Here is a 52003-nt window from a genome sequence, read left to right on the forward strand (position 1 = left end):
TCGTAACGCATAAAAATACCCCATAAGTTGTGTCCAACTTATGGGGGTCAGTTCACAATAGGGACTTTTTCGTTATCCAATCATGTTACTCAAAGAATAACATGACTTAAGTGGATAATTATGCGTTTTCAACCGTAACATAACGACGGTTAAATTTACCTTTGGTCGCAAACTTTACCACACCGTCATTTAGTGCAAATAAAGTATGGTCACGACCCATGCCAACGCCTTCGCCTGCGTGGAATTCTGTACCACGTTGACGAACGATGATGTTACCAGCTGTGATAGCTTGGCCACCAAAGATTTTTACGCCGAGCATTTTTGGGTTTGAATCACGACCGTTACGAGTCGAACCGGCAGCTTTTTTATGTGCCATGAGAAAATCTCCTTGTTAATGTGACTTATCGCTGATGCGACAACTCTTAAGCATTTAGTGCCCTGTTTAGCGACAATCGCTAAATGGGTCATTAGGCATTAATGGCTTTGATTTTTAACAAGGTGTACCATTGGCGGTGACCTTGCTCTTTGTGATAATGCTTACGACGGTTGTGCTTGATGATACGGATTTTTTCGCCGCGACCATGCTCAACAACTTCAACTTCTACGCTAGCGCCATCAACGACAGGCTGGCCGATTTTGACGTTATCGCCGTCAACAACCATCAACACGTCTTCAAATTTGATTGTTTCGCCTTTTTCTGCTTTTAGCAATTCAACTTTTAAAAGCTCATCGACGACTACACGGTGCTGTTTACCACCAGTTTTAATTACTGCGTACATGATATGACTCCGTTTAACCCGTGTGCCGTGGCTGATATTATACCAACGCTTTTACGACGAACACGACAGGGAAAAATTAAAGGCAAGATTTTACGGCTTTTTGCTTATAAAAGCAAGCCGCGCCTCTTGTTTTTGTAAGGTGGTTACACTAAAAACCATTGACCGTCTCTTTGTATAAGCTGTTATTGATGCGTGCAGCAAAAACGATGCATCACATAAACACAGATACTACAACAATAACGGATGATGAGCCATGCCCAACGGCGCCCATTATAACTTATATAATCAGTTACTTACAGCCTTTTATTGGGCACTCGTAACACTGTAAACGCAGCAACTACGTGAGTATTCATCTGATTGTCGGGTCAGGGAATTTTACCGTGTTTTTTCCACCTTTTGTCTGCAGTACGTTTCGTATAAGTAAAAGATGACTGCTCTGCTCTTGGTCTATTTTAACCCACAATTTAAAGAGGCAGCTATGCTATTATAGGCAAAACAACGCCTTACTTATGTATAAAGCTAAGGCTATAAAAAGCGCTCTTTATTCTAATTAATATGACTATTTCTTATGACCAGCACTCCTTTAAACAATAAGCATTCCACCCTTCAAACCACGCCACTTAGCTATACTGACATTCAGAGTATCGTGGCTGATGATTTTGAGATTATGGACAAGCAAGTATTCGGTAGTCTTAATTCAAAAGTACAACTGGTGATGAGTGTCTCGCAGCATGTCATCAACGCTGGTGGCAAACGTATGCGCCCGCTAATTACGTTGTTATGTGCCCGTATGTTTGATGACAAACCATCAGAAAAAGCCATGCACTTAGCCGCGATTACTGAGATGCTCCATACCGCTACGCTCGTTCATGACGATGTTATTGATGAGTCAGGACAGCGCCGTGGTAAGCCAACTGCAAACGCCACATGGGACAATGCCACTGCCGTGTTGGTTGGTGACTATCTGATTGCCCGTGCCTTTAATCTACTGGTGGGTTTTCAAAGCTTACCATTGCTGCAAGTATTCTCAGACGGGACTTGTGATATTGCTGAAGGCGAAGTATTACAGCTGCAGCATCAGCACAATCCTGCCGCGACAGAAGACGACTACTTACGCATTATCGATGGTAAAACCTCACGTCTATTTATGATGGCCACTCAAGGCTCCGCTATCTTACAAGACAAAACAGAATACCTGCAGGCATTAGGCGACTTCGGTCAGCACTTTGGTAATGCTTTTCAGATCATTGATGATGTCCTTGATTACAGCGGTGATAGTGAGGTCATGGGTAAAAACCTTGGCGATGATTTGGCTGAAGGTAAGCCGACCCTGCCCACTATTAAAGCACTTGAGCTACTAAAAAATAGCGATATCGAAGGCTATGAGCAGTTGCGTATCGCGGTGCAGACAGGAAAAACACCGAATGCTAAGCAGCTGATCGAATTGGTGCGCCGTTCAGGCTCGTTAGACTACTGTAAACAGCGCGCTTTGGAAGAAACCAAACTGGCGCAGCAAGCCCTTAGCACATTGCCTGATAACCGTTATCGTACAGGCTTATATCAATTGACTGAGCTTGCTAGCGCGCGCTTGGTGTAGCGGTATTGCCATAAAACATGCGCTGTTAGTAATAGGCTGTCCTTAGAACCCCTTGCTGGCTGATTATTTAATGGTCACACTTAAAGGTTGCTAAAACCAGTTTTTTGCTGACAGCCCTGATTTATCATGGTTTAAAGACCCTATTACGCCTAGGGTTTTGCTTTTTTCACAAAAATTTACAATTAATTTCAATAGAGTATTGTATGCCTGTATATTAGCTGTTAGTAGAGACAGCCCTTACTCCAACAATATTTACTGTCTCCCTCCACACCAATGTAACTGTTTTTTTTACGTTCTGCCCTACTCTCAAACACTTGACTGTGGGGTTACCCCTATAGTTTATAATAACTCATTAAATTTACTGGTCAACTTTGTGGCTTGGCCACATCTTTGCTGCTAGAGCGTCTTACGCCGTTACTTAACGTCTATGTCACTATCAGATGTCCTAACCGTTCGGTTTTTCTAAACAATTTCGATGAAAAACCCAACTGGCAAAGAGGGTATGGATGCTTAGAGTACATACTAATTTTTATATTTAATACGCTAAGATTTATTGTTAAATTTTTTATACTGTCACTATTTATTTTATACATATTGCCGAGGACATTGATGAAGCACTCTACTCTTGCGCTTGTAATAGCATCTGTACTATCTGGAGCTGTACTGATTGGCTGTGACAAAAACGAGGACGCCGCTGGTGAGCAAGCTGCACAGCAACAAATGCCGCCTGCGGTTGTCAACGTCCAGACTGTCACGCTTGATACCGTACCTCAGGTACAAACTTTTTCTGGACGTACAGCGGCTTATCAAACCGCCGACGTTCGCCCACAGGTAAATGGCGTTATTGACGAAGTACTGTTCCGTGAGGGCAGTAACGTCAAAAAAGGCCAGCCACTTTATCGTATCAATACTGATAACTACGCCTCTTCTGTCACCAGTGGTCAGGCAGCCGTGCAACAAGCACAGGCCAATTATCAGACCGCGCTAGCAAATAACGCCAATGCGAAAGCTGAGCTAGCCAGCCGTCAAGCATCATTGGCACAAGCACAAAATGATCTGCAACGTCTACAAGGCTTAGTCAGCATTGATGCCATCTCAAAGCAGCAGTATGAACAGGCACAAACGCAAGTACGTACTGCTCAAGCTGCTGTACAAAGTGCGGCCGCCGCTGTTGGACAAACCCAAGCAGGTATCGAAAGTGCCAAAGCGGGTATCCAGACCGCTCAGGCAGGTTTAGAGGCCAGTACGTTAGACCTCAATCGCACTATCGTCCGTGCTCCCTTAACTGGCCGTACTGATCGCTCTAGCGTTACCGCCGGAACACTCGTCAGCGCGGGTCAACCTGAGCCGTTAGTTACCATCTCACGCTTAGATCCTATCTATGTCGACATCAGTCAGTCGTCGTCTGAGCTACTAAAGCTGCGTCAGCAAATCGCGGCAGGCAAAGCACAGCCAGGTATGAATTCGGTTGAGCTGATACTAGAAGACGGGTCGGTCTACCCTGTCCGTGGCAAACTTGCCTTATCTGAAGCAAAAGTTGATGAGTCCACAGGCGCTGTGACCTTGCGTGCCATCTTCCCAAATAGCAATAATATTTTGCTACCAGGGATGTACGTGACGGCACGTTTGACCCAAAGCGTGATTACCAACGCTGCATTAGTACCCCAAAGTGCCGTAACCCGTACGCCTAAAGGTGAGACGCAAGTGTACATCGTTGATGAAAACAACAAAATCCAACTGCGTCCAGTGACCATTAATGGTACTTACGATGGACAGTGGGTCGTCACTGATGGCTTACAAACAGGTGATAAAGTCGTGGTGATAGGTGGTAGTAAGGTTAAACCTGAACAAGAGGTAGTCGTTAAGCCATTAGAAAATGCCAATCCAGCGCCATCTGCTACGAATGCTAAAACGCCGCAACAAGCGGCAAAAACAGTGGATAAAAAACCCGCTGGCAACGATGATTCTAACGAAGAAACAAAAGAAGCCGCCGCTCAATAATTCCATTCAAAGATAGGAAGACTTAGGGATATACTATGTCACGTTTTTTTATTAATCGCCCTATTTTTGCATGGGTGCTGGCTATTTTGGTCATGCTCATCGGGGTGATATCGGTCATTAGCTTACCGATTGAACAGTATCCACGTATTGCGCCACCAACTATTTCGGTTAGTGCAAGCTATCCTGGCGCTAACGCACAAACCGTCGAAAACTCAGTCGTACAGATTATTGAACAACGTATGAAAGGGCTTGATGGTCTCATGTACATGTCGTCATCGAGCTCCTCGAATGGCAGTGCTTCTGTGACCCTGACTTTTGAAAACGGTACAGATTCTGACACCGCTCAGGTACAGGTACAGAACAAACTGCAAGCCGCTATGAGCTCACTGCCCGAGTCGGTACAGCGTCAAGGCGTCAACGTTAACAAGTCCTCTAGCAGCTTTTTAATGGTGCAAGCTTTCGTTTCTGAAAACGATAGTATGGATCGCAGTGATATCGCCGATTATGTTAACTCAAACGTTGTCGATCAGATCAGCCGTGTCGAAGGGGTCGGTGAAGTTCAGGTGTTTGGTTCTACTTATGCAATGCGCATTTGGCTAGACCCTGCCCGCCTACGTAGCTATAACATGGTCCCCTCTGACGTGGTTAATGCCGTACGGGCGCAAAACGCGCAAGTCTCTGCTGGCCAATTGGGGCAAGCGCCTGCCGATACCGATCAACAGGTGATTAACGCTACCGTCACGGTACAAAGCTATCTACAAACCCCTGAAGAGTTTAAAAACATCTTATTAAAGACTGACACATCTGGTGCCCAAGTGCGCTTAGGTGACGTCGCCGACGTTGAAATTGGTAGTGAAAATTACAGCGTTGTCTCACTGTACAATGGCCAAGAAGCAGCTGGTCTCGGTATTTCATTGGCGAGTGGCGCCAACGCGCTTGAGACTCGTGAAGCAGTCGGCGCACGTATGGCAGAGCTGGAAGCGAACTTCCCAGCTGGCTTGACCTCGGTTGTGCCTTACGACACTACCCCATTCGTGCGTTTGTCCATCGAACAGGTCGTCATGACGCTACTAGAGGCAATTGTCCTCGTATTTATCGTTATGTTCGTTTTCCTACAAAACTGGCGCGCAACGATTATTCCTACGCTCGCTGTGCCTGTCGTTTTACTTGGTACCTTTGCAGTACTCTACGTCGCCGGCTTTAGTATTAACGTGCTTACCATGTTTGCGATGGTGCTATCCATCGGTCTACTGGTCGATGATGCGATCGTTGTCGTCGAAAACGTCGAGCGTATCATGGAGGAAGACCCTCATATCTCTGTCAAAGATGCCACCGTACAGTCCATGGGTGAGATTAGTAAGATCGTTATCGGTATTGCTTTGATTCTATCCGCTGTCTTTGTACCGATGGCATTCTTCGGTGGTTCAACGGGTGTGATCTATCGTCAGTTCTCAATCACCCTAATTACCAGTATGGTGCTGTCAGCCTTAGTGGCCCTTATCTTTACCCCCGCCCTATGCGTGACTTTGCTCAAACGTAGCAAAAGCCATCAAAAAGGTAATAGCGAAGAGAAAAAAGGATTCTTTGGTTGGTTCAACCGTGGCTTCTTTAAGCTGAGCCGCTCGTATGAGAACTTCGTTGGTAAAAGCATCCGTTTTAAATGGTTATATTTGATTGGCTATGCCGCCATTATCGGTATCATGGCCGTGGTCTTCTTACGGGTGCCGGGCTCATTTTTACCAGAAGAAGACCAAGGTATTATGTTTACCTTAGTTCAGCTTCCTGCCGGTTCAACGCTTGATGAAACGCAAGACGTCCTTGATAAAGTCAGTGATTATTACGAAACGCAAGAAGCCGATAATATCGCTTCAGTCTTTACGGTCGCAGGCTTCAGTTTTGCCGGACAAGGGCAAAACATGGGACTGGCGTTTGTGCGTTTATCCGACTGGGAAAATCGTTCTGGCGAAGAAAACACCGCACAAGCGGTTGCTGGTCGTGCCATGGGCTATTTTATGACCCAATTAAATGAAGCACAGGTGTTTGCGATTGTACCGCCAGCCATTACTGAACTTGGCAACGCTAGTGGTTTTGATTTAATGATTCAAGACACAGGCAACCTTGGGCACGACGGGCTACTAGAAGCGCGTAATATGCTGCTGGGTATGGCGGCGCAAAACGATCAAGTCGCCGGTGTCCGTCCAAATGGTCAAGAAGATGCGCCACAGTTAAAAGTGAACATCAACCAAGAACAAGCCGCCGCTTATGGCTTGTCATTGGCCAACATCAATAGCGTGATTTCTACCGCTTGGGGCTCAAGTTACATCAATGACTTCGTTGATCGCGGCCGCATTAAGCGTGTCTACGTTCAAGGTGAACCAAGCAGCCGTACTAACCCTGATGATATCGGTAAATGGTATGTACGTAATGAGACCGGTGAGATGATCTCATTTGACGCGTTCTCTAGCAGTGAATGGGAGTCTGGCTCACCGCGTTTGACGCGTTATAACAGCCTACCCTCTATGAACATTCAAGGTAGCGCAGCGCCAGGTTTGAGTACGGGTGAGGCGATGAGCGCAATGGAAGCGATGATACAGCAGTTACCTGACGGTGTGGGTTACGAGTGGACTGGTATGTCACTTGAAGAGCAAAAATCAGGGGCACAGGCACCTATGCTATATGCGCTCTCAATCTTAGTGGTATTCTTGTGCCTAGCAGCCTTGTATGAAAGTTGGTCTATTCCTTTCTCAGTGCTACTGGTCATCCCACTTGGTGTGTTGGGTGCCGTGATCTTCACTTGGTTACGTGGCTTTAGTAACGATATCTACTTGCAAGTCGGTCTGCTCACGGTGGTGGGTTTGTCCGCCAAAAACGCCATCTTGATTATTGAGTTTGCCAAAGAACACCAAGAGGAAGGTTATAGTCTGCGAGAAGCCGTCATGACAGCAGCACGTCAACGTCTGCGTCCTATTATCATGACCTCGCTTGCCTTTGGGCTGGGTGTTGTGCCATTATTTATCGCCACTGGTCCTGGCTCAGGCAGTCAAAACGCCATCGGTACCAGTGTACTTGGCGGAGTGGTTACCGCCACCTTCTTAGGTATCTTCTTTATTCCCATGTTCTATATTTGGGTGCGTAGTATGTTCCCGCATAAATATGAGAACAACAAGCCAAACGATAAAGATGATGGTAATGGTACGCCCAATCCACGAAACCCAACGCCTTCTGAGAGTTATCAGCCTGCAAGCTTTGGAGACAATACATAATGAGTGCTCAAAACATATTTACTTTAAGCTCATCAGCGGTAGCAAAAACTGCTACCCTTGCACAGCCAGCGCTATCACGGATGCGCAAAAATGGCGTTCGCCTATTAGGTTTAACCACCTTAGCGATGAGCATGGCTGCTTGTAATACCATTCCAAAAGCTGACACGCGCCCTGTCCTAGCAGAGCCAAATGTTCCTATCGAGCAAGCTTATGGGGCGTTCGATAAAGAAACCATTAGCACCGCTGAGCAACCCAGTGTGGCCAGTCAGCGCTGGCAGAACTTTTATAGCGACGAGCGTTTAAAAGGGTTGATTGCGTTAGGTCTTGAAAACAACAAAGACTTAGAAAGTGCCCTTCTAGCGATTGAACAAGCACGTGCGCAGTATCAGATTACCGACATCAATGATCTGCCGACTATTGATGGGCAAGCCGGCTATTCTCGTCGACGCCAAGCAGGTCAAACAGGCGACAGTTATAACGTCAACCTCGGCTTGGCTAATTATGAGCTCGATTTTTGGGGTAAAATCTCTAGTTTAAAAGAGCAAGCGCTACAGAACTTCTTAGCCACAGCGGCCGCTAAAGACTCTACCCAAATCAGTCTGATTAGTAATATTGCGCAGAGTTATGCCAATTTAAGCTACAGCTTAGCCCAGCTAAAACTGGCAGAAGCGACAGTTGAGAGTCGTGAGCAGTCCCTATTTATTGCCAATAAACGTTTTGAAGCTGGCATTGATCCTAGGCTGCCTTCTTTGCAAGCAAGTGCTTCATTAGAAAACGCTAGACTTGCCGTGCTGCGGGCACAAAGCAGCATTTTAAGATCGCGTAACGCCTTGCAGTTTTTGGTCGGCGGACCGATTCCAACCAGCCTGATTCCAGCGCCAGCGGTCAGTAACATCACGAGTCAGCAAATATTTAACGCTGGATTACCTAGTGCGCTGCTACGCTATCGTCCAGATGTGCTACAAGCGGAATACAACCTAAAAGCCGCTGGTGCCAATATCGAAGTGGCACGTGCTTCTTATTTCCCGTCTATCAGCCTAGCGAGCAGTATTGGTGTCAGTAGCGGTAGCTTAAACGACTTGTTCAAAAGTGGCGCTGTTGGCTGGTCATTTGGTCCTAGCGTGAGTGTACCTATCTTTGATGCGGGTCGCTTGGATGCCAACTACGAGGTGGCCAAAATTGAGCGTGAGCAGTCACTTGCTAATTACGAGAGATCTATCCAGACCGCCTTCCGCGAAGTGTCAGATGTGTTAGCAACCCGTGCGACACTTGGCGAGCAGCTCGAAGCACAGTATCGTTTGCAAGACAACTTTGAGCAAACGTATCAAATTGCTGATGCACGCTTTAAAGCAGGTATTTCAAACTATCTAGATGTTCTGGATGCCCAGCGCTCGTTATTCTCAACGCAGCAAGGTATTTTAGACTTAGAGCTACAAAAAATCGTCAGCCAAGTTGAGCTATACCAAGCGCTGGGTGGCGGTGCTAATTTAGATGCCCCCACTGTTATTCCGGTGCCGCAGTACACCAATTTAGCCCAAATCGCGACCCTACCTGCAAACAGTGCAAAAGCTAAAGCTGCTTATGCGATAGAGGCTGCTAGCTCAGCGCGGGTGGCCTCTCCGCAAGAAGCCGTGGCAATTAAACAGGCACAGGAAAAAGAGGTGGCTGTCTTTGAACCTACTGCTGTCGTTGATGTTGATAATGACGGCAAAACAGAGGCCGCCGTAGGCGTGGTCACTGAAAAGACGACGCTACCAGAGAATAGTGTTGAGCAAATACCAGTCACCCAGATTGTTGAGCCTTAAAGTGTGGCAAGCCATAATCTCGTGACGTTGTTTTGTCCTCACGTTGACAGTCGATAATGACAATCAGCCCTGCCGACTTGGTAGGGTTTTTTGCTTTCGTAACCCGCTATTGGTTATAGTAATGGCATTGTGTTGTCTACCCTTTTACGAAAGCTTATTCCACAGAGAACCATTTGGCTTAACAAACTGATGCAACAAAGCGGTTTTCATAAGACCACAGTTTTGCCATTAAAATAATAGTGTTTAAACATAACATAAGGACTTATCATGACGTATACTTTTAACCGCCAGTTCCCTGAAACTCGCCTGCGCCGTCTGCGCTATAACGACAACGTACGCGCGATGATTCGTGAAGTTGAGCTACACCCTAAACATTTCATCGCCCCTGTTTTTGTACTAGAAGGAAACAATCAGCGCGAATCCATTGTTAGTATGCCAGGTGTTGAGCGCCTATCGATTGATCTGCTGATTCACTACGCTAAAGAGTTATTAGCTGAGGGCGTCACCACAATCGATATCTTCCCTGTGATTGATAATGCACTCAAAACCCCTGATGGCAAATCTGCCTATGATGAAAATGGCCTGACAGCGCGCGCCGTCAAAGCCATAAAAGATGCCGTTCCAGAAATGGTGGTGATGACCGATGTGGCACTAGATCCTTATACCTCACACGGACAAGACGGCTTACTCGATGACAGTGGCTATGTCATTAACGATGCAACCATCGAAGTACTGGTCAAGCAAGCCCTCGTCCATGCCCGTGCTGGCGCTGATATCATCTCTCCTAGCGACATGATGGATGGTCGTATTAAAGCCATGCGCGATGCGTTTGAAGCAGAAGGCTTTGTCAATACTGCCATCATGGCCTACTCAGCCAAATACGCTTCTGCTTACTACGGCCCGTTTCGTGATGCAGTAGGTAGCGCGGGCAACTTAAAAAGTGGCCACAAAAAACAGTACCAAATGGATTTTGGCAATCGCGCCGAAGCGCTGCATGAAGTGGCGATGGATATTAACGAAGGCGCTGACATGGTGATGATTAAACCAGGTCAGCCTTATCTAGATCTTATCCGTGAAGTCAAAGATACCTTTGGCGTGCCGACGTTTGCTTACCAAGTCTCTGGCGAATATGCCATGCATATGGCAGCCATTCAAAATGGCTGGTTAAGTGACGCGGTCATTTTGGAATCTTTGATTGGGTTCCGCCGTGCTGGTGCTGATGGTATTTTGACATACTTTGCTCTAGAAGCCGCCCGTCAGTTAAACAATGCTTAATAGCCACTAAACTGACTTTTATGTCGTAACAAAACCCCACAGCTACTAGCAGCCGAGGGGTTTTTTACTGACACCTTATGAGGGCGTGTCCTCAATTCAATCGATAGTCATCTAAATGGACTAAAAACGGCTAAATTTTGCCAAACAGCGGCAAATAGTTGGTTAATATCTCAATACTATCTGCACTATTTTTCTTGTTTGACTGCAATTTATCTCATTTTTATCACCATTTTTAAAATGAGAACACGCCCTAAAACAAAAGATCTGTATTGCCATTACGAACGCTACAACTACTTATAACTGCTCACGATTATGTACTGTCGTAAAGTCAAGTTCAGGCCCGACTGGTATGATACGCGTGGGATTAATATTGGCATGGCTGGTGTAGTAATGCTGCTTAATGTGAGCCATATTGACGGTCTCAGCGATGCCTGCTACTTGATACAAATCGCGCAGATAGCCCCAAAGATTTGGATAATCAATGATGCGGCGTATGTTACACTTAAAATGTCCGACATAAACGGCATCAAAACGTACCAACGTGGTAAATAAACGCCAGTCGGCCTCTGTTATCGTGTCCCCCATCAAATAACGACGCTTTGCCAAACGCGCTTCTAGTGTGTCTAACGCCTCAAACAGCGTCGTCAGTGGCTGCTCATAAGCTTCTTGTGTGGTCGCAAAACCAGCCTTGTACACACCATTATTCACGGCAGAATAGACAAAGGTATTCATGTCATCAATTTCTGCTAATAACTCTGATGGTATAAAATCACCTGTTACTGCTCCTACCTCATCAAAGGCTGAATTAAACATACGAATAATTTCAGAGGATTCATTGCTCACAATTGTGTTGGTTTTTTTATCCCATAAAATAGGAACCGTCACGCGCCCTGTATAATCTGACTTAGCCGCCGTATAAACCTCATGTAGATAACTTGCATGAACAATCGGATCAGCAATCACGCCTTTGCCCTCCGCAAACGTCCACCCTTTATCCCCCATAAATGGATGTACCACAGACATCGAAATGATATCTTCTAGGCCTTTTAGCTTACGATAAATCGTGGTTCGATGCGCCCAAGGACAGGCTAAAGACACATATAAATGATAACGATTGGCTTCAGCTTTGAAACCGCCTTTGCCTGTCGGACCTGCGCTGCCATCTGCCGTTACCCAGTTTCTAAACCCTGCGTCTTCACGCTCAAAGCGTCCACCGCTAGCATCGGTGTCGTACCATTTATCTTGCCATTGTCCATCGACTAATAAACCCATCTCATCATCCTTAGTATTTTGATTTTATGTATATGTAATAGTTGCTAAATACTTGTATGATTAATCTCGCACGTCCCTAGGAACACTGCTATATTGTGCTGTATTAAGCTCGACACCATTCTCAATATTGTACCAACTTTAGGTCCCTGCTGTTATTAAGTTAGGTACGACAAGTAATGCAGAGGATGATTCTTCTAGTATTTCGACAATAACTTCATATTGGCGTAAAAAAGACTTGCAAAGTCCTGAAAACTTGCTAAAATGCTCAACCTAAATAGGCGTATAGCTCAGTTGGTTAGAGCGCTACCTTGACATGGTAGAGGTCGTTGGTTCGAATCCGATTACGCCTACCAGATTCGAAAAGCCCCAATCTTAAGATTGGGGCTTTTTTTTGTCCGTGAAATATGGGCTGTAGCGGAAATGAAAACGCTACCTACAAGTGAGGCTAGCAACCAAGGTAAGTAATGATATAATGCCCCGATAATTGATATTTTATAAAGGGTTTACATGATGGCTCGTACCGCTAGCGCATTACACATTTTAGTAAAAAACAAAGAACTGGCTGAAGACATTATTGCCAAGCTTAAAAAAGGCGCCAATTTTGACGTGCTGGCTAAAAAACACTCAACCTGCCCATCAGGTAAAAAAGGTGGCAACTTAGGTGAGTTTACACAAGGCCAAATGGTGCCGTCATTTGATAAAGTCTGCTTCAGCGGTGAACTATTCACCCCACATTTAGTAAAAACCAAATTTGGCTGGCATGTGATTAAAGTGCTTTATAGAACATAAGAGTTAGAGTCGCATCTTTGATTGAAAGCTGATTAAAGCACGCCTTAAACGTTATCCTGATTCAGAAATGAGCGAATGTCATGACTACATCTTATTTATGGGAACAAAAGCAGCTACAGTCATGTTGGTCGGAGTTTTCTTCCCAGTTTTATTTTCATATTTGCTAATAGCAACCCCGACAAGATCAAGGTCATTGCCAGCATCTTCCACCACGTCACCACCTCCCCTGTGAGCAGCACTGAGGTTACCATACCGAACACCGGCACCAGTAGGGCAAATGGCACAACATTGGAAGCAACATTCTGACTGAGCAGGTGTGCCCACAGTCCAAAGCCAATCAGGGTTGAGACATACACGATAAACCCAAGCGAGAGCCAAGACTTGAGCGAGGCCTCAGTAAACGTCGCCAGCTGCCATGCCTCGGTCTCAAATATGAGAGAAGATAGGGTCAAAATCACGCAAGCAATCAGACCACCCCAGACCACGAGAGCGAGCGCAGACAATGCGGATGCTTTATTTTTTCCAGTATTAGCCGAAACAATAGACACCCCTGCACCTTGCTGCGTCGCTTTTAAAGTCGCTTGTGTTGATGCCTGCTTTGAAGCAATGTTGCCAAAACTCCAGCCTATGGCCGCAATCAAGATACAGACAAACCCAGCCAAAGGCATATCGCCACCAAGGTTTAGCGCGATCACGCTAAGCCCTAGCACACCGACTATCATACCAATGAGTTGCATGCGACTCACTGCCTCACCCAATATAAAATACGCCAGCAATACGGTGACAAAAATCTGAATTTGTAGCAGTAGTGCCGTCAACCCTGCCGACGCCCCTAAGTGCATGGCAGTGAATACAAAAGCATACTGCATGACAAACGTACCGATGGCATAGATATATAACGTACGATTAAATTTGGGCGGTTTTAGAAAAAAAACCAGTGGCACGGCGGTAAAGAAAAAACGCAAGGCGGTGAGCATTAGCGGCGGAAAGCTTTCAAGCCCCCACGCAATAAAGGTAAAATTCACACCCCAAATAAAGGTAACCAGTACAGCCAATGCGGTGTATAAAGGGGTCATATCGTTGGCCTAGGAAATGATGACTAATGAATAGAGCTACTTAGCTAAAAAACTGGTTTTAATCGGTAAAACTCCTATGCCCCCCGACTACGTTTGACTGTCTTAGTCCAATATCGTATTTATTAGCGAATGGGGTTAGACAGTGAGCACCACACTTACAAACAACAAAATGGCAATGAGCATTAATGTGACACTGCCTATTTTTGTAATTAAGTATAAGTTGTCTTGAGCTTTCCATAAATAACGGCTGGCTAAAGCAAATGCCTCTGCATAGCAAAAATGTATCAGTAAAACCAATAGGCAAAAAGCTAAAGCCAAAATCAGAAATTGAGAGAGATAGGTTTGCTCAGTATTGATAAATTGCGGAAAGACAGCCATAAAAAATAAGACAGGTTTTGGGTTAGACAAGGATGTTAGTAAACCTTCTTTGAATAACCTACCCGCACTGGTAGTACTGACCTCTAACGTATTATCAGACTCTAGGACAAATGACTTTCGCTTTCCAAAGGCCATTTTAAAACCCAAGTAAAATATATACATTGCACCCACTAATTGGATGGTCAAGAACATTTTCTCTGATGTTGCGATCACTAACCCAATACTGGTAGCTGAGACAATTGCTACGCCTAGAATCCCTAAAGAGAGGCCTAAAATGCCATAAGCTGTCTTTTTTCGACCATGCGTCAGGGAGTTTGTAATACTTAGAATGACACCAGGACCTGGGCTAGCAATAGTGGCAGAAGCGATAAGGATATATAAGGATATATAAGGTAATGTTGTTCATTCAGTACGACTACCATAGTAAGCTTTTGTTGGTATTCTAGCATTTAATTTATATGTCGAACTAGGCTTATTTTAGAAAGAACAGACATTTTGAAAAATAAAAGCGTACCCTCAATGAAACTGTTTATCTGTAACTCTAAACTCTATTAACAGACCACTCACAGCTCGTACTATGTCCCCTGAAGCCTCAGGTTTTCGGCATGCCCTTCTCTCTCTAAACATTATATCGACGCTAGCATTTCTCTCAATTTTACCTGTCCTCAAACAGTATTTTTTCCTCTACTCTAATAGCAAACGTTTTAGCCATCCATAAGATACCTAAAACAGAGCTCAGTATTACAGTGACGATCTATTCAGATGTCAAACTACGACTCTCCTGCTCGGACTACCCCTATTCTTTAAACCTCTAACCACCCCTACGCTCGTTTAGATTAAATTTTTTCTTGTTACTCGTAATAAATTAGGATAGTGTTGACTTAATCATTTAAAAAACTCTTGTTCGGAGTTAAAGGGTCATGGAAGATCTGAAAGTTCAAAAACATCTGTCAAACACTGGTGAGCAAAAATTCATTGCGCATGTGCGTCAGAGTGACGGTAACGAACAACCACTCTATGACCACTTGATAGGTACGGCAGAAATAGCCAAAGGTTTAGCCGCTAAAATACGTTTGCCATTATCCGGTGAGTTAATTGGTTTAGTACATGATTTAGGGAAATACAGTCAGGCATTTCAGACGTATATCAGAGACAGCATTGCCTACGACAGTTATAAATCTTTAGACTTAGATGAAGACGAAGAAGCTGAAATACTGCTCAAAGGTAAACCTAAACGGGGTTCAGTTGACCATTCTACCGCTGGTGCAATACACCTTTATCAGCTATTTTGGAGATTAACAAAAACCATAAAAGATGAAAGTAAACAGCAGAAGATAGAAGTCGGTCAAGGTCAACTGCTGGCCGATATTCTATTTATTTGTGTGGCGTCACATCATAGCGGTATGGTGAATGTGGTGGATAAAGAAGGTCATCATTACCTTAATCACCGTAAAAAAAAGGAAGAGGACAAATCTCATTATCAAGAATCTATAGTCAATGCGACAACCAACAGTTTGTTTGCTCATTTAGATAAAAAATTCAAAAGCGAAACACTCAAAGAGTTTACTAATGTGATTGCCACGCTGCTATTTGATAAGTCGGCAACGGATAAACAAAAAGATTTTTATATCGGATTTTACGCCCGAATGCTATTTAGCTGCCTGATCGATGCAGATCGTAGTAACAGCATTGCCTTTGAGTATCCAAGCCAAGCTCACCTTTTAGAATACTCCCGTCCCGATTGGCAGATTGCCATCGATAAAGTAGAGGCGCTGTACACAAGTTTTGCCGATAAAGCCACGCATAGCCCTCCTAACCCTATTAATTATCAGCGTAACCTTATTGCCCGCACCTGCTATGAAGCAGGGCAAAAAGAGCAAGGAATTTATACCTTAACGGTGCCGACTGGTGGCGGAAAAACGCTTGCCAGCCTGCGCTTTGCTGTTCAACACGCCAAACGTCACAATCTTGATTGTATTATCTACATCATCCCTTTTACCAGTATTATTGAACAAAACGCTCAGGAAGTACGAGATATTCTAGAAGAAAAGCTGGCTGATGGTAGTTACGTGAGCGACTGGGTGTTAGAACAACACTCCAACTTAGAGCCTGAGGTGCAGACATGGCAAAGCAAGCTGATTATGGACAACTGGAACGCGCCGATTGTTTTTACGACCATGGTGCAATTTTTAGAAAGCTGCTTTGGCGGCGGCACCAAAGGCGTTAGACGCTTGCACCAATTGAGCCGTGCAGTCCTGATCTTTGATGAGATCCAAACCCTACCTATTAACTGCTACTATTTATTCTGTAATGCTATTAACTTTTTGACCCGCTATACAAATTCTACAGCGGTACTATGTACCGCTACCCAGCCTGTCTTAGACAACCTCCCCATCGCCCACAACGGTAGTCTCTATCCGGCAACAGAGATTATCGGCAATCGTGACCAATTAGCACAATTATTTAATACGCTAACGCGCGTAGACATTCATAATCATACTGGACAACCTAAAGATTTAAATGCGTTAACTGAGTACATTAATGAAAACTTCGCAGATTTTTCCAGCACTTTAGTGATTGTCAATACTAAGATTTGGGCAAGCCAGCTCTATCAGACGTTATTAGAGACCACACCTAAAGAGGCGCTGTATCATTTAAGTACAGGTCAGTGCGCTCGTCATCGCAAGGACTTACTCAGTCAGATTAGAGCACGCTTAAAACAAGGTCTACCAACTTTGGTCATCTCAACTCAGCTTATTGAAGCAGGTGTTGACGTGTCGTTTGCCTCTGTTATTCGGTTTTTGGCAGGGCTAGATAGTATTGCACAAGCCGCGGGACGTTGTAACCGTCATGGTGAAATGGTGGATAAAAAGGGCAACCCGATTAAAGGACAAGTGTTTATCGTAAAACCTGACAAGGAAAGTCTCAGTAAACTGCCGACCATTAAATTGGGTAAGGAGCAGATGGAGAACAACATTTTACCACTGCTGTCTCAACCTAAAAACCAAAATAAGCACCTTCTAGACCCTGACATCATGACTCAGTTTTTTGAGGTTTTTTATCGTACCGAGCATGCTACCAAAGAGATGGCTTACCCCGTCCAAGAAACAAATGGTCAGCCTTCTAGCAGTGAGACTGTATTTGGTTGGCTAAGTAATAATACGCTTAATCCTGCGGTCAATAATGATAATGCTAGTAGACTTAAAAACAGTCAGTTCCCTAAGTTATGGCAATCCTTTATGGATGCAGGACGTGCGTTTAAAGCAATTGATGCCCCGACAAAAGCCGTCATCGTGCCTTACACAGAGGAAGGAAGTGATTTGATTACCGCGTTATATGGGACACAATTTAATGATAAAGATTTTTATAAGCTGGTGCGCGACGCTCAGCAGTATAGCGTCAACGTTTTTCCTTATATGTTTGATAAATTACAGCAAGAGCATGCTATAGAACAGGTCAGAGACACCGGCATCTTTACCCTCTCAGAGACATTCTATGATGAGTGTATGGGGTTGAATATAGCGGGAGACGGTAAGCTTGATTTTATAGAAGGGTTTTAAAACGAAGTGGATGTTCTATAGTCAGATTAGTCAAAATTGTTTTAAGTCATCAGAGGATATCAAATGCCACAGAATACAAAACCAAAAAACTCAATCGAATTTTTGCTTACAGGACGAAATGCCTTATTCACCGACCCTATCACACGCATTGGCGGTGAAAAAACCAGTTACCACTTACCCACTTATGAAGCATTAAAAGGCGTCTGCAAAAGTATTTACTGGAAACCCAGTATTATTTGGTACATCGATAAGGTGCGAGTGATTAACCCTATCCGTACCCAAACCAAAGGCATGAAGCCGATTAGATACCATAAAGACGGCAACGATTTGGCTTATTATACTTATTTATATGACGTAGCTTATCAAGTGCAAGCGCACTTTGAGTGGAATATACATCGCCCAGAGCTAGAAGCGGACCGCATCGATGGCAAGCACTACAGCATTGCCAAACGTATGGTCGATAAAGGCGGTCGCCAAGACATATTTTTAGGGGCGCGAGAATGTCAAGGCTATGTCGAGCCTTGTGAGTTTGGTAGTGGTCAAGGGGCTTATGATGATAATCCAGAACTAAGTTATGGTCTAATGTTTCATAGCTTCGCCTATCCTGACGAGACTGGCATGGATGAGCTGCACAGTCGATTCTTTCGTGCGGTAATGAGACATGGTGTCGTAGAGTTCCCTAAACCCACTGATGACTTGCAAGCTGATAGTGATAACGGTATGCCCAATCGATTTGTCCGCGCCATGAGTGCCAAGACCTTTACCCTCGATGAAAATATTGAGCCTGTCACTAGTACGGAGGAGGCTCTATGAGCTGGTTACAACGATTGTATCAAACCTATGAGCTTGCCAGCCAAAACGAAGAGCTTCAGGCTCAAGAAAGCAGTTTAATGCCTTATTATCATGTCAATCAAAATGTACAGATTATTGTCACTATCAATGATAAAGGCGACTTCATTCATGCTGAGGTATGCCGAGATGCTAATGGCAAGGTTAAATCAAGCAACTTAGTTATTCCAGCAACCAACCCATCCGCTAACCGTACTTCTAAACCAGTTGCTCATCCACTGTCCGATAAGCTGCAATATGTTGGTAAAGACTTTTACGACTATAGTAATGGTGGTAAAGATGATTATTACCATCTTTATGAGCAAGAGCTGTCTGCTTGGTGCGGTTCAAAATATGCCCATCCAAAAGCCAAAGCCGTCCTGAATTATGTGCAAAAAGGAACCCTAGTCAAAGACTTGCTAGGCGCTAACGTCTTGATTGCTGACCCTGATGATAAAAACAAACTGGCCTACCCCAAACAAGCCAGCGACCATCCAGATAGTGTCTTATCATCGCTAAATAAAAATACCACCGGGGTATTTGACCAAGGTGCGGCATTTATTGCTTGGCGAGTGACTGCCACAGAACTGGGTAAACAAGCTGAACGCGGCGTGTCTGAAACGTGGCGAGACAAGAGTCTTTTTGACTCGTGGCAGCAGTTTTACGCGACACTTGATAGCACTGATGGTTTTTGTTATATCACGGGCAAAGACAGTCCGCTGGCAAGCAAACATCCCAATCGTATCCTGCGTAGCGCAACTAACGCTAAGCTGATCTCTGCCAATGATTTATCAAGTTTTACCTTTTTAGGACGCTTTACTGACGATGATAAGTCTATTAAAGCACATGGGTTACAAGGCGCTAATATCAGTGCCGTTGTCACAGAAAAAGCTCATGCGGCCCTATCATGGTTATTGACCCGCCAAGGTCGCGAAGACGCCGGTCAAGCGGTTGTCGCTTGGGCAATCTCTGGTAACGAAACCCCGCAGCCAACTCAAGAAAATAATGAGATTGCGCCTTTTGATGTTGAAGAAAATATTGAAACAGACGATTTAGAAGAAGAGGAAGCCAATCCTTTTGCCATGACAGATGATGAAGACTTTGATGAAGTAGATGATGAGTCAGAACATAGTGACAAAGGTGAAATCATAACAAAAGAAAGTGTAACTCTAGAACTTCAGCATAAAAATAATCTAGGTCAGACTTTTGCTAAACATCTCAATAATACCATGCAAGGCTATCGTCAAAATCTCGATGCGCATGACCAAATCTCAATTATTACCCTAGATGCTGCCACGCCTGGACGCATGGCCGTTACTTATTATCATGAAGCTATGCCGAATGACTATATTGAAGCTTTAGCGTGTTGGTATCAGCAGTTTTCGTGGTATGCCACTTATAAAGATGCTGAAACCAACGAGCGTAAGCTTACCATTAAAGCGCCCATTCCTAAGCTAATAGCACAAGTGGCTTACGGCTCTCGTCTGTCAGACGCGCTGAAAAAACAAGTTGTCTCGCAAGTACTGCCTTGTATCGTAGAGGGAGAAGCAAGGCAATTTCCTTGGCAGCTGGTAGATTTATGTGTCAAGCGAGCCTGTAATCCATTGGCATTAGAACATTGGGAATGGGAGCAAGCATTAGGGGTCGCCTGTGCTTTATACCGTGGCTATTATTTGCGTCAATCAGACCATCACAGAAGGAGCTATACCGTGACATTACAAACAGACTATAACAGTCGAGATTATCTATATGGTCGGCTATTGGCGGTTGCCGAAGATATTGAGAGCTTGGCATTATATATCGCTGGAGAAAAGCGCAATACAACAGCACAACGCTATATGCAGCAGTTCGCCAATCGCCCATTTACCACATGGCGCAATATTGAGCTGGCACTTAAACCTTACGAGAACCGTCTAAAGTCAAACCGTGCGGGTTATTTATCCAATATGCAGGATTTACTAGACCAAATTATGAGTCGCTTCGACATTGAAGATTTCAGTAATGACTCCGCCTTGTCGGGTGAGTTTTTGCTTGGTTATCACAGTCAAAAGATGCAAATCAAACTGGACAAACAGCAGACAAAAAAAGCGCGTGAAGACAATAAATATTTAGAAACTGACGAAACCGCTTAACTTAGACTTTTGAATATCTGTATTTAAAACTTAATAAAAGGATAAATTATGTCTACCTCTACCCAAAACCCTATCGTCAATAAAATCGACTTTGCTCTAATCATTGGCGTAAACAATGCCAATCCAAATGGTGATCCACTAAACGGTAACCGGCCTCGTACCGATTTTGCAGGTAATGGCGAAATCACTGACGTTTGCTTAAAGCGTAAAATTCGTGACCGTCTGCAAGAGTCCGGCGAAGATATTTTTGTACAATCTGATGAGAAAAAGACCGATGGTATGACCAGTCTCAAAAATCGTGCCTACGATGAAGAGGTAGGGTTAGGTAAAAATGCTTTTGAAGCCAATAAAAAAGAAAATATCGAAGCCAAGCGTGATGAGACCGCACAAAAGGCCTGTGATAAATGGTTTGATGTCCGTGCCTTTGGGCAAGTGTTTGCCTTTAAAGCAGATACTAAAGGCGCGGATGGCGTCTCTATCCCTATTCGGGGTCCTGTTACTATCCAGTCTGCGTTCAGCTTGCAACCTGTCGATATTACCAGCACTCAAATTACCAAGAGTGTCAGTGGCGAAGGTGATGGTACAAAAAAAGGTAGCGATACCATGGGTATGAAACATCGCGTCGATGAAGGCATTTATGTGACCTATGGTGCGATCACGCCGCAGTTGGCTGAACGGACAGGCTTTAGTGATACTGATGCCGAAAAGATAAAAGAGATACTGCCAAAGCTATTTGAAGGGGATGCGTCCTCTGCCCGCCCCGAAGGCAGTATGCAAGTCAAAAAGGTCATTTGGTGGGCGCACAACAGCAAATCAGGACAATGCTCCTCCGCTAAAGTGCATCGTAGCTTAAAAGAGCTGCTCAACAACAACGGTGAATTTGATGAAGACGCGTTGAAATCAGCTTTAGAAGGGCTAGAGCCTGATATTATTGAAGGGTTTTAAACGCTTTTAACTTTTGACAATTGAGTAGACTTTATCCTGTACAGTTTGCTCAATTATTATTAACTCAGGGCCGAACCCTTATGCAAACCCTCTACCTATCACGCTTGCAGCATTATTTATTCTGTCCTCGCCAGTTTGCCTTGATAGAGCTGGAGTGCGCGTGGGAGGAGAACGTGTTTACTGCTGAAGGCCAAGTCATGCACGAGAAAGTCAACTCGGGTGGTCATGAGACGCGCGGCAATATTAAGACGGTGCGTACTCTGCAATTGGGGCATGAAGCATTGGGACTAGAAGGTGTGGCTGATGTCGTCGAATATCATACCGATGAGAACGGTCAGCAAATACCGTTTCCAGTTGAATATAAACGCGGTAAGCCAAAATCGCACCGTGCCGATGAGGTACAACTGTGCGCGCAAGCATTATGTTTAGAGGATATGCATAAGTGTATCGTTCCCAAAGGCGCTTTGTTTTACGGGAAGACACGTCGCCGTCATGCTGTCGATTTTGATGATGAGCTACGACAGATTACCTTGGACGCTATAAACGACTGTCGCTATATTATAGAGAGCGGGCAAACACCCAAACCAATCTATAGCACCAGTAAATGTCGTAATTGTTCGCTTAAAGATGTCTGTCATCCGACAATTTTTAATAAGAATGCGACAGCTTGGTTGTCAAAAAAAATAGCATCCAGTTTGGATGAAACCGATCATTAGTAGTGGCTTCAAAATCTTACCCTACTATTTACTATCTTTAGGCTGGGCATCGTTTTTAGGCTCTTGTGGGTTTAACTGCTTTCCCTTATTACCTTGAGTTTGATCATAAGTCTTGTTCGTACCGTCAGTGCCTTTATTAGGATTTTGCATGTCCGCGTCGTTGTTAGATTTACTCATACTTTATTCCTTGATAGTAGTTGCCTGATAGTATTTAAGCGTTGTCGTACTTAACGTAGCATAATAAAAAACTATGTTCAAAAATCAACTCGAGTTAGGTGGTCAAAACACTCATTAGGAGTCCATATGCGACCTTTAAAAAACACGTTATTCGTCCAAACTCAAGGCGCGTGGCTCAATAAACAGGGCGAAAACGTGGTGATGAATATCGACTACGAGGTCAAAGGTCGCGTGCCCATTCACAAACTTGACGCGATTGTCTGCTTTGGGCAAGTGTCGATATCTCCCGCATTGATGGCGCATTGCACCGATAACGCCATCACCATTACCCATCTTAATCAATATGGCAAGTTCCAAGCGCGTATCGAAGGCGCGGTCAGTGGCAATGTGCTCTTGCGCCGTGAGCAGTATCGTATTAGCGATGATCCTGAAAGGGTTCAGCCAATCTGTCACAGTATTGTTTTGGGTAAAGTCCATAATCAGCGCCAAGTCATTCGTCGCTATCTACGAGATTATAAACAGCAGTTAGATGCGCCAATTACTGATCGCTTAGACTCTGTGCAACAACGATTGGGACATGGGCTTCATAAAATTTTGACGACGCAAAACTTGCCCGATCTATTAGGCCGTGAAGGTGAGATGGCCAATATTTATTTTAGTGTGTTCCCGCATCTGATCCGCAATCCTGATTTTTATTTTCCCAAACGCACACGCAACCCGCCCACTGATGCTGTCAACGCTCTGCTCTCTTTCACTTATACTTTGATGACACACGATTGTCGTAGCGCCCTAGAAACAGTGGGGCTTGACCCTGCTTGCGGCATGTTTCACCGATTAAGACCTGGACGACCTTCTCTAGCGCTCGATTTGATTGAAGAGTTTCGTCCTATGGTTGATCGTTTTGTGTTGTCTCTTATCAATAAAAAGCAGTTAGGTAAGTCGGATTTTAAACAAGAGGCCAACGGCTCAGTTTGGCTAAAAGATGAGGCTCGCCAGATTTTTTTTAAAGCATGGCATGATCGTAAACAGCAGACTATTTATCATGAGTGGTTTGAGGAGACGGTGCCTTTTGGCTTACTACCACACTTACAAGCGACCATCATGGCACGTCACATTAGGGGCGATATCGATGCTTATATTCCTTTTTTATGGAAATAAGTCGCCAAAATAAGAATAGGACAAAAGGTGTGTATTATGATGGTATTAGTCACCTATGATATCAGCTCAGAGGGCACCTCCAGTGCTAAGCGTCTGCGCCACATTGCCAAGCACTGCTTAAACTATGGGCAGCGGGTACAATACTCGGTGTTTGAAATAGAAGTCAATCCTGCCGAATGGACGGCACTAAGAGCAAAGCTCGAAGACATCATTAACCCTGATATTGATAGTTTGCGTTACTATTATCTTGGTAAAAACTGGCAAAACAAAGTAGAACACATTGGCGCAAAACCTGTGCTAGACTTAAACGATGTACTGCTTTTTTAGTCATGATAACCACAGTAAAACCTATTATTTGACTGTCATAAGGTCAATGCGAACCTATAGCGTACATAAAATCTCTAGGAGACTCGCAAAGGGGTCGTGATGCTACTTAAAAACTTGATTTTAATACTTTTATTTTTACACATTAAAAATTTGGCAAGCGATATGCTTGCCAAATTCGCCGATGGTTTACAGGTTCGCAAATTCCAAGGTTTAATCGTAACCTTATTAGGGACTTAGACCATGGGCTGTCGCACCCATCACGGGTGCGTGGATTGAAACCCTGATCCATTCGACGAGCCAAAACGCTATTGGGTCGCACCCATCACGGGTGCGTGGATTGAAACAAATAACTTTTGAGCAGTCGTAGCGCGTGTTTCGTCGCACCCATCACGGGTGCGTGGATTGAAACCTTATCTAAAAATATGTGATTGCTGCCACGACGTCGCACCCATCACGGGTGCGTGGATTGAAACAGTTTGTCAAACAAATCGCTTTACTGGAGCAGGTCGCACCCATCACGGGTGCGTGGATTGAAACCTATGCTATGGCTTGATGGTGATATGGTCAAAGGTATGGTCGCACCCATCACGGGTGCGTGGATTGAAACGGATGCTTTAGCTAGATTGCAAGGTGGATTTGAGTCGCACCCATCACGGGTGCGTGGATTGAAACTTGAATAGCAAAGGCCATCTGAGCATCAAGCGCGTCGCACCCATCACGGGTGCGTGGATTGAAACGTTGCGATGTGGTTATAATACCTACTAGGTAGTTGTCGCACCCATCACGGGTGCGTGGATTGAAACGCTAAAGTGTCAGTATTAAAGCTGCTTTTTACAGTCGCACCCATCACGGGTGCGTGGATTGAAACAGCAGCTCCATAGCAGCGATAGCAGCGTCTTTAGTCGCACCCATCACGGGTGCGTGGATTGAAACGTATATGCGAACATAGCGTTACTGATTAGGCAAACGTCGCACCCATCACGGGTGCGTGGATTGAAACTTATAGCAGGTAGTAATACTATCTATTTACCGCCGTCGCACCCATCACGGGTGCGTGGATTGAAACTACAAAGGCGCGATGATGCGTAATAGCTGGAATGTCGCACCCATCACGGGTGCGTGGATTGAAACGTACTTTACGCGCACCTGATACATAAGCCTTAGTCGCACCCATCACGGGTGCGTGGATTGAAACTTTATTGGTCATGGCTAAATGAGCCTCAAAGCCGTCGCACCCATCACGGGTGCGTGGATTGAAACACCTACACTAAAATCAACAGTTGTGATCTCAAGTCGCACCCATCACGGGTGCGTGGATTGAAACACCGTCGTCGTCTTGCTCACCATCTTGACTATCGTCGCACCCATCACGGGTGCGTGGATTGAAACTAGTTACAGCGCATTAACAATATCTGCGTCTAGTCGCACCCATCACGGGTGCGTGGATTGAAACCAATCCCATGTAACCTTGCCGTTTTCGTCCAGGTCGCACCCATCACGGGTGCGTGGATTGAAACTGTTGATACATTACTGACTAACTGCTCACCGTTTGGTCGCACCCATCACGGGTGCGTGGATTGAAACTCAGCAAGTAGCAGTAGGATTAACTTTCGCATTGTCGCACCCATCACGGGTGCGTGGATTGAAACAAAATGTACCAGCGTCTCGTCATCATCTAGCGGAGTCGCACCCATCACGGGTGCGTGGATTGAAACTTTTAGACCAACCATTAGTCTCGTATACACAAGTCGCACCCATCACGGGTGCGTGGATTGAAACCTAAGTGCGCTGCAGCTCTTGCTGCAACACTAAGTCGCACCCATCACGGGTGCGTGGATTGAAACATAATGACAACCTAGCTGAACGCAAATATCTTTAGTCGCACCCATCACGGGTGCGTGGATTGAAACTGCTGTGCTTTCAATAATGACGATACCGTTGTTTGGTCGCACCCATCACGGGTGCGTGGATTGAAACCGATCTGAACCGTGTCTTTGCGGTTGGACGCACGTCGCACCCATCACGGGTGCGTGGATTGAAACTATCCCCGCGCTCCAGCATAGCCCTGCACAAATGTCGCACCCATCACGGGTGCGTGGATTGAAACAGGCTTATAGCTACCAGTCAGCTTGTGGTCATAGTCGCACCCATCACGGGTGCGTGGATTGAAACCCACGTAAGTTGCACATAACCCATACCCACATGGTCGCACCCATCACGGGTGCGTGGATTGAAACACGGCCATTGGTTGCTTGGGCCTTATCAAGACCAGTCGCACCCATCACGGGTGCGTGGATTGAAACTTTGTCGTCCGTCATCGCATCAAACACGCGGCTAGGTCGCACCCATCACGGGTGCGTGGATTGAAACAAGCGTCATCTCGCTAAAGTCGTCATTGATTAGGTCGCACCCATCACGGGTGCGTGGATTGAAACTTATGAGCATCAATAGCAGATTGCACCCATGCAGACGTCGCACCCATCACGGGTGCGTGGATTGAAACGCCTTGCCAAAACCTATCAGTGGCAGGCAATCGTCGCACCCATCACGGGTGCGTGGATTGAAACGTCATAGATGCCGCTAAAACCAAACGCTATCCGTCGCACCCATCACGGGTGCGTGGATTGAAACATTAAATCAATCATTTAGCGTTAAGGCCTTGCGTCGCACCCATCACGGGTGCGTGGATTGAAACGGTACAGCATTGCTGAATCCCGAAATGGCAGGTAGTCGCACCCATCACGGGTGCGTGGATTGAAACTAATTAAAGATAATAAAGACGGTGACGGCCTTGTGTCGCACCCATCACGGGTGCGTGGATTGAAACGATATAGTTGATGTTAGATACCCAAAAGACAGCGTCGCACCCATCACGGGTGCGTGGATTGAAACGTACTGCGGCGAGGAGTTAGGCGAAAAATGGGAGTCGCACCCATCACGGGTGCGTGGATTGAAACATCTGTAAGCCTCCTTAGTAGTGTTCGTATATCAGTCGCACCCATCACGGGTGCGTGGATTGAAACTTTAATATGGTTGAGATATCCAAGAAGAACCGGTCGCACCCATCACGGGTGCGTGGATTGAAACGGATGAGTGCGATAAGTATGAGGTGAGTGATGAGTCGCACCCATCACGGGTGCGTGGATTGAAACAAAAAGGCACGAATAGCGATGATTTGGATCAGGTCGCACCCATCACGGGTGCGTGGATTGAAACTTTTGTTGAGATCCGCATTTTTGGCGCTGTCTTAGTCGCACCCATCACGGGTGCGTGGATTGAAACTTTAACACGCTCGCCTAATGTTTTCATGAAAATACGTCGCACCCATCACGGGTGCGTGGATTGAAACCGCTATAGACCAAGAAGTCTATCGGTCGGGGCGTCGCACCCATCACGGGTGCGTGGATTGAAACGATCAATTTTTGCTTTAACATAGCAATCCCCTTGTCGCACCCATCACGGGTGCGTGGATTGAAACTTAGTTAGCTTTCTAGGTGTTAGTGCATGGTAGTCGCACCCATCACGGGTGCGTGGATTGAAACATGTAATGCTAGTATGTTTTTATCACTAGATAAGTCGCACCCATCACGGGTGCGTGGATTGAAACTGTAGCAACCTCAGCCCTAGAACCCAACCTTACGTCGCACCCATCACGGGTGCGTGGATTGAAACTTATCACCAAAGCCTGTATCACCTGCGACGCTGTCGCACCCATCACGGGTGCGTGGATTGAAACACTACCAAAGCTCATTTTGTGCCCTCTACTGGAGTCGCACCCATCACGGGTGCGTGGATTGAAACGACTCAAAGTCGTTATCCGAAAGTCAGCAAGACAGGTCGCACCCATCACGGGTGCGTGGATTGAAACTTAGATGGTATCAATGCAGATGATGGCACAACCGTCGCACCCATCACGGGTGCGTGGATTGAAACTCTACAACCTGCGATTTTGGCTAGAGAAAAACAGTCGCACCCATCACGGGTGCGTGGATTGAAACATGGCTGGTGGTTGGAAACGTGAACGACAGATCGTCGCACCCATCACGGGTGCGTGGATTGAAACTTGGTGCCATAGATGGCGCTTGACACTGCTAAGTCGCACCCATCACGGGTGCGTGGATTGAAACTACTGTCAACTCAGTTGTCTGGCTTAATGATGTGGTCGCACCCATCACGGGTGCGTGGATTGAAACGTATTGAAGTGGCAATCACGTTCCCTGATGATGTCGCACCCATCACGGGTGCGTGGATTGAAACACAGATTACAAGGTTATGGACGTTGTTCAGATGTCGCACCCATCACGGGTGCGTGGATTGAAACAAGATTGCCGATAGCCGAGGTCGTGAGTTTATCGTCGCACCCATCACGGGTGCGTGGATTGAAACTTTTAGACCAACCATTAGTCTCGTATACACAAGCGTCGCACCCATCACGGGTGCGTGGATTGAAACTTTGCCGTCCTTTGCTCTTTGTATTAATCGGTCGTCGCACCCATCACGGGTGCGTGGATTGAAACTATCAGCCCAAGCGCAGGGTGGGTTGTTATGACGGGTCGCACCCATCACGGGTGCGTGGATTGAAACCAATCCCTCATTAACCAGTAACCAATGATTGTGGTCGCACCCATCACGGGTGCGTGGATTGAAACGTCATACTCTCTCTTAATCTTTGCTCGCAATTCGTCGCACCCATCACGGGTGCGTGGATTGAAACCCACAGAAACGCGCTGAGAACAAACCAAACGGTGTCGCACCCATCACGGGTGCGTGGATTGAAACATTAACCTAGTCACTGGTAAATCAATCGGTCTGTCGCACCCATCACGGGTGCGTGGATTGAAACACCGTTGACGCCTTTTATGATGTAGTCGCCAAAAGTCGCACCCATCACGGGTGCGTGGATTGAAACTGAACCGATACTGGCTACCCTATGTAGTACGAAGTCGCACCCATCACGGGTGCGTGGATTGAAACGCATGTGCCTAGTATCTGCTTACCCGCTTTGACGTCGCACCCATCACGGGTGCGTGGATTGAAACATCTTTGCGTCCTTGCTCAATCATTCCCCATGCTCGTCGCACCCATCACGGGTGCGTGGATTGAAACATTAAAAATATTGGTCACAGCCATTGCGCCAAAGGTCGCACCCATCACGGGTGCGTGGATTGAAACCAAAGCGACCAAGCGGGCGCAGCAAGCGATTTTGTCGCACCCATCACGGGTGCGTGGATTGAAACACTTGCACATCACCACCAACTTTGTCACCTCGAGTCGCACCCATCACGGGTGCGTGGATTGAAACGTATATTTGAACCTTTACACCTTGAAACGATGTTGTCGCACCCATCACGGGTGCGTGGATTGAAACGACAGTGAGTATTTGGTCTTGCATCGCGTGCAACGTCGCACCCATCACGGGTGCGTGGATTGAAACACGTAGCATTGAGCCTGCATTAGCACGTTTGCCGTCGCACCCATCACGGGTGCGTGGATTGAAACAGGCTAACTACAATATAAAAAGGAAGCTAGGATGGTCGCACCCATCACGGGTGCGTGGATTGAAACTAACTTAGGTCAGGGCATTGGTTTCGCTAAAGCGTCGCACCCATCACGGGTGCGTGGATTGAAACTACAGACACCAAAGCTACACGTAAGAGGTAGTGGGTCGCACCCATCACGGGTGCGTGGATTGAAACACTTGATGGCTTAGTTGGTTTATCACCTATCAGTCGCACCCATCACGGGTGCGTGGATTGAAACACAATATCAGTATCTTATGGCGTTTTTGCGAGTCGTCGCACCCATCACGGGTGCGTGGATTGAAACTCAGGAATTGGACGGTAACGGTTATGCGGAGATGTCGCACCCATCACGGGTGCGTGGATTGAAACGACAAGGGCAACCGAGGGGGCTTTATCACTCAAAGTCGCACCCATCACGGGTGCGTGGATTGAAACACTGGGAATTGAGTTAACAAACTCTCTGAATTTGTCGCACCCATCACGGGTGCGTGGATTGAAACGATATCCTGCTCGTCATCAATAACCTCGTTATCTGTCGCACCCATCACGGGTGCGTGGATTGAAACGCACCAATCAAGCTAACGAGAATAATAATATTCGTCGCACCCATCACGGGTGCGTGGATTGAAACTTACGAAACCTACATTATCGCAACATCATCTTAGTCGCACCCATCACGGGTGCGTGGATTGAAACTATGATATTCAAACTTAAACTGGATCCCCAGTCGTCGCACCCATCACGGGTGCGTGGATTGAAACTGTGGTCTAAATTCAACGGTAAAGCGGTTTTTGTCGCACCCATCACGGGTGCGTGGATTGAAACGATATCCTGCTCGTCATCAATAACCTCGTTATCTGTCGCACCCATCACGGGTGCGTGGATTGAAACGCACCAATCAAGCTAACGAGAATAATAATATTCGTCGCACCCATCACGGGTGCGTGGATTGAAACTTACGAAACCTACATTATCGCAACATCATCTTAGTCGCACCCATCACGGGTGCGTGGATTGAAACTATGATATTCAAACTTAAACTGGATCCCCAGTCGTCGCACCCATCACGGGTGCGTGGATTGAAACTGTGGTCTAAATTCAACGGTAAAGCGGTTTTTGTCGCACCCATCACGGGTGCGTGGATTGAAACGTGAGCCGTGCTGCAACTTCGCCATTGCAGCCGGTCGCACCCATCACGGGTGCGTGGATTGAAACCCATTCTTTCGGTAACGTCCGCTTGCCGTCATGGTCGCACCCATCACGGGTGCGTGGATTGAAACAACCCAGCTACTACCGTCTACCATGACTAGGCCGTCGCACCCATCACGGGTGCGTGGATTGAAACTGAGCTACCTATAGCAGCCACGCACAGATTGCAGGTCGCACCCATCACGGGTGCGTGGATTGAAACTCTGCCGTACCTGTAAGCCCAAGCTCATCAATCGGTCGCACCCATCACGGGTGCGTGGATTGAAACCTATTACTATTTATCTGCATATTGACGTTATTTAGTCGCACCCATCACGGGTGCGTGGATTGAAACCATTATTTGCGTGAACTAAACTTCCAATTTCGCGTCGCACCCATCACGGGTGCGTGGATTGAAACTGAATGACATCGAGCAAGACGAAGCCACTATAGTCGCACCCATCACGGGTGCGTGGATTGAAACCATTATTTGCGTGAACTAAACTTCCAATTTCGCGTCGCACCCATCACGGGTGCGTGGATTGAAACAATGCTTACAGAGGTACAGGGCAAAATCGGATTAGTCGCACCCATCACGGGTGCGTGGATTGAAACAGTCTAGAGATGCGCCGTATCGATATGACCAGGTCGCACCCATCACGGGTGCGTGGATTGAAACCGCTACCTACGCAAGCCATTGAGATTTTAGAGGTCGCACCCATCACGGGTGCGTGGATTGAAACCCGCGACTAGAAGCCATGCGTCTTTCTCCATTAGTCGCACCCATCACGGGTGCGTGGATTGAAACTCGGCTATACCTAACTGCCCACCTGTGGCTGTGGTCGCACCCATCACGGGTGCGTGGATTGAAACTCCGGTATGCCTACTTACAAGCAGGTTATTTAAGTCGCACCCATCACGGGTGCGTGGATTGAAACGGTTGTCAGCCCCTCTTTTTTTGAAGGTAGAAACGTCGCACCCATCACGGGTGCGTGGATTGAAACACATTATCGTTATGCTTTTTGATAAATCCGCCGTCGCACCCATCACGGGTGCGTGGATTGAAACAGGAATACGAGCAGTTAGCGCAGGGCGTAGCAAGGTCGCACCCATCACGGGTGCGTGGATTGAAACCAGACGAGCCGATTAGCGACTATACGACCTACGGTCGCACCCATCACGGGTGCGTGGATTGAAACGATCAATTTTTGCTTTAACATATCGCTCTCCTTAGTCGCACCCATCACGGGTGCGTGGATTGAAACGCACTGATTGCCCAATCGCTTATGAGACAGCAGTCGCACCCATCACGGGTGCGTGGATTGAAACCAAGCGGTGCGTCATCAATATATTTATCAAGCGGTCGCACCCATCACGGGTGCGTGGATTGAAACGTGACCATCTTGCAGCAACTCACCCAGCTCAGTGAGTCGCACCCATCACGGGTGCGTGGATTGAAACTCTCAATTGAACGCTGGATTAAATAGCGCCAATGTCGCACCCATCACGGGTGCGTGGATTGAAACTGACGGTATGGCGATTAACTGAGGGCGTTAGAGGTCGCACCCATCACGGGTGCGTGGATTGAAACTCATGAGTGGGTTGGTTCTGGTGGTTGTCTTGAGTCGCACCCATCACGGGTGCGTGGATTGAAACATCCTCACCGTTGCAATGATGTGAACCTTGCTTGTCGCACCCATCACGGGTGCGTGGATTGAAACCATTCGCGCTGATCGTTATTCCAATAATCATGTGTCGCACCCATCACGGGTGCGTGGATTGAAACGGTTTTAGAACCACCGGGGGGCAAGTTAAAGATAAGTCGCACCCATCACGGGTGCGTGGATTGAAACTGCCACTGGCTGCTGAGGCTGTAAGGCGATTTGTGTCGCACCCATCACGGGTGCGTGGATTGAAACTTAATAACTATCGCTCAGTCAAACAGGGTACAAGTCGCACCCATCACGGGTGCGTGGATTGAAACATAAATATCCTAAAAAAAGAACCCATCTGACTTTGTCGCACCCATCACGGGTGCGTGGATTGAAACCTACTGTGAAATGAAACTATATCTTATAACAAGTCGCACCCATCACGGGTGCGTGGATTGAAACGGACCTGCTCAGTAGGTTTGTCTTTGTAAAGGTAGTCGCACCCATCACGGGTGCGTGGATTGAAACACAGCACAAGACTTAGCCAATTACGACACTATTATGTCGCACCCATCACGGGTGCGTGGATTGAAACCGCTATTAGTACACATGTCATAAATGCTCATAATGTCGCACCCATCACGGGTGCGTGGATTGAAACCTGCACGACTGAGCCATCGTCTTTATATAGCTTGGTCGCACCCATCACGGGTGCGTGGATTGAAACCTGATCCAAGTCGTCGCTATTCGTGCCTTTTTGTCGCACCCATCACGGGTGCGTGGATTGAAACTGCAATCTTGTCTTTAACGCGCTCATCTATTAGTTGTCGCACCCATCACGGGTGCGTGGATTGAAACACCCGTTTGGCCAATGTGTCTAGATCTTGTTCGTCGCACCCATCACGGGTGCGTGGATTGAAACATAGATAACGCTTGTGTCGTTGCCGTCACGCAAGTCGCACCCATCACGGGTGCGTGGATTGAAACAGCTCTTCTCGGACGCACGGCAACCTCAACATCGGGTCGCACCCATCACGGGTGCGTGGATTGAAACTTTGGACCGACCCTCACGGCAACACCAAACAAGTCGCACCCATCACGGGTGCGTGGATTGAAACGCCTTGGCAGTACACTTGCATCAACAACAAGCGTCGCACCCATCACGGGTGCGTGGATTGAAACTTTGTACTCAATCTCAATACGAGCTTTTAATGAGTCGCACCCATCACGGGTGCGTGGATTGAAACAACGGTGACGCTCAAGCGGCCAGTCAAGCCTAGTCGCACCCATCACGGGTGCGTGGATTGAAACAAAGCACTGTTAGCTACCGCTGACAGCAAGCCGCCGTCGCACCCATCACGGGTGCGTGGATTGAAACCACACAGCGTGTAAAATAATATTAATTTGAACAAGTCGCACCCATCACGGGTGCGTGGATTGAAACCCCTTTATGTTTGAAATACAGATGTTTGTTTAGAGTCGCACCCATCACGGGTGCGTGGATTGAAACACGTACGTAATCTGTAGTATATGTGTCGGACTGGTCGCACCCATCACGGGTGCGTGGATTGAAACGCTACGAGTTAAACGAGCAATAAAAAACCCTGACCAGTCGCACCCATCACGGGTGCGTGGATTGAAACTTGACCTGTCTCAGTAGTGCCAGCGGTCATGTCAAGTCGCACCCATCACGGGTGCGTGGATTGAAACCCAGTTACTAGCATCATAGCCACGACCTAACCAGTCGCACCCATCACGGGTGCGTGGATTGAAACACCAATATCATGTTTATTAATCGTGTTACTCATGTCGCACCCATCACGGGTGCGTGGATTGAAACAAGCGACTATCGTTAATAGTCTCACTATCGAGGTCGCACCCATCACGGGTGCGTGGATTGAAACTGCTGCTACTTTTGCCATGACTGGTAAATTAGCGTCGCACCCATCACGGGTGCGTGGATTGAAACTTTTGCTGATTAGTCATACCGTCATCTTCTGCGAGTCGCACCCATCACGGGTGCGTGGATTGAAACATGGTCTGGGTTATACCAAGCATGGTCAGGATTGTCGCACCCATCACGGGTGCGTGGATTGAAACGGTTTTGCCCTCAATGGCAGCGTCACCAAGTTTGGTCGCACCCATCACGGGTGCGTGGATTGAAACGTCAGACGCTCTATACTCGTCCGTATAGCCTTGCGTCGCACCCATCACGGGTGCGTGGATTGAAACTAAGTCGATGTTGTGAAAGCTCATACTGGTAACGTCGCACCCATCACGGGTGCGTGGATTGAAACACGCTCAGAAGGGTTCAGGTTTGACCAATAGTTGGTCGCACCCATCACGGGTGCGTGGATTGAAACTAAGTTTGTTTGTTGAAAGCCTGTCAGTTGCCTGTCGCACCCATCACGGGTGCGTGGATTGAAACAATTATAAAAAAGAATTTATGCAAACAGAAAAGTGTCGCACCCATCACGGGTGCGTGGATTGAAACAATGAAGTACCAGTAATAGGCCTTGCCGCTAAGGTCGCACCCATCACGGGTGCGTGGATTGAAACAACAACCATATTGATTGTCGGCCTACTGTCGCGGTCGCACCCATCACGGGTGCGTGGATTGAAACCCTGCTAACGACGAAAGCCGTATTGATAGCGTCAAGGTCGCACCCATCACGGGTGCGTGGATTGAAACATGAACGAGTCAAAGGCGTTGGCAGTACAGGTCGGTCGCACCCATCACGGGTGCGTGGATTGAAACTTCTGCGTTACTTATCGCGAATGTTCGCACACGGGTCGCACCCATCACGGGTGCGTGGATTGAAACTTTATGATCGATATAAACGCTGTAAGTGACCGGGTCGCACCCATCACGGGTGCGTGGATTGAAACCATCAGCCCAATTCAGCTCCATTGGTCTCTCAGGTCGCACCCATCACGGGTGCGTGGATTGAAACTCTTCATTGACGAGTTTTTCAAGCAAGTTAAAGGTCGCACCCATCACGGGTGCGTGGATTGAAACGATGCAAATTGGATTTTAGAGCGTTGAGAATTAAGGTCGCACCCATCACGGGTGCGTGGATTGAAACCTCTACATACCAAGTGCCAAGTTCTTCACGCGACGGTCGCACCCATCACGGGTGCGTGGATTGAAACTGCTACGTGCTATGAGCGTACTAGACGCTAAGGGTCGCACCCATCACGGGTGCGTGGATTGAAACATAATACGTCACCCTCTCAAATCCCTGCATTACGGTCGCACCCATCACGGGTGCGTGGATTGAAACGCCTAAGCCCTGCTCAACGAACCAACCACTCCAGGTCGCACCCATCACGGGTGCGTGGATCGAAACGATGTAACCGTTGACCTTAGCCACCTCTTTGATGTCGCACCCATCACGGGTGCGTGGATCGAAACAACAAAGACAGCTTGGCAAGTTATCCGCATAAGTCGCACCCATCACGGGTGCGTGGATCGAAACAATTATGCAAAAGACGTGCTGGTATAGATTGCAGTCGCACCCATCACGGGTGCGTGGATCGAAACATCGCGCACAGACTGCAATGCTTTAATCTCAAGGTCGCACCCATCACGGGTGCGTGGATTGAAACGTATTTTTTTTGCTAATCAATAAAAAAGAGGCTGTAGTAGATAAGGATTAAATATCACACCATTTTCTCAGAGTTTTAAGCTGATGAGACGATGCCCCCTAGTTAAATCTGAACTCGCTCACATCCAATGCATTGTAACTTCGATAGCTGTCAGTATAAAAAAGCTATCAGGCTTGATTTTACGCTTGATGACAGGCATGAGAGTGGTCTGTTTGGTGTCTGCTACAACAGGGGGGATAGACATTATCGTTTCGTTTGAGGATACCAAACACGGCTCTTTTGCCTTTGCGTACACTGCTAAAGTAACTCTCATTTAATTCGATCTCACCCTCAAAAAGCTCATCGGCTTCACCCTAAAAACTAACTTGGGAGATTTTATCGAGCAGTCTGACGATAATAGTAAAACCCTATCCGCCTTGGCATTTTATAGATTGACCCCTAGTCTATTTTGGTTGTTCTCAAACTCCATATATCTAATTATCCTTCAGTTGGCTTATCAAATAATTTTTCGATAGGCTTCGTGTGGATAGTAGAGCTATTAAACATCGACTTATTACCTGTATCTCCTTCTGTCCAAAAGTTAATATTGAACTGGGCATCATCACTTAATGCCACGCGGTGCCAATACTGTGGCGGGCTAACAGCAAACTGCCCTGCTTTGATCACTATGGTTTGTTCTGGCTCACTGTCGGCCTCATTAGCAAAGCCGTAAAAGGTAACGGTGCCTTGCATGACGCAAATTTGGCCAAATACACCTTCTGCCGTATTGTGATGGCTCAATAATGCTTTAGGGACTTTATCCTTGGTAAAAAAATGAGTAGAACGTTTTATTTTCCAATGGCTTGGAATGATTGGTTGGCTCATGGTAGCTCCTTAACTAGTTAGATTCGTTTATTCCACTCCACCCTTAAGAGGGCTTTGCTACTCTCATGTAGCTTTGATTATTAATCCATAAATTTCTTGCAAAAGTTCTCTTTCATTGATTTCTATTCACATAACACCTCAAGGGCTAGCCTCACATTGTGTAAGAGTTCTAATATACATAAAATTGAACCTTCTTTTTAATCCTCACTAAGTAGTACTTAAAATAAAATGCATACTGCTTTCGCCTAATAGTCACTTTTTCTACTTGCTGCTACATTACCTCCATTCAAACGATCAAGTTTTATGGTGGAGAATACTTGTCATGCATGCAAAAGAGCTACTTGAGGTTGAACGCCGTGATATAAGAGCACTTCACTACACGTGGATTGCTTTTTTTCTTACCTTTTATGTCTGGTTTAATATGGCACCGCTCGCAACGTCGATGCTACAGTCTGAAAGCTATTTGACTCCTGACCATATAAAATTATTTCTCATTGCCAACGTCGCTTTAACGATCCCTGGTCGCGTGGTCGTAGGAATGGCCTTGGATCGTTTTGGTCCTCGGCGAGTATTTTCTATCCTCATGGTGGTGATGGCGATACCGACTTGGTTTTTTGCTTTTGGCAGCTCCCCCATGCAGTTATTTGTCGCGCGTTTGTTTATGTCTATCGTTGGCGCAGGTTTTGTCGTTGGTATACATATGACCGCATTATGGTTTAAACCCAAAGACATTGGCTTTGCCGAAGGCTTTTACGCAGGCTGGGGAAACTTCGGTTCAGCAGCAGCAGCAATTACTATCCCTACCGTTGCGCTACAGTTTTTTGGTGGTGACGATGGTTGGCGCTGGGCCATTGCATTGTCTGGTTTACTTATGGCGGCTTACGGGGTTGCCTATTGGTTTTTAATCACTGATGGCCCGACAGAAGACACCCATAAAAAAGCCCGTAAGGCAGGTGCTTTAGAGGTGTCGAGTTGGAGAGATCTTTTATTATACTGCTTATTTATTATTCCTTTATACGGCATATTAGGCGTATTGGTTTACCGTACTAAAAACATGGGGTTCATGAGCGAAACATCGGCTTTGGGGTTCTATATTCTTATCGCTGTGGTGGTTATTTACCAAATTTATAAAGCCATTAGTGTCAATGTACCTATGCTCAAAGCAGGTATTCCTGAGGATGACAAATACCCCTTTACCTCTGTTGCTGCCTTAAATGTCACTTACTTTGCTAACTTTGGCGCAGAGTTAGCGGTGGTCTCAATGTTACCGATGTTTTTTGCCGCAACGTGGACGCTTGATCCTACTGTAGCAGGTTTAGTCGCTTCGACTTTTGCTTTTGTTAATCTGTGGGCACGACCGTTAGGTGGGTATATCTCTGATCGTGTCGGTAATCGTCGTTTGGTTATGTTGATATATATGTTCGGTATTGGTATCGGCTTTGGCCTGATGGGCTTACTGAACGCAGAGTGGCCGCTATTTATCGCTGTCGTCTTCACCATTCTATGCTCAGTATTTGTGCAAGGGGCAGAAGGGGCAACCTTTGGTATCATTCCGTCGATTAAGCGCCGCCTAACTGGTCAAATATCTGGTATGGCGGGGGCGTATGGTAACGTTGGGGCAGTATTTTACTTATTTGTCTTTACCTTGGTTGAACCAAATCAGTTCTTTTTTATTATCGCTGTAGGTGCCTTTATTGCTTGGATACTTTGTTTTTTCTGGCTAAAAGAACCTGAAGATGCCTTTGGTGATGAATACAAAATGTCGTCGGTAGATCGGCAGATTGCCGCCAAAGAAGGTTAACGCCATTACCTGATATAGAAAAACCATCTAACTTAAATGTTAGGTGGTTTTTGACTAAGATAGATAATTATCCAATGTCACATATAAATTAGCAGATCTCCTCCACTTTTTTGAGTGATGGACACTGATCTCATGACTGCTTAGATAAATTATTTACTGTCCATACTGCCGCTTCTACACGTGTCCGTAGTCCTGTTTTATTTAGAATATGCTTAACATGAACCTTTACCGTTGATTCTGCAATATCCAGTTTATTGGCAATCATTTTATTACTTAACCCTTCAGCTATCATTTGAATCACTTGTAGCTCTCTACTAGTCAGGTTACTTGCAATGTCCTCAATACGCGGTGTACGCAACGTTTGCGCCAATATAGAGGCAAGATTTGGGCTGATAACCAACTCTCCTCGCAACACTTTTCTAATATCAATAATAATCAGCTCAGGCTCCATATCTTTTAATAGATAGCCGTCGACACCTAATTTTAAAGCCTCTTGCACATCTTCGCCGCTATCAGAAACGGTAAACAGTACAGTCTTGATATTGATATTTCTTGCTTTAATTTCTCTCAAAGTCTCGATACCAGTGAGTACTGGCATTTTATGATCCAGTACCACCAAGTCCACTTCGTTATTTTCTAAAAAGGCCAATGCTTCTTGACCGTTACTGGCTTCACCAACGACTTTGACGTCGTTCTCAAGACTTAATAACTCAAATATGCCACGGCGTAGCATAGGATGATCATCCACTAATAACAGCCGAGCGGGAGACGTGCTGGTATAGACTTTAGTGCTCATAACATACTCACAAATTAAAAAAATGGTGCAAAATTTTAACTATTTAAACAAATTTTTTAAAACCAGATCTCAAAGCAACAATACTTAAAAGGACAAACCCGTCGCTTAAATCTGTTATTTCGTTAGATTATAGGTAAGCATCTGTATTACCGTCTTCATCAAAAAAATTGGGTTCAAATCTCACTGTGATAATAGTGCCACGTGGTTGGTTGTCCGTAACGATTAGTTCGCCACCGATGTTGTGTGCACGCTCTTTCATAATCATTAAACCGTGGTGCTGTGCTTGATCGACACTACCTATCATGCCAACCCCGTCATCAATGATACGCATCACAATATGTTTATCATCGTCCTCATAGCCAAGATGAATTTCTACGTTTTTTGCTTGAGCGTGCCGGCTGATATTCGACAGGCTTTCTCTGGCAATTTGAATCAAATCTATCTGTTCAGTAGCACTTAGATTGAGGGTCATAACGCTATTGTGCACCCCAATATTAAAATCCCCTTTTAAAGCAAATTCACTGGCGGCATCATGCAATGCTTCATCAAAGTTATCGTTATCAATCGTCAGGCGAAAAGTTACTAATAAATCTCTTAACTGCTGATAAGCTGACCCCAGCCCCACTTTTATTTGCTCAATATTTTGATAGACAGGCGATTCCACCGACTCGCTGTTAGCGTTTTTAAGATGTCTTTCTAGAACACTGACTTTTATTTTTAAATAAGACAATGACTGCGCTAAAGAATCATGCAACTCTCTAGCAATGGTTGAGCGCTCTTCTAATACAATAAGCTGATGCTCCTGTTGTCTTTGCTTGCGCAGCGATAATGCTGTACTGATTAAATTAGTTAGTGCCACGATTGACGCATCATTTTGCGACTCTAATTCAGTACTAGAAAATGGAAAAACACTATCCCCTTCTACCATCTTAATGCGCTGTGATGAGGTTACATTGCTTTTGTCATCATCAGATATAAAAGAATCATTCATCATTAGCATAGACTTTGGACTGACACGTAACTCACCAAACTCTTCTTGTTGATGAATAATAGGATAAGATCTGGTGGACTCCCTGTTTGTCGTCACGCAGTTATCACAGTTAAGCTTTTTGCACAGCTCTTTCATGTTTTCGCCATGCAAAACGATGGCATTTTTATTAGTGATATACTTATTTTTTATACACAACGTAAGTTCTAAATGTGGCAGCGTTTTACTAAAATCTGCCATCAACACATCAAGCCGATGTAAGCTGACTTGACTGGTCGTAATAGACTTTGAAAAATCATAAAACAGCGTTAGCACTTGATTGGCTTTTACTAGATGTTGGGTTTTTATCTGCACTTCACTCTCAAGCGAACGCTGATACGTTTCAATCGTACTTGCCATCTCATTAAAAGAGTTACCCAGCACTTCAAACTCTTTATAACCCATGATAGACACTCTAGTATCGTACTTGCCTTCTTTAAATCGGTTGTTGGCTTTAATCAATTGCTGGATAGGCATCAGCACTGATTGATGTAATCTGCACATGCCAATGAGCATAATAATAATGGTTAGTATCAACGAGAGTATTTGCAGGTTTTGCTGCCATGTCTGCCGCTGCTCGTTTCTGTACTGTAGCTCACTAACTAAGTGATTTACATCTTCAATATACTGGGCTGAGACGCTATAAAACCCTCGCTTGTCTTGGGCTAATAAAGCAGGCTTCAGGTCAGAAAACCATTGGGCTTTGATTTGACTTAGCTGATTGCTAATACGCGTATCTTTATTCGCACTCGTTAGCTGATAATCCTGTAGTTCTTCAAGGCGAATTTCCATATCCTCAACAAGGATACCTACCTTTTCGGAGGTGTTTTTATTAGAAAAATCTAATTTGCCTTGTGTTTCTGCCAGGCGATCGTTTTGATTATTTGAGCTACCTTGCCGAATACTTAGGCTTGAGCGAAAAGGATGATCATCCGCAAAACCAGTCGCTATCTCAAAGCTAATACGATACGTTGCCATTCGAATCGAACCTGCTGTATTAATAGCCTCGGCATCTGATTTTGCTATCCAAGCAAGTACCCCACTACCGACAGCTGACATAAAACATAAAACAAATATGATGAGGATAGTGAACCAAGCATGAAGAAACAAAGACTGTCGTCGTAGACTATACATAATTAATAGCATTCACCCATCAAAATTTAAATATAAAGAGGTTGAGATACAAGCCTGTCACGAATAAACCTGCCTGCAATGTACTCCTTTTAGTCATCAGTATACCACTATGTATTAATACTAATAATGGTGTTAACAAAGTACCGTAAGCTGTCATTTGTTATTAATCCATCAGATGAGGTACAGCGTTAATCCGTAATCGTAATAGCCATTTTTTCAACATTTGTAATAAAAGCGACTAAATACTGCAATTTTTATGGCTACTTCATTATATAAAAACACCAATTATAACTTAGCACAGACAATATTAAGTGAGGAATAGCATGGGCAATAATTACAACTTCAAAGGTGGTAAGCTCATCACTGACTGGCGTCCTGAGATAGAAGAGTTCTGGGAAGGTGGCGGCAAAAAAGTCGCCACTCGAAATTTGTGGATATCTATCCCATCTTTACTACTTGCATTCGCAGTATGGATGGTATGGAGCGCGGTCATCGTCCGCCTGCCAGAGATTGGTTTTGACTTTGATGCTGGACAACTTTTTTGGTTGGCGGCATTGCCAGGTCTATCAGGTGCGACACTGCGGATTTTTTACTCCTTTATGGTGCCTATTTTTGGTGGACGACGATGGACGGCGATCTCTACAGCATCATTATTAATCCCAGCACTATGGATGGGGTTTGCTGTCCAAAACCTTGATACACCGTTTATGATATTTGCCATTATCGCCCTACTTTGCGGCTTTGGTGGGGGTAACTTTGCGTCCTCCATGTCTAACATCTCTTTTTTCTATCCAAAGGCTGAACAGGGCACCGCGCTTGGGCTGAATGCAGGCCTAGGTAACCTGGGCGTATCTGTTATGCAGTTCGTCGTTCCTGTCATCATACTGGTTGCTGTATTTGGTAGTTTAGGCGGTGACCCACAGGTGTCAGACACTGGCCGATTGTTTTACCTACAAAACGCAGGTTTTATCTGGGTACCATTCATCTTACTATTTTCAACACTGGCTTGGTTTGGAATGAATGACATCTCTACTGCTAAAGCTTCTTTTAAAGACCAATCGATCATCTTTAAACGCAAACACAACTGGATAATGTGTATTCTTTATATGGCAACGTTTGGCTCATTTATTGGATTTTCAGCGGCTTTTCCAATGTTAATTAAAAACTCATTCCCAGCCATTGATGCACTCAAATTTGCCTTCTTAGGCCCCTTGGTCGGTGCCTTGTTTCGTCCATTAGGTGGCTGGATATCTGATAAAGTGGGCGGCGCGACAGTAACCCTTTGGAACTACGTAGTGATGGTATTGGCTGTTGTAGCCGTAATGTACTTCTTGCCGAGTGAGACTAGTGAAGGTAGCTTTGTTGGTTACTTTATCTCTTTTATGGTGCTCTTCATCACCACAGGTATCGGTAATGGCTCGACCTTTACCATGATTCCGGTTATTTTTAGAACTTTCCATGAGCGCCTTGTACCTCAGAAAGCTGGAACAGAAGATCTGTTCGTCGATATACGTAAAGAATCAGCCGCCGTGGTTGGTTTTACCTCGGCAGTAGCGGCATATGGTGCTTTTTTTGTCCCTAAAATGTTCGGTTCAGGACTGGGTATTGATGGCACCTTTATGACCTTAATCGTCTTTTATGTGCTCTGTATTGTCTTGACTTGGTGGTATTACAGCCGTCCTAATGCTGAGATTCCTTGCTAAAACGCAAGTTGTCAAAATAGTATTTTGAACTGACAATCACTCACCCTTTTAATCGTGCTACTTGCTGATGTAAGTAGCACTTTTTTTTCTTAAATTTTGCCCGTGGTTTTTAGCTTATCAATAAATGCTTAATAAATTTTTTAATGATATTTGATATTTATTTGCTACCACTAAGGTAGTAGTGCTGTGCTCATGTTAGATGATAGCAAGACAGTTACGGCTTACCTAAAATGACGCTATCGAAATAGCATTTATGGCTTATGTGCATACAGACACTAATACAGAACCAGCTTGCACTCAGCTCTAATACACCATAGGCAATAAAATAGAGGACAGCGAAATGAGCCATTTACTTGACCAATTCCGTTTTTTTAAACGCAAACAGAGCGAATTCTCCGATGGGCATGGCGAGACGCGCGATGAGTCTCGTGACTGGGAAGATGTGTATCGTAGCCGTTGGCAGTATGACAAAATTGTGCGCTCAACGCATGGGGTCAACTGTACCGGTTCTTGCTCATGGAAGATTTACGTCAAAAATGGTTTGGTCACGTGGGAGACGCAGCAAACCGACTATCCAGAAACCCGTCCAGACCTGCCCAATCATGAACCACGTGGCTGTCCTCGTGGTGCAAGTTATAGCTGGTATATGTACTCTGCTAATCGTGTGAAGTACCCTAAAGTTCGTAAACCTCTACTAAAATTATGGCGTGAAGCCAAAGCTCAGTACACTGATCCAGTAGATGCTTGGGGTAGTATCGTCCAAGACCCTATCAAAGCTGAACAGTACAAATCCAAGCGCGGTTTGGGTGGTTTTATTCGCTCAACGTGGAGCGAGGTCAATGAAATCATAGCTGCCAGTAACGTTTATACTGCCAAAACCTATGGCCCTGACCGTATCGTTGGCTTCTCCCCCATTCCTGCGATGTCGATGGTCAGTTATGCGGCGGGCAGTCGTTATTTATCTCTTATTGGCGGTGTCTGCCTGTCTTTTTATGACTGGTACTGTGATTTACCACCAGCCTCACCAATGGTTTGGGGTGAGCAAACAGACGTACCAGAATCAGCAGACTGGTACAACTCTGACTACATTATTGCTTGGGGCTCCAACGTTCCACAGACCCGGACACCTGATGCGCATTTCTTTACCGAAGTTCGTTATAAAGGTACCAAAACTGTCTCTATCACACCTGACTATGCTGAAATATCTAAATTAACCGACTTATGGCTAAACCCTAAACAAGGCACTGATGCAGCAGTGGCGCAAGCATTCTGTCATGTCATTATCAAAGAGTTTTATCTCAAACAGCCAAGTGATTATTTTTTAGACTACGCTAAGCGCTATACCGACTTACCTGTCTTAGTCATACTAGAAGGCGAAGAAGGCGTACGCCGTCCTGGCCGCTATCTGCGTGCTTCAGACTTAATAGACAATTTGGGTGAAGAAAATAACCCAGAATGGAAAACCATAGGACTCAACCATGATGGTGAATTGGTATCTCCACTTGGCTCTGTTGGTTACCGCTGGGGTGAAAAAGGCAAATGGAATCTTGAGCAAAAAAGTGGGGCCACAGGCGCTGATATTGACCTAACAGTCACCTTAAAAAACAGTACGGAGACCTGCAAGGTAGCCTTTGACTACTTTGGTCACGTTGATCACCCTCACTTCACCTCAGTACCAGGTGAGGCTGTACAGCATAAAACCATTCCTTGTAAAACCATCACACTTGCTGATGGATCTACAGCTATTGTCGCCACCGTGTTTGATTTAACCGTCGCCAATCTTGGCGTTGATAATGGCGTTGGCGGCGAGCATGTCACTGATGACTACAATGATGCCACTGTACCTGGCACTCCTGCTTGGCAAGAAGTTATCACAGGACTGAGCCGTGAGCGCGTCATTCAAGTTGCGCGTGAGTTCGCTGAAAACGCTCATAAAACTCATGGTAAATCTATGATTATTATCGGCGCTGGTATGAACCATTGGTATCATCTCGATATGAACTATCGCGGTGTGATCAACATGCTCATGCTTTGTGGTTGTATCGGTAAGTCTGGTGGTGGCTGGGCACATTATGTTGGGCAAGAAAAACTACGCCCTCAAACGGGTTGGTTGCCATTGGCGTTTGCTCTTGACTGGCATCGTCCACCACGTCATATGAATGGCACGAGTTTCTTCTACAATCACAGCTCACAGTGGCGTCATGAGACCATCTCTGCCCATGACATACTGTCGCCCCTCGTCGACAAAAAGTTTTTTCCTGAGCATATGCTGGACTACAACATTCAAGCAGAACGTGCCGGCTGGCTCCCCTCTGCACCGCAATTAAACCGCAACCCCCTAACTATCGCTGCCAAAGCCAAAGAAAGTGGCAAAGATGTAGAAGAATATGTCGTCGATTCTTTAGAAGATGGCAGCTTACGCTTTGCTTGTGAATCACCAGACAATCCTGCTAATTTTCCTCGTAACATGTTTATCTGGCGCTCAAATCTATTGGGCTCATCAGGTAAAGGTCACGAGTATATGCTCCATTATTTCTTGGGCACCAAAAATGGCCTCTTAAATGATGAAAATCCTGCTGGTCACTTGCAACCAAAAGAAGTGGACTGGGTAGAAAAAGGCCCGACGGGTAAATTAGATTTGGTGGTCACGCTAGACTTTCGTATGTCGTCTACTTGTCTGTATTCTGACATCGTCCTGCCAACCGCCACTTGGTATGAAAAAGATGATATGAATACTTCAGATATGCATCCATTCATTCACCCATTAACCGCTGCCACAGATCCTGCTTGGGAGTCTAAAACGGATTGGGAGATTTATAAAGGGATTGCCAAGAGCTTCTCAGAAGTATCAAAAGGTCATCTAGGTGTTGAGACTGACGTGGTCACGCTACCGATGCAACATGACACCCCAGGTGAATTGGCACAGCCGTTTGGTGGCACTGACTGGAAAACAGCTGGCGAAAAACCCATGCCCGGCAAAAACTGTCCCATGATTAAAGTCATTGAACGTGACTATCCGAACACTTATGCCAAATTTACCTCGCTTGGCCCTGCCCTAGAAAAACTAGGCAACGGCTCCAAGGGCTTGAATTGGGATATGAAAAAAGAAGTCAAGCAACTGGGTGACTTAAACCACCGCGTGACCGAGTCTGGCATCTCTGCAGGTCGACCACGTCTCAATACTGCCATTAATGCGTCTGAAATGATTTTGATGCTCGCCCCTGAAACCAATGGTCATGTTGCCGTTAAAGGTTGGAAAGCCTTATCTGAATTCACTGGTCGCGACCATACCCATCTTGCTACCTCTAGTGAACATGAAAAAATCCGCTTTAAAGACATCGTTGCACAACCGCGCAAAATTATTTCAAGCCCAACGTGGTCAGGTATCGAGTCTGACGAGGTGAGCTATAACGCAGGCTACACCAATGTTCATGAGCTGATACCTTGGCGCACCATCACCGGCCGTCAGCAGTTTTATCAAGATCACCCTTGGATGCAGGCGTTTGGTGAGCAAATGCAGCAGTATCGTCCACCTATCGATACTAAGACCACTGAATTGCTTAAAGACGCTAAACCCAACGGCAATAAAGAGATTGTACTGAACTTTTTAACACCGCATCAAAAATGGGGTATCCATAGTACCTACTCTGAAAATTTATTAATGTTGACGTTAAGCCGCGGTGGTCCTTGTGTTTGGCTATCAGAAGTCGATGCACAAAAAGCCGGCATCATCGATAACGACTGGATTGAGCTGTTCAATGCGAATGGGGCTATTACCGCCCGTGCCATTGTTAGTCAACGGGTTAAAGAAGGCATGACCATGATGTATCACGCACAAGAGAAACTGGTCAATATTCCTGGTTCTGAGCAAACAGGGACGCGTGGCGGTATCCACAACTCGGTGACGCGAACGATTTTAAAACCGACGCATATGATTGGTAGCTACGCCCAGCAGTCTTATGGCTTTAATTACTATGGCACCGTCGGGTGTAACCGTGATGAGTTTGTCGTGATTCGCAAGATGTCAAAAATCGACTGGTTAGAAGATAAGCCAGATAACGAATTACCTCGCCCATTACCAACCAGCATTGAAGGGTAAAGCCATCTCTTTTATCTAAAAGATATCGTTATTTTTAAGTTATCTTTTAGAAATAAAGCGCTGATTTTTCTATTAATATTTGGAGCACAGATCCATGAAAATTCGTTCACAAGTCGGCATGGTGCTTAACCTTGATAAATGTATCGGTTGTCACACCTGCTCAGTCACCTGCAAAAATGTTTGGACCAGCCGTGAAGGCATGGAGTACGCATGGTTTAACAACGTTGAATCCAAACCTGGTATTGGCTACCCCAAAGAGTGGGAAAACCAAACCAAATGGCGGGGCGGCTGGATACGTAACGCGAATGGCACGATCAATCCGCGCATTGGCGGTAAGTTCAGAGTATTGGCCAATATTTTCGCCAATCCTGACTTGCCAGAAATCGACGATTATTATGAACCGTTTGATTTTGATTATCAGCACTTGCATACCGCTCCTATTAGCAACCATCAGCCTATCGCCCGTCCGCGCTCAGCCATCACTGGTAAGCGTATGCAAAAGATTGAATGGGGTCCCAATTGGGAAGAAATTCTAGGCTCAGAATTTGAAAAACGTCGCAAAGATAAAAACTTCGACAATATTCAAGCAGATATTTATGGCGAGTACGAAAATACTTTTATGATGTATTTGCCGCGTCTGTGCGAGCATTGTTTGAATCCAACGTGTGTAGCGTCATGCCCTAGTGGTGCGATCTATAAGCGTGAAGAAGACGGCATCGTCCTCATTGATCAAGAAAAGTGTCGTGGCTGGCGCATGTGTATTTCAGGCTGCCCTTATAAAAAGATTTACTACAACTGGAAATCAGGGAAATCTGAAAAATGCATCTTCTGTTACCCCCGTATTGAAGCTGGTTTGCCAACGGTTTGCGCCGAAACGTGTGTCGGTCGTATCCGCTACTTGGGCGTCTTGCTCTATGACGCTGATAAAATTGCAGAAGCGGCAAGCACGCCTAATGAGCAAGACCTTTATCAAGCACAATTAGACGTGTTTTTAGACCCAAATGACCCTGTGGTTATTGCTCAAGCACTAAAAGACGGTGTGCCGCAGTCTGTCATTGATTCCGCTCAGCGCTCACCCGTTTATAAGCTGGCAATGGATTGGAAGCTTGCCCTACCGCTCCACCCTGAATACCGTACCTTGCCAATGGTATGGTACGTACCGCCATTATCACCCATTCAAAATGCCGCCGAAGCTGGCAAGGTGGGTATGGATGGACTGATTCCTGACGTAGATAGCTTGCGTATTCCGCTGCGTTATCTTGCCAATATGCTCACCGCAGGTGATGAAGAGCCAGTACGTTTGGCATTGAAGCGCCTGCTAGCCATGCGTAGCTACAAGCGTATGCAATTGGTTGAAAAACAAGAAGTGCAAAGTATCTTAGATGACGTTGGGCTCACCAAACTACAAGTGGAAGAGATGTACCGCTATCTTGCTATCGCTAACTACGAAGACCGCTTTGTTATCCCAACGGCCCATCGTGAAGAAGCGTTAAGTGATGCCTTCGCTGAGCGTAATGGCTGTGGCTTCACTTTTGGTGAAGGTTGCTCAGGACATTCGGACAATAGTATGTTCGGACAACGCAAAGCCAATCGCCGTGATTTCATCGACACCGTTCAAAAGTGGGAGTCTTAATATGCAAACTACTCAATTTGATAGCAACCATTCAGTACATAAGCTTATGACGCCGCCTCTCATTGGGAAATCGGACCTAAAGCTATTAAAGGTCTTAAGCTTACTCATAGACTATCCAAGCAATGAGCTGTTTTTGGGTGATACCTTTGCAGACTGCACAGAGATTGTCGCAAAATCCACCTTGATTAGCCCAGCAGTGCGTCAACAAATCATCGCCCTGATTGAAGATTTAATCGATACCGGATCGCTTGAGGCGCAAGCTCGTTATGATGGTCTTTTTGAGCGCGGTCGCTCTTTATCGCTTTGGTTGTTTGAGCATGTGCATGGGGAGTCTCGCGATCGCGGTCAAGCCATGGTCGATTTGATGAATCAGTATCAAGAAGCCGGTTTTGAGATTAGCGTGAAAGAGCTGCCAGATTACCTACCTTTATATTTAGAGTTCTTAGCTTATCAGGCAACCGTTATCGACGATGATATTCAGATTCGTATGGACATTGCCGACGTCAGCCACATCATTGCTTTGCTTGCTGCCAGACTTGAAGATCGTGGCAGTATTTATCAAGGCTGCTTTCATGCGCTATTACAGATCGCTGGCAAACCGCTCGATATGGTTGAAGAGTATCAAGAAAAAGTCAGCAAAGAACAACGCGATGACAGTTTTGAGGCATTAGACAAAGAGTGGGAAGAAGAAGTCGTTACTTTTTTGGATGCCCAACAAGAGGAACGCTGCCCCTCACAGACAAGTAGCCAAAATCTGGCGGCAAAATCTGGCGCTAGAACGGCTAATGCTGCAAAGACTGTCGATGCGCCTGTGCACTGGGTGGACTTTAAAATCGACCGACCGGTTAAACAATAATAAGGAGAAAGGACATGAATATTGCAGATCCTAGTATACCGTCTTTAGTCAATTTAAATTGGCTGCAAATATTCCTTTTTGGCGTTTATCCGTATGTGGCACTGACCATTGCTATTATTGGTACTTGGGTACGTTTTGACTTGTCTCAGTACTCATGGAAGGCCGGTTCAACGCAGATGTTAAGAACCAAGAATATGCGTCTTGCCAGTAATTTATTTCATGTGGGTATCATTGTGGTATTACTCGGGCATTTATTTGGTATGTTGACGCCGCATTTTCTTTATGATCGATTGATTAGCGTAGGTCACAAACAAATCTTAGCCGTCGTTGTCGGTGGTATTGCAGGGATTTTTTGCTGGATTGGATTGGTCATGCTCATGTGGCGACGTTTTACTGATGATCGTATCTCAAACACCTCATCGTTCTCAGACAAACTGGTACTGGTGCTGTTATTTATTCAGTTAAATCTTGGTCTGGCGTCTATCTTTACCTCTGTTCAGCATCTAGATGGCTTAACCATGCTGAACTTAGCGGGTTGGGCCCAAGACATTACTATCTTAAGACCTTGGCATGCCGCAGCGCGTATCGAACAGACGGGCCTGATTTATCAATTGCACATGGCGCTAGGTATCACACTTGTGATGATTTTCCCTTTCACTCGACTGATACATATCATTAGTGCTCCCATTTGGTACTTTGGTCGCCGCTATCAAATCGTTAGACAAAAGAGATCTCAGTAAGGCTATAGCGCAGTGTTTATATCACATGAGGTTTAAAACTCTCATGGTGTAAATGCTGCTTTTTTCTACATTCAATACTGAATCCAGACACCCTATATTTTAAACATATCTATTATAAACATTCATAGTGGAGTAAAAACCATGACTGTTAGTACTTACAATCCTGCCGACCATGCTACTCATAACCACGACGCTAATGCTGCTACTGCTGCCAACATAACCATGGATAATGGGGATGAGATCGTTCGGGTGATGCCAACGCTATCTGACCTAAAAAAACCGCATTCTGACCAAGCATTTATCGAAAAGGCGATGGCAGAAGAACGCAGCAACCACAAAAATCTGATTGCGTCTAGTCGTGATGAGCTGCCTTCTGTGTTGGTGAATGGAATAATGATAGATAGAACGGCGATAGCCCAAGAGCTACAGTATCACCCAGCAGAAAGTAAAGAAGACGCTGTCTTTTTAGCAACGCAGGCACTGGTCGTTAAAGAGTTACTCAGACTTGCCGTTTTGGATGAGCCATGCCTTGGCGAGTCTGCATGGTTGGATGATGAAGAGAAAGCCATCTCTATTTTAATAGACAAAAACGTACAGGCGAAGATTCCTGATATGGCAACGTGTGAACGTTATTATCAGCAAAACATCACTGACTTTATGACTGACCCTATTACGACAGTACGCCATATTTTACTAGCATGCTTACCTGAAGATGGTGATGAAAGATTAACGCTCAAAAAAACCGCTTACCAGTTTATTGAGCAAATCAAAAACAACTCTAACCCCGATGCTGAGTTCATTCAATTGGCACGCCAACACTCTGCCTGCCCTTCAAAAGAACAAGGCGGTGAACTGGGTATCATTAGTAAAGGACAAACCGTTCCAGAATTTGAAAAATCACTATTCAAACTAGAAACAGGACTTGCGTCTAGCCCTATTGAAAGCAGATACGGTTTTCATATTGTGAATATTTTAGACAAAGAGGCAGGGATACAAATGACTTATGAACAAGTCAGCCCAGCTATTCATAACAAGCTAAGCCAGCAAGCATTTCACCAATCATTATGCGATTACCTATTTACCTTAGCGAATGACGCCGTCATCGAAGGTATCGAAATGACCCTTGAACAAGATAATATCTTTCGCGGCTAGTCTATCAACTATCAACCATCGATTGCGTACTGCTGATAGTAGCCTACCATTGCTTAACATTAGAAGCGCGTAGTATCAAAAAATGAGTAACGAGTTATGATTACCATGGAAGCATTGCAGTCTGCCATCAAGCAGCGCATAGACACTTA

Annotated in this window: 29 protein-coding genes, 1 tRNA gene, 1 pseudogene and 1 CRISPR repeat array; of the genes and pseudogenes, 21 read left to right on the top strand and 10 right to left on the bottom strand. The window is 45.6% G+C overall.

Annotation, left to right across the window (positions count from 1 at the left end; all coding sequences use genetic code 11):
* Nucleotides 1-118: 118 nt before the first annotated feature.
* Together rpmA and rplU are read right to left on the bottom strand one after the other, a co-directional pair.
* On the bottom strand, nt 119-376 hold the full coding sequence (rpmA, locus tag JFC06_RS10750) for a 50S ribosomal protein L27 (RefSeq protein ID WP_193004881.1): 258 nt from the start codon (nt 374-376) through the stop codon (nt 119-121).
* A gap of 91 nt (nt 377-467) precedes the next feature.
* A complete protein-coding gene (gene rplU / locus JFC06_RS10755) occupies nt 468-779 on the bottom strand; it encodes a 50S ribosomal protein L21 (protein WP_057761012.1) in 312 nt (103 codons plus the stop codon).
* Between the two features lie 568 nt (nt 780-1347).
* On the opposite strand from rplU, the gene JFC06_RS10760 reads away from it, so the two are divergent.
* The 5 genes from JFC06_RS10760 (at nt 1348) to hemB (ending at nt 10720) form a co-directional block, all read left to right on the top strand.
* A complete protein-coding gene (locus tag JFC06_RS10760) occupies nt 1348-2376 on the top strand; it encodes a polyprenyl synthetase family protein (RefSeq protein WP_198335039.1) in 1029 nt (342 codons plus the stop codon).
* 609 nt (nt 2377-2985) lie between these two features.
* Nucleotides 2986-4377, top strand: a complete 1392-nt coding sequence (locus JFC06_RS10765) for an efflux RND transporter periplasmic adaptor subunit (RefSeq protein WP_198335040.1) — start codon at nt 2986-2988, stop codon at nt 4375-4377.
* Nucleotides 4378-4412: 35 nt separating this feature from the next.
* Complete coding sequence (locus JFC06_RS10770) at nt 4413-7640, top strand: efflux RND transporter permease subunit (RefSeq protein WP_198335041.1); 3228 nt, start codon at nt 4413-4415, stop codon at nt 7638-7640.
* Nucleotides 7640-9445, top strand: a complete 1806-nt coding sequence (locus JFC06_RS10775; protein WP_198335042.1) for an efflux transporter outer membrane subunit — start codon at nt 7640-7642, stop codon at nt 9443-9445. The genes JFC06_RS10770 and JFC06_RS10775 overlap by 1 nt, the downstream gene beginning before the upstream one ends.
* 267 nt (nt 9446-9712) lie before the next feature.
* Entirely contained in the window at nt 9713-10720 is a 1008-nt protein-coding gene (gene hemB / locus JFC06_RS10780) for a porphobilinogen synthase (RefSeq protein WP_198335043.1), read from the top strand.
* A 294-nt stretch (nt 10721-11014) separates the two neighbouring features.
* On the opposite strand, the gene JFC06_RS10785 is transcribed toward hemB, so the two are convergent.
* Entirely contained in the window at nt 11015-11992 is a 978-nt protein-coding gene (locus JFC06_RS10785) for a glutathione S-transferase family protein (protein ID WP_198335044.1), read from the bottom strand.
* Nucleotides 11993-12268: 276 nt separating this feature from the next.
* Between JFC06_RS10785 and JFC06_RS10790 the strand changes: the two genes are divergently transcribed.
* Nucleotides 12269-12345 (top strand) — tRNA-Val (locus tag JFC06_RS10790).
* Between the two features lie 157 nt (nt 12346-12502).
* Nucleotides 12503-12781, top strand: a complete 279-nt coding sequence (gene ppiC, locus JFC06_RS10795; protein WP_198335062.1) for a peptidylprolyl isomerase PpiC — start codon at nt 12503-12505, stop codon at nt 12779-12781.
* Nucleotides 12782-12900: 119 nt separating this feature from the next.
* Here ppiC and JFC06_RS10800 read toward each other — a convergent pair whose 3' ends face one another.
* Nucleotides 12901-13857, bottom strand: coding sequence for an EamA family transporter (locus JFC06_RS10800; RefSeq protein WP_198335045.1), 957 nt, complete (start codon nt 13855-13857; stop codon nt 12901-12903).
* Between the two features lie 135 nt (nt 13858-13992).
* Entirely contained in the window at nt 13993-14622 is a 630-nt protein-coding gene (locus JFC06_RS10805) for a LysE family translocator (protein WP_198335063.1), read from the bottom strand.
* A gap of 533 nt (nt 14623-15155) precedes the next feature.
* Between JFC06_RS10805 and cas3 the strand changes: the two genes are divergently transcribed.
* The 5 genes from cas3 to cas4 all read left to right on the top strand — a co-directional run bounded on the left by cas3 (nt 15156) and on the right by cas4 (nt 22416).
* Complete coding sequence (gene cas3 / locus JFC06_RS10810) at nt 15156-17795, top strand: CRISPR-associated helicase Cas3' (protein ID WP_198335046.1); 2640 nt, start codon at nt 15156-15158, stop codon at nt 17793-17795.
* Nucleotides 17796-17858: 63 nt separating this feature from the next.
* On the top strand, nt 17859-18608 hold the full coding sequence (gene cas5c / locus JFC06_RS10815) for a type I-C CRISPR-associated protein Cas5c (protein ID WP_198335047.1): 750 nt from the start codon (nt 17859-17861) through the stop codon (nt 18606-18608).
* Entirely contained in the window at nt 18605-20755 is a 2151-nt protein-coding gene (gene cas8c / locus JFC06_RS10820; RefSeq protein ID WP_198335048.1) for a type I-C CRISPR-associated protein Cas8c/Csd1, read from the top strand. Before cas5c ends, cas8c begins: the two co-directional genes overlap by 4 nt.
* Nucleotides 20756-20803: 48 nt before the next feature.
* Nucleotides 20804-21700, top strand: coding sequence for a type I-C CRISPR-associated protein Cas7/Csd2 (gene cas7c / locus JFC06_RS10825; RefSeq protein WP_198335049.1), 897 nt, complete (start codon nt 20804-20806; stop codon nt 21698-21700).
* Nucleotides 21701-21780: 80 nt separating this feature from the next.
* Nucleotides 21781-22416, top strand: a complete 636-nt coding sequence (cas4, locus tag JFC06_RS10830; RefSeq protein ID WP_198335050.1) for a CRISPR-associated protein Cas4 — start codon at nt 21781-21783, stop codon at nt 22414-22416.
* Between the two features lie 24 nt (nt 22417-22440).
* On the opposite strand, the gene JFC06_RS10835 is transcribed toward cas4, so the two are convergent.
* On the bottom strand, nt 22441-22593 hold the full coding sequence (locus JFC06_RS10835; RefSeq protein ID WP_198335051.1) for a hypothetical protein: 153 nt from the start codon (nt 22591-22593) through the stop codon (nt 22441-22443).
* Nucleotides 22594-22719: 126 nt separating this feature from the next.
* On the opposite strand from JFC06_RS10835, the gene cas1c reads away from it, so the two are divergent.
* Together cas1c and cas2 are read left to right on the top strand one after the other, a co-directional pair.
* Nucleotides 22720-23751, top strand: a complete 1032-nt coding sequence (gene cas1c, locus JFC06_RS10840) for a type I-C CRISPR-associated endonuclease Cas1c (protein WP_198335052.1) — start codon at nt 22720-22722, stop codon at nt 23749-23751.
* A gap of 36 nt (nt 23752-23787) precedes the next feature.
* Complete coding sequence (cas2, locus tag JFC06_RS10845) at nt 23788-24078, top strand: CRISPR-associated endonuclease Cas2 (protein WP_198335053.1); 291 nt, start codon at nt 23788-23790, stop codon at nt 24076-24078.
* 247 nt (nt 24079-24325) lie between these two features.
* A CRISPR array of direct repeats spans nt 24326-36049; the repeat unit is 32 nt; unit sequence GTCGCACCCATCACGGGTGCGTGGATTGAAAC.
* 98 nt (nt 36050-36147) lie between these two features.
* Here cas2 and JFC06_RS10850 read toward each other — a convergent pair.
* Both JFC06_RS10850 and JFC06_RS10855 read right to left on the bottom strand, forming a co-directional pair.
* A pseudogene (locus JFC06_RS10850) lies at nt 36148-36396 on the bottom strand (transposase); the annotation flags it as partial.
* A 130-nt stretch (nt 36397-36526) separates the two neighbouring features.
* Nucleotides 36527-36913, bottom strand: a complete 387-nt coding sequence (locus tag JFC06_RS10855) for a DUF1971 domain-containing protein (protein WP_198335054.1) — start codon at nt 36911-36913, stop codon at nt 36527-36529.
* Nucleotides 36914-37235: 322 nt separating this feature from the next.
* On the opposite strand from JFC06_RS10855, the gene JFC06_RS10860 reads away from it, so the two are divergent.
* Nucleotides 37236-38714, top strand: a complete 1479-nt coding sequence (locus JFC06_RS10860) for an MFS transporter (protein WP_198335055.1) — start codon at nt 37236-37238, stop codon at nt 38712-38714.
* Between the two features lie 130 nt (nt 38715-38844).
* Here the strand turns inward: JFC06_RS10860 and narL are convergent, their stop codons facing one another.
* Complete coding sequence (gene narL, locus JFC06_RS10865) at nt 38845-39510, bottom strand: two-component system response regulator NarL (protein WP_193005166.1); 666 nt, start codon at nt 39508-39510, stop codon at nt 38845-38847.
* A 127-nt stretch (nt 39511-39637) separates the two neighbouring features.
* Nucleotides 39638-41596 carry a histidine kinase gene (locus JFC06_RS10870; RefSeq protein ID WP_227670148.1) on the bottom strand — a complete coding sequence of 653 codons (1959 nt, stop codon included), beginning with the start codon at nt 41594-41596 and terminating at the stop codon, nt 39638-39640.
* A gap of 398 nt (nt 41597-41994) precedes the next feature.
* Here JFC06_RS10870 and JFC06_RS10875 point away from each other — a divergent pair, with 398 nt between their 5' ends.
* From JFC06_RS10875 to JFC06_RS10900, 6 genes are all read left to right on the top strand, one after another.
* Nucleotides 41995-43374: a NarK family nitrate/nitrite MFS transporter gene (locus JFC06_RS10875; protein WP_198335057.1), complete on the top strand. Its 1380-nt coding sequence runs from the start codon at nt 41995-41997 to the stop codon at nt 43372-43374.
* A 340-nt stretch (nt 43375-43714) separates the two neighbouring features.
* Nucleotides 43715-47473: a nitrate reductase subunit alpha gene (locus JFC06_RS10880; RefSeq protein WP_198335058.1), complete on the top strand. Its 3759-nt coding sequence runs from the start codon at nt 43715-43717 to the stop codon at nt 47471-47473.
* 94 nt (nt 47474-47567) lie between these two features.
* Nucleotides 47568-49106, top strand: a complete 1539-nt coding sequence (gene narH / locus JFC06_RS10885) for a nitrate reductase subunit beta (RefSeq protein ID WP_198335059.1) — start codon at nt 47568-47570, stop codon at nt 49104-49106.
* Between the two features lie 46 nt (nt 49107-49152).
* The gene (narJ, locus tag JFC06_RS10890; protein ID WP_404815005.1) at nt 49153-49962 is read left to right on the top strand and encodes a nitrate reductase molybdenum cofactor assembly chaperone; all 810 of its coding nucleotides are present in this window, start codon (nt 49153-49155) and stop codon (nt 49960-49962) included.
* A 14-nt stretch (nt 49963-49976) separates the two neighbouring features.
* Nucleotides 49977-50702 (top strand): respiratory nitrate reductase subunit gamma, encoded by a 726-nt coding sequence (gene narI / locus JFC06_RS10895; RefSeq protein WP_198335060.1) that lies wholly within the window; start codon nt 49977-49979, stop codon nt 50700-50702.
* A gap of 141 nt (nt 50703-50843) precedes the next feature.
* A complete protein-coding gene (locus JFC06_RS10900; protein ID WP_198335061.1) occupies nt 50844-51854 on the top strand; it encodes a peptidylprolyl isomerase in 1011 nt (336 codons plus the stop codon).
* The last annotated feature ends 149 nt before the right edge of the window (nt 51855-52003 follow it).

The organism is Psychrobacter namhaensis, assembly GCF_016107545.1.
In the GTDB taxonomy this organism is placed as follows: Bacteria; Pseudomonadota; Gammaproteobacteria; order Pseudomonadales; family Moraxellaceae; genus Psychrobacter; species Psychrobacter namhaensis.

Coding starts and splice junctions, on each gene's coding strand:
- rpmA (WP_193004881.1), bottom strand. CDS start 376: ATGGCACATAAAAAAGCTGCCGGTTCGACTCGTAACGGTCGTGATTCA.
- rplU (WP_057761012.1), bottom strand. CDS start 779: ATGTACGCAGTAATTAAAACTGGTGGTAAACAGCACCGTGTAGTCGTC.
- JFC06_RS10760 (WP_198335039.1), top strand. CDS start 1,348: ATGACCAGCACTCCTTTAAACAATAAGCATTCCACCCTTCAAACCACG.
- JFC06_RS10765 (WP_198335040.1), top strand. CDS start 2,986: ATGAAGCACTCTACTCTTGCGCTTGTAATAGCATCTGTACTATCTGGA.
- JFC06_RS10770 (WP_198335041.1), top strand. CDS start 4,413: ATGTCACGTTTTTTTATTAATCGCCCTATTTTTGCATGGGTGCTGGCT.
- JFC06_RS10775 (WP_198335042.1), top strand. CDS start 7,640: ATGAGTGCTCAAAACATATTTACTTTAAGCTCATCAGCGGTAGCAAAA.
- hemB (WP_198335043.1), top strand. CDS start 9,713: ATGACGTATACTTTTAACCGCCAGTTCCCTGAAACTCGCCTGCGCCGT.
- JFC06_RS10785 (WP_198335044.1), bottom strand. CDS start 11,992: ATGGGTTTATTAGTCGATGGACAATGGCAAGATAAATGGTACGACACC.
- ppiC (WP_198335062.1), top strand. CDS start 12,503: ATGGCTCGTACCGCTAGCGCATTACACATTTTAGTAAAAAACAAAGAA.
- JFC06_RS10800 (WP_198335045.1), bottom strand. CDS start 13,857: ATGACCCCTTTATACACCGCATTGGCTGTACTGGTTACCTTTATTTGG.
- cas3 (WP_198335046.1), top strand. CDS start 15,156: ATGGAAGATCTGAAAGTTCAAAAACATCTGTCAAACACTGGTGAGCAA.
- cas5c (WP_198335047.1), top strand. CDS start 17,859: ATGCCACAGAATACAAAACCAAAAAACTCAATCGAATTTTTGCTTACA.
- cas8c (WP_198335048.1), top strand. CDS start 18,605: ATGAGCTGGTTACAACGATTGTATCAAACCTATGAGCTTGCCAGCCAA.
- cas7c (WP_198335049.1), top strand. CDS start 20,804: ATGTCTACCTCTACCCAAAACCCTATCGTCAATAAAATCGACTTTGCT.
- cas4 (WP_198335050.1), top strand. CDS start 21,781: ATGCAAACCCTCTACCTATCACGCTTGCAGCATTATTTATTCTGTCCT.
- JFC06_RS10835 (WP_198335051.1), bottom strand. CDS start 22,593: ATGAGTAAATCTAACAACGACGCGGACATGCAAAATCCTAATAAAGGC.
- cas1c (WP_198335052.1), top strand. CDS start 22,720: ATGCGACCTTTAAAAAACACGTTATTCGTCCAAACTCAAGGCGCGTGG.
- cas2 (WP_198335053.1), top strand. CDS start 23,788: ATGATGGTATTAGTCACCTATGATATCAGCTCAGAGGGCACCTCCAGT.
- JFC06_RS10855 (WP_198335054.1), bottom strand. CDS start 36,913: ATGAGCCAACCAATCATTCCAAGCCATTGGAAAATAAAACGTTCTACT.
- JFC06_RS10860 (WP_198335055.1), top strand. CDS start 37,236: ATGCATGCAAAAGAGCTACTTGAGGTTGAACGCCGTGATATAAGAGCA.
- narL (WP_193005166.1), bottom strand. CDS start 39,510: ATGAGCACTAAAGTCTATACCAGCACGTCTCCCGCTCGGCTGTTATTA.
- JFC06_RS10870 (WP_227670148.1), bottom strand. CDS start 41,596: ATGTCAGCTGTCGGTAGTGGGGTACTTGCTTGGATAGCAAAATCAGAT.
- JFC06_RS10875 (WP_198335057.1), top strand. CDS start 41,995: ATGGGCAATAATTACAACTTCAAAGGTGGTAAGCTCATCACTGACTGG.
- JFC06_RS10880 (WP_198335058.1), top strand. CDS start 43,715: ATGAGCCATTTACTTGACCAATTCCGTTTTTTTAAACGCAAACAGAGC.
- narH (WP_198335059.1), top strand. CDS start 47,568: ATGAAAATTCGTTCACAAGTCGGCATGGTGCTTAACCTTGATAAATGT.
- narJ (WP_404815005.1), top strand. CDS start 49,153: ATGACGCCGCCTCTCATTGGGAAATCGGACCTAAAGCTATTAAAGGTC.
- narI (WP_198335060.1), top strand. CDS start 49,977: ATGAATATTGCAGATCCTAGTATACCGTCTTTAGTCAATTTAAATTGG.
- JFC06_RS10900 (WP_198335061.1), top strand. CDS start 50,844: ATGACTGTTAGTACTTACAATCCTGCCGACCATGCTACTCATAACCAC.